We start from the raw sequence: 57,671 nt of genomic DNA, 5'->3' as shown, positions 1-57,671 counted from the left end.
AGCCACGCCGATATAGACGGGGAAGAACACGCCGACCGCGATCAAGGCGACCTTCGGCGTCTCGAGGATGCCGAACCACAGGATGAACAGCGGCACCCAGGCAAGCGAGGGCACGGCGCGCAGGGCCTGAAGGCTCGGATCGACCAGCCAGCGCAGGGTCGGCAGCGTTGCGGTGAGCGCGCCCGCGAGGATGCCGGCGCCCGCCCCGAAGGCGAAGCCGAGGCCGACGCGGATCAGGGTCGCCTCGACATGGGTCCAGAGTTCGCCCGAGGCTGCGAGCGTCCAGAGGGCGGCCGCGATCCGGCTCGGCGGCGGCAGCAGGCGCCCGGAGGCGAACCCGGTCGCGACGGCCGCCTCCCAGCCGAGCGCCAGGGCGAGCGGCAGCAGTAGGCCCAGCGCCAGCCGCGCGCTTCCGCCGAGGATGGCGGAGCGACGCGCAGGCGCCGCCTTCGTTTCAGTGTCGTCGGGGAGAACGGTGGTGACGCTCATGCGAGGGAGCCGGGCCGGATCTGCATCGTGTTCTCGAAGATACCCTACCGGATCCGGCGTTCAGCGCCGCGCATCGGTCGCCGCGCGCAGGGCGAGGCCGGCCAACACGGTTCCCATGAACCAGCGTTGCGCACGGAGCCAGACGGGCCGCCCCTTCAGGAACGCCGCGACGGACCCGGCCGACAGGACGATCACCGCGTTCACCGTGAGACTGACCGCGATCTGGACGAGGCCGAGCGCGAGGGATTGCGTCAGCACCCCGCCCGCCGCCGGATCGATGAATTGCGGCAGCAGTGACAGGTACATCACAGCGATCCTAGGGTTCAGCACACTGGTAAGGAAACCCATGGCGAAGAGCCGCCCCGCCCCGTCCGGCGGCAGCGGGCGGGTGTCGAAAGGCGAGCGCCCGCCGGGCCGCACGGCCTGCCATGCGAGGAAGAAGAGATAGGCCGCACCCGACAGGCGCAGGGTGTCGTAGGCGAAGGGCACCGCCACGAGGAGGGCGGTGATGCCGAAGGCCGCGCAGAGCAGGTAGACGACAAAGCCCGCCGCGACGCCTGTCAGCGAGACCAGCCCGGCCGCCCGCCCCTGCACGACGGTGCGCGAGACGAGATAGGCCATGTTCGGGCCGGGCGTCAGCACCATCCCGAGGCAGACCAGGGCGAAGGCGGCGAGGTGCGCGGCGTCCGGCATCGGCAGGCTCAGCGGGCCGGGGCCGGGTTGAACTGCGGATCGATCAGCCCGTCCACCGCCGCCGCCACGTCGGTGGAAGCGGGGATGACGCCCGCCTGCTGCAAGGCGAGGCCGGCGGCGCGGATGCTCTCGGCCTGGGCCGAACCGACGGCCGGCTGGCTGAGATCGGTGCGCTCGATCTGCTTGGCGATCACCGGCTCGGGCAGCTTGGTGGCCGAGACGAGCGCGCTCTTCAGCGCGTCCGGGTTGGTGAGCGCATAGGCGCGGGCCTGCTCGTAGGCGGCGATGACGACCCGCACGAGATCGGGATGCGCCTTGGCGAAATCCTCGCGCACGTCGAGCACGCCCCAGGTGTTGGCGGAGGCGTCGCGGTGGAACAGCACGCCGCCGCTCTCGATCTCGGCGGCGGCCATCATCGGATCAAGCCCGGCCCAGGCATCGACATCGCCGCGGTCGAGCGCGGTGCGGCCGTCGGCATGCTGGAGCAGGACGAGCTTGGCGTCCTTCTCGGTGAGCCCGGCGCCCTGAAGCGCGCGGATCAGGAAGATGTGCGGATCTGTGCCGCGGGTGACGGCGATGCGCTTGCCCTTGAGGTCGGCGGGCTTGGAAATCCCCGTCTGCTTGCGGGTGACGAGCGCGGTCCATTCCGGCCGGGAATAGGCGTAGACGACCTTGATCGGGTTGCCGTTGATGCGCGCCAGGAGTGCCGCCGCGCCCGCCGAGGAGCCGAAATCGATGGCGCCGCCGTTCAGGAATTCCAGCGCCTTGTTGGAGCCGAGCGATTGGACCCAACGCACCTTGATGCCGCGGGCCTTCAGCGCCTCTTCCAGAAACCCCTTCTCCTTCAAAACGAGGCTGACCGGATTGTAGGTCGCCCAATCGAGCCGGATCTCGGAGATTTCGGCAGCCTGCAGGTTCGAACCCGTCGCGAGAAGGCCGAACAATCCGGCGAATGCGGAGAGGACGGTGCGGCGTCGAATCATGCGACTGTCTCCCATATCGGCCCGGCTTGTTGCCGGATCCACCAGATGGCTAGAACAGTCGCGTTCGTTTCGTCAAACGAAAATCCGCAGAACAGAACGGCTGAGTTGCACGCAACCGACCGATGCCGCCGCCGGCTTTACATGCTAACGGGACGGCCATGTTCGACCCCGTTCCCGCCCTGGAAAAAATCGTCGCCTCCCTCGATCGCGACGCCCGCGAACCGACCAAGCTGCGAGGGCTCCTTGTGCCCGAGTTGCGCAAGGTGATCGAGACCGGGCACGCAGAGGCCGAGCGGCTTCTGTTGAAGGAACGCGACGGCCTCGCCTGCGCGCAGCGCCTGAGCCGCCTCACCGACGCGGTGGTGCGGGCGATCTACGACGCCGTGGTCTGGCGCCTCTATCCCAACGACAACCCGTCCACCGGCGAGCATCTCGCCATCGTCGCCACCGGCGGCTACGGCCGGGGGACGATGGCACCGGGCTCGGATATCGATCTGCTGTTTCTGCTGCCCTACAAGCAGACCGCATGGTCCGAGAGCGTCGTCGAGGCGATGCTCTACGTGCTGTGGGATCTCAAACTGAAGGTCGGCCACGCCACGCGCTCCGTGGAGGAATGCCTGCGCGAGGGCCGCGCCGACATGACGATCCGCACCGCGCTGCTCGAATCCCGCTTCCTGTTCGGCTCGCGCTCGCTGTTCGAGGAAATGGTCACCCGCTTCGACACCGAATTGGTTATCGGGTCGGCCTCCGAATTCGTGGATGCCAAGCTGCGCGAGCGCGATGCCCGCGTCGCCAAGGCGGGCGCCTCGCGCTACCTCGTCGAGCCCAACGTCAAGGACGGCAAGGGCGGCTTGCGCGACCTCAACACCCTGTTCTGGATCGCGAAATACACCTACCGCGTGCGCAATCAGGCCGAACTGGTCCATGCCGGGCTGTTCACGCCGGACGAGTACCGCCTGTTCGAGCGCTGCGAGGAGTTCCTGTGGCGGGTGCGCTGCCACATCCACTTCGTGACCGGGCGGCCGGAAGAGCGCCTGTCGTTCGGGCTGCAGCCGAAGATCGCCGAGCGGCTCGGCTTCGGCTCCCGCGGCGGCCTCTCGGGCGTCGAGCGCTTCATGAAGGCGTATTTCCTCATCGCCAAGGATGTCGGCGACCTCACCGCCATCGTCTGCGCCGAGCTGGAGGCCCGCCACGCCAAGCGCACACCGGTGCTCGACCGCTGGATCGGCCGCTTCCGCGACCGCTTCCGCGCGACCTCGATCGAGGCGGAGGATTTCTGGATCGACAACGGCCGGGTCAACATCCGCGGCGAGGACACGTTCGAGCGCGATCCGGTCAACCTGATCCGGCTGTTCTGGCTCGCCGACCGGCACAACCTCCCGATCCATCCGGACGCGGCGCGGCTGGCCAACCGCTCGCTCAAGCTCATCACCCACGCGGTGCGCATCGATCCGGAGGCCAACCGGCTGTTCCTCGACATCCTCACGTCGAAGAACGCTCCGGAGACGATCCTGCGATCGATGAACGAGGCGGGCGTGCTCGGTCGCTTTATCCCGGAATTCGGCCGCATCGTCGCGATGATGCAGTTCAACATGTATCACCACTACACGGTGGACGAGCACCTGCTGCGCTCGCTCGGCGTGCTCGCGGCGATCGATTCCGGCCGGGTGCGCGACGAGCATCCGCTCGCCTCGCGCCTGATCGATACGATCCACAATCGCCGCGCCCTCTACGTCGCGATCCTGCTCCACGACATCGCCAAGGGCCGGCCCGAGGACCATTCGATCGCCGGTGCGGCCATCGCCCGCAAGCTCGGGCCGCGCTTCGGATTGAGCCAGGCGGAGACCGAGACGGTCTCGTGGCTGGTCGAGCACCACCTGCTGATGTCGATGACGGCCCAGAGCCGCGACCTTTCCGACCGCAGGACGATCGAGAAGTTCGCGAGCGAGGTGCAGAGCCTGGAGCGGCTGAAGCTGCTCGCGATCCTCACCGTCGCCGACATCAAGGCGGTCGGCCCCGGCGTGTGGACAGCCTGGAAGGGCACGCTGCTGCGCACCCTCTACGACGAGACCGAAGTCGTCCTGTCCGGCGGCCATTCGGAGATCGCCCGGACCGACCGGGTGCGGCTGATCCAGATGGCGCTGCGCGAGCAGCTCGCCGACTGGAGCTCCGACCTGTTCGACGCCTATGCCGCGCGCCACAACCAAGCCTACTGGCTCAAGGTGGACAGCACGCGCCACTTCAAGAACGCCCGCTTCCTGCGCACGGTGATGGAAGAGGGCCGCACCAGCGCCACGACCTACGAGACCGACCCCGTGCGCGGGGTGACCGAGCTGACGGTCTATTCCCCCGATCATCCGCGGCTGCTCGCTATCATCACCGGCGCCTGCGCGACCATGGGCGGCAACATCGTCGATGCGCAGATCTTCACGACGACCGACGGCTTCGCCCTCGATTCGATCTTCATTTCCCGCGCCTTCGAGCGAGACGAGGACGAGCTGCGTCGCGCCGACCGCATCGCCACGGCGATCGAACGGGCGCTGAAGGGCGAGATCAAGATCGCCGAACTCGTCGCCGACAAGCACCCGAAGCAGCCGCCCAAGACCTTCCTCGTGCCGCCGGACGTGTCGATCGACAACGCCCTGTCGAGCCGCGAGACCGTGGTGGAGATCACCGGCCTCGACCGGCCGGGCCTGCTCTACGAGCTGACGACGGGGCTCAACCGCCTGAGCCTCAACATCACCTCGGCGCATGTGGCGACCTTCGGCGAGCGGGCGGTGGACGTGTTCTACGTGACCGACCTCACCGGCACCCGCGTGGTGCAGCCCGACCGCCTCGCGATGATCCGCGCCGCGGTGATGGAGGTGTTCGCCAGCGACGTCGCGGCGCTTCGCGCGGAAGGGCTCGACGCCCTCGTCGATTCGCCGCCGCCGCGGGAACTCTGACCGATCCGTCGCACCCTGCGCTTGATTTCGGGGTTTGCCCGAATGATATCAGCCCCATCCCGGAACCCTTCGAGACCTGATCGATCGCACGATGATGGCTGACGACATGGAGAAGCACGAGCGGCACGACGGCGCGGAGGCGGAGGTTCCGCCGCAATCCGGTGCCGCGCATGCGGGCGCGGATGCCGAAGGGCTCGCCGCCGCGATCGCCGAACGCGACGAGTTCAAGGACCGCCTGCTGCGCACGCTGGCCGAGATGGAGAACCTGCGCCGCCGCACCGAGCGCGAGGTCGCGGATGCCCGCACCTACGCGGTGACGAACTTCGCCCGCGACATGCTCAACACCGCCGACAATGTCCGCCGCGCGCTTGAAAGCGTGCCGGAGGAGGCGCGCGCGGGTGCCGAGGGGCCCTTCAAGGGGTTGATCGAGGGCATCGACCTGACGGAGCGTGATCTCACCAAGACGCTGGAGCGCCACGGCGTGAAGGTGGTCGATCCCAAGGGCCAGCGCTTCGACCCGAACCGCCATCAGGCGATGTTCGAGGTGCCCAACACCGAGGTCCCCAACGGCACCGTCGTCCAAGTGGTGCAGACCGGCTACGTCATCGGCGACCGGACCCTGCGCCCGGCCCTGGTCGGCGTCTCCAAGGGCGGCCCGAAGCCCGAGGCCAACAAGGACAAGTCTGCCGACGCGGCTTGAGGCAGCGAGAGCGGCCGATCTCCGGCTTAGTCGGAGAGATCGGCCGCGGCCCGGCGCAGGGCTTCGTTCATTCGAGACTGCCAGCCCGGACCGGTCGCCCTGAAACGAAGCAGGACGTCCTGATCGAGCCTCAAGCTGACGAGCTGCTTGGTCGGAGCGTTCTGGGGGCCGCGGCTGCGGCGCAGTTTTTCCGCGAGGACGGGAAAGGCCTGTTCGAAGGGCACGGCGCTTCGAAAATCCGCTTCGGTCCATTCCGGGTTGTCGGAATCGGCCGCGATACCGGCCTGGATCCGGGCCTCCTCCGCGGCCGTGATCGGTGTCCGATCGGGCTTGTCAGCGGGCATCGTAGAGCCTCCGTTCGCTCCGGCTCGCTCGGCGCAGGCTGATGAGGGAGATCGCTTCCCGTCCCAAAGGAGCGATGATCGCCGCCACCACCGTCTGCCCGTCGAACTCGCCGATGATCTTCATTCGGGCTGAGCCGGTTGCGCTCGGCTGCGCCGCCACGACGAGAGCGGTCTCGAAGTCGAAACCTGCTTCGAAATCCGCGAAATCGAGACCGTGCTTGTGCAGGTTGGTCAGGCGCTTGGGCTCGTCCCAGACAATCAACATCTGAAACGTAGCTCCGTTCGATCGTCGCGGCAATCAGATTGTAGATACAATCTGATTGTTCGGCGATGGGTGCAGTCAGACGGGGGGCGCCTTACTCCGCCGCCTGCCGCGTCGTCTCGCGGAACGGGTGAGCGGGATAGGTGCCGATGATGCGCAGCTCCTTCGAGAAGTAGCGCAGCTCTTCGAGAGCCCGGCGCAGGCCGTCATCCTCGGGGTGGCCATCGACCTCGGCGTAGAACTGGGTTGCGGTGAACTGTCCCTCGACCATGTAGCTCTCGAGCTTCGACATGTTGACGCCGTTGGTCGCGAACCCGCCGAGGGCCTTGTAGAGCGCCGCCGGGATGTTGCGGACCCGGAAAATGAAGCTCGTCACCGTCGGGCCGTTGCCCGGCTCGCACTCGGCGGGCTCCGGCGAGAACACGACGAAGCGCGTGGTGTTGTGGGCCTCGTCCTCGACGTCGCGCTCCAGGATGTCGAGGCCGTAGACCTCGGCCGCCATGGCCGGAGCGAGCGCCGCGCGGCTGGGATCACGCGCCTCCGCCACCTCGCGGGCCGCGCCCGCCGTGTCGCCGGCCACCACTGCCTTGAGGCCGAGCCGCCGGATGATCCGGCGGCACTGGCCGAGCGCGTGGATGTGGCTGTGCACGCTCGTCAGCCGCTCCGCGCCCACCCCCGGCAGAGCCATGAGCTGGAAGTGGATCGGCAGGAAGTGCTCCGCGATGATGTGCAGCCGCGAGGTCGGGATCAGGTGGTGGATGTCGGCGACCCGGCCGGCGATCGAGTTCTCGATCGGAATCATCGCCAGATTCGCCTTGCCCTCGTTCACCGCGGCGAAGGCGTCCTCGAAGGTGGCGCAGGGCAACGCGGTCCAGCCGGGATAGGCCTGCGAGCAGATGATGTGCGAGTTGGCGCCGGGCTCGCCCTGGTAGGCAATGGTGCGGTCGGTCATCGGTGCTTCAGCAGGCTCAGTTCAGGCGGCGGATGGCGAGCAGCGTGCGGGCGCGCTCGAGGTCGGCGGGGGTATCGACGCCGAGCGGCAGATCCTCGACGATCATCGCGTCGATGCGCATGCCGGCCTCCAGCGCGCGCAACTGCTCCAGCTTCTCGCGCTGCTCCAACTCGCCCTGCGGCAGGGCGACGAAGCGGGCGAGCGCCTTCCGGCGATAGGCGTAGAGGCCGATATGGTGGAACAGCGGCCCGTCGCCCCAGGGGGCGCGGGCGCGGGTAAAGGCCAGCGCGCGCAGGCGGTTCGGCCCCACCGTGTGGCCGATGATCTTGACCACGTTGGGATCGTCCATCTCTTCCGCGCGGTGGATCACCGCGCAGAGGGTGGCGATGTCGACCTGCGGGTCGGCGAGCGGCATCACGGATGCGGCGATGATCGCCGGGTCGATGGTCGGCAGGTCGCCCTGGACGTTGACGACGACGTCGTGGTTGCCGTCGGGATCGACGATCTCCAGAGCTTCGGCGAGGCGGTCGGAGCCGGAAGGGTGATCGGGCCGGGTCATCACCGCCAGCCCGCCCTGCGCCTCGATCGCCTCGGCGACCGCGTCGGTGTCGGTGGCGACCACCACGGGGCCGATGCCCGCCTCCACGGCGCGGCGCCAGACATGGACGATCATCGGCACGCCAGCGATGTCGGCGAGCGGCTTCGACGGCAGCCGGGTCGCGGCGAGGCGGGCCGGAATCAGGATCAGGGGATCGGACATGGCCTCGGGCGGGTCGGACGAAGTCGGGCGGAAGGGGTTTTTCGGCGCGCGGGAGCGCTCTAGCAGCGGCGGTGCGGCTTGTCATGACCGGGCATTCCCGCCTCGCGGTGCGGCAGAGCTGCAACGAAAATGCCCGCTCGCTCGAAGCGTGTGACGAATATCGGTGTGCGACAGCGCGCAGCGCGCATGGCCCATTGTCAAGATCGGGCCCGAACGGCTAATCACCCTTGAAATCCTCCAAAGTCCGGCGTCTGCCCGTCGGGCCCTCATCCGCCGGGTCCTGATCCCGCGCGCCGGAGCTGTCGAGCATGGATTCCTTCGAGCTGAACAAGGTTGCGGGCGCGGTCCTGGGTGCCCTCCTGTTCGCGGTCGGGTCGGGCTTCGTTGCGGAGCTGATCTATCATCCAAAGCCCGCCGGAAGCGCCGGCTATGCCCTGCCCGAGCCGGAGCCGAAGAGCGGCGGCGCGGCGGCGGAAGCGCCGAAGGCCGAGCCCATCGCCGTGCGGCTCGCCAGCGCCGATGCCGACAAGGGCAAGGGCGGCACCAAGGCCTGCCAGGCCTGCCACAGCTTCGAGAAGGGCGGCCCCAACAAGGTCGGCCCCGACCTCTGGGAGATCGTGGAGCGCGAGAAGGCGCATGCCGCCGGCTTCGACTACTCCGCCGCGCTCAAGGAGAAGGGCGGCACCTGGACCTACGAGGATCTCGACCACTTCCTCGAGAGCCCGAAGGGCTACGTGAAGGGCACCAAGATGGCGTTTGCAGGGATCGGCTCGCCGACGGACCGCGCCAACGTCATCGCCTATCTCCGCACGCTCGCCGACAGCCCGAAGCCGCTGCCGGTCGCCGAGAAGAAGGCTGAGACGGCGCCGGCCGGCGACAAGAAGACCGAGGCCGAGAAGCCGGCCGAGGGCAAGGCCGCCGACAAGAAGGCGTCCGAGGAGAAGAAGCCTGCCGAGACCAAGCCGGTGGAGAGCGCGACCGGCGACAAGAGCAAGACGCCCGAGACCAACGCGCCGCAGGGCAACACGCAATCCGGCGACGGCAAGGACACCGCCCGCCCGGTCCCGGCGCCGCAGGTCCAGCCCCAGCGCAACGAGGTCGCCCCGACCCAGGCGCCCGAAGCCAAGCCCTCGGGTGACATCCCGACCAAGGCGGAGCCGGGCTCCGAGTCCACCCCGGCCACCGAGCCGCCGGCCAAGGCCGACCCCGAGGCGCCCAAGCCGTAAGGCAGAGCGACACATCCGTTTTTCCGAGAAGGCCGGGCCCTGCAAAGCCCGGCCTTTTTCATGTCCCGGCCCGTGGCCGCGCCGGCTGCGCGCTCGCGGCGGGTGGCGCCGGCCCCGGGCTCGTCCTAGAACGACGCCCGACTGACCTCTCACGGGATCGGGAGACCGCGCCAACGTGACGGAAAACGCCGTAATTGCCCGCCGCAGCTTCCTTGCCGGAGCGCTCGTCCTCCTGGGGCTGCGAGGCCCCGTCTCCGCTCAGGAGCCCGCCGAATCCGCCTCGAAGGTCTCGCCGCAGGAGGCCCCCGGCACCTGGCGCCACGCGCTGACCCTGCTCGGCGAACCCAAATACGGCCCGGACTTCCAGCATTTCGACTATGCCGACCCGAAGGCGCCGGTCGGCGGCATGGTGCGGCTCGGGTCGCAGGGCGGCTTCGACAACCTCAACCTCATCGTCAACGGCCTGAAGGGCGATCTCGAAGGCGGGATCACCCAGATCTACGACACGCTGATGGAGGATTCCGGTGACGAGCCGTTCTCGTCCTACGGCCTCCTCGCCGAGGGCGTGCGGATCGCTGAGGACGGCCAGTCGGTGACCTATCGCCTGCGGCCGAACGCGCGCTGGCACGACGGCAAGCCGGTCACCGTCGAGGACGTGATCTGGTCCTTCGACACGCTGAAGGCCAACAGCCCGTTCTACACCGCCTACTACCACACCGTGTCCAAGGCCGAGCCGGGGGCCGAGCGCGAAATCGTCTTCCGCTTCAGCGAGGCCGGCAACCGCGAACTGCCGCAGGTGCTGGGCCAGATGCCGGTGCTGCCCAAGCATTGGTGGACCGGCACCGATAAGAACGGCAAGCCGCGCAGCGCCACTGAGACGACCCTGGAGATCCCGCTCGGTTCGGGCCCCTATCGCCTAACCAAGATCGATGCCGGCCGCTCGGCCATCTACGAGCGCGCGGCCGATTACTGGGGCAAGGATCTGCCGGTGAACCGCGGCCGCAACAATTTCGGCACGGTCCGCTTCGAGTATTTCCGCGACGGCTCGGTGCTGCTGGAGGCGCTGAAGGGCGACCTCTACGACTTCCGCAGCGAGAACATCGCCCGCAACTGGGCCACCGCCTACGACGATTTTCCCGCCGTGAAGGAAGGCCGCCTGATCAAGGAGGAATTCCCCGGCCGCGGCACCGGCATCATGCAGGCCTTCGCGTTCAACCTGCGCCGGGACAAGTTCAAGGACGAGCGCGTCCGCCGTGCCTTCAACCTCGCCCTGAACTTCGAGGAGATGAACCGGCAGCTCTTCTACGGCCTCTACAGCCGGATCGATTCCTACTTCTACGGCTCGGACCTCGCCTCGTCGGGCCTGCCCGACGGGATGGAGAAGGTGATCCTGGAGAGCGTAAAGGACAAGCTGCCGGCCAGCGTCTTTACCGAGACCTACACAAACCCCGTCAACGACACGCCCGAGGCCGCGCGGGCCAACCTGCGCAAGGCGGTCGGCCTGCTGCGCGAGGCCGGCTACGAGCTGAAGGGCGGCCGGATGGTCTCCAAGGCGACCAGCGAGCCGCTGACCGTCGAGTTCCTCGAATTCCAGAACGTGTTCGAGCGGGTGATCCTGCCCTACGCTGCGCAGCTCAAGCTGATCGGCATCGAGTCCTCGATCCGCGTCATCGATCAGGCGCAGTACCAGAACCGCCTGCGCAGCTTCGATTTTGACATCACCACTTCAAGCTGGCCGGAATCGCTCTCGCCCGGCAACGAGCAGCGTGAGTTCTGGGGCTCGGCGGCCGCCGACAAGCCGGGCTCGCGCAACATCGCCGGGATCAAAGATGCGGGCATCGACGCGCTGATCGAGAAGGTGATCTTCGCCCAGGACCGCGAGACGCTGGTCGCCGCCACGCACGCCCTCGACCGTGCCTTGCTCGCCCACAACTTCATGGTGCCGCAATGGTCCTCGGCCGCGACGCGGACGCTGCGCTGGAACCGCTTCGGCCGTCCGGCGGTGCTGCCGAAATACGGCTCCTCGGGCTTCCCGACGACGTGGTGGTACGACGAGGCGCTCGCCGCCAAGACGGGGGCGCCGCGATGAGCACGGGCGCGACCCGCCGCAGCGTCGTCCTCGGCACCGGGGTGCTGGCGCTCGCGGGCGCCCTGCCCCGTTCGGCCCGCGCCGAGGATGTCCGCAAGGCCCACGGCCTTTCGAGCTTCGGCGAGCTGAAATACGCGCCCGACTTCCCGAACTTCGACTACGTGAACCCGATGGCGCCGCGCGGCGGGCGCTTCTCGACCCATCTCGTCCAGACCTTCGGCAATCAGGCGTTCGACACCTTCGACACGCTCAACCCCTACGTCTTCCGCGGCAACGGCGCGGCCGGGATCAATCTTACCTTCGACAGCTTGATGGTGCGCGCGCTGGACGAGCCGGACGCGCTCTACGGCCTCGTCGCCCGCTCGGTCGAGATCAGCCCCGACGGCCTGACCTACCGCTTCGCCCTGCGCCCCCACGCGCATTTCCACGACGGCTCACCCCTGACCGCTCGGGATGCGGCCTTCTCCCTGACCGTCCTCAAGGAGAAGGGGCACCCGACGATCGCGCAGGTGATCGGCGATGTCGCCGAGGCGAGGGCCGACGGCGACGAGATCCTGGTCGTCCGGTTCGCCCCCGGCCGCAGCCGCGACCTGCCGCTGATCGTCGCCGGGCTCCCGATCTTTTCGGCGAAGTTCTTCGAGGGACGCGACTTCGAGGCCCAGACCCTCAAGCCGCTGCTCGGCTCCGGCCCCTATCAGGTCGGGCGGATCGATATCGGCCGCTTCATCGAGCTGGAGCGGGTGACCGATTACTGGGCCGCCGATCTTCCGGTGATGGTCGGGCAGAACAATTTCGACCAGCTCCGCTACGAGTATTTTCGCGATCGGCAGGTGGCCTTCGAGGCGTTCAAGGGCGGCGCCTACACCTACCGCCAGGAATTCACCTCGCGGATCTGGGCGACGGGCTACGATTTTCCCGCCGCGCGCGAGGGCCGCGTCAAGCGCGAGACCCTGCCCGACACCTCGCCCGCCAACATCCAGGGCTGGTTTTTCAACACCCGCCGCGAGGTGTTCAAGGATCCCCGCGTGCGCGAGGCGATCAGCCTGTGCTTCGACTTCCCCTGGACCAACCGCACGGCGATGTTCGGCTCCTACGAGCGCACCGTCTCGTTCTTCCAGAAGACCGACCTGATGGCGACGGGCAAGCCCTCGGCGGAGGAGCTGGCCCTGCTCGAACCCTTCAGCGGGCAGGTGCCGGCCGAGGTCTTCGGCGAGGCCTGGACGCCGCCGGTGCCGGACGGCTCGGGCCAGGACCGGGCGCTGCTCGCCCGCGCGGTGGCTTTGCTTAAGGAAGCGGGCTGCACCCGCGAGGGCGGCGCCTTGCGGCTGCCGAGCGGCAAGCCGATCGAATTCGAATTCCTCGATTCGGATTCCGTCTGGGAGCCGATCGTCCAGCCCTTCATCCGCAATCTCGGGCTGATCGGCATCAAGGCGCGCCAGCGCGCGGTCGATGCCGCGCAGTATCAGGCGCGGGTGCGCGACTTCGACTTCGACGTCACCTCCCGCGCCGCCTCGGGCGATGCGACGCCGGGGCCTGAGTTACGTGAGGCCTACGGCTCGCGCGCGGCGGCGATCCCCGGCTCCAACAACCTCGCCGGCATCGCCGATCCGGTGATCGACGCGCTGCTCGACCGCATCGCCAACGCGGGATCGCGCGCAAGCCTCACCGTGGCCTGCCGCGCCCTCGACCGGGTGATGCGGGCCGGCCGCTACTGGATTCCGATGTGGTACTCGCCCGAGTATCGCCTCGCCCTGTGGGACATGTACGGCCGCCCGGCGAAGCTGCCGACCTACGGGCTCGGCGTGCCGGCCCTGTGGTGGTACGACGAGGCCAAGGCGCGCCGGATCGGCCGGGGCTGAGGACTATCCATGCTCGCCTATATCTTGCGCCGCATCGCGCTGATGATCCCGACGATCCTCGGGATCATGCTCATCACCTTCGCCATCATCCAGTTCGCCCCCGGCGGCCCGGTGGAGCGGGTGCTGGCCCAGCTCCAGGGCCAGCAGGAAGGCTCGCTCTCGCGCATCACCGGCGGCCAGGGCGATCTCGGCGGCGGGGCGGCCCGCAGCGGCGGCGAGGCCTCGAAATATCGCGGCGCGCAGGGGCTCGACCCGGCCTTCATCAAGAAGCTCGAAGCGCAGTTCGGCTTCGACAAGCCGGCCTACGAGCGCTTCGGCAAGATGCTGTGGGACTATCTGCGCTTCGATTTCGGCCGCAGCTATTTCCGCGATGTCTCGGTGCTGGACCTGATCAAGGAGAAGCTCCCGGTCTCGATCTCGCTCGGCCTGTGGATGACGCTGATCTCCTACGCGATCTCGATTCCGCTCGGCATCCGCAAGGCGGTCTCTGACGGCTCGCGCTTCGACGTCTGGACCTCGGCGGTCGTCATCGTCGGCTACGCGATCCCGAGCTTCCTGTTCGGCATCCTGCTCGTGATCCTGTTCGCGGGCGGCTCGTTCCTGCAGATCTTCCCGCTGCGCGGCCTCACTTCGGAGAACTTCGAGTCGCTCAGTCTCTGGGGCAAGGCCCTGGACTATGCCTGGCACCTCGTGCTGCCACTCTCTGCTCTCGTGCTCGGCGCCTTCGCCACCTCGACGCTGCTGACCAAGAACTCGTTCCTCGACGAGATCCGCAAGCAATACGTCGTCACCGCCCGCATGAAGGGCGTGAGCGAGCGGCGCGTTCTCTACGGCCACGTCTTCCGCAACGCGATGCTGATCGTCATCGCGGGCTTTCCCGGCGCCTTCATCACCGCCTTCTTCACCGGCTCGCTGCTGATCGAGACGATCTTCTCGCTCGACGGGCTCGGGCTCCTGTCCTTCTCCTCCATCGTCGGCCGCGACTATCCGGTGGTGTTCGCCACGCTCTACATCTTCTCCCTGCTCGGTCTGGCGGTGAATCTCCTCTCCGACCTCACCTACACCTGGATCGATCCGCGCATCGATTTCTCGGCGCGGGGCGCCTGAAGCCCGACTTTGTTTGCCGGCTGCGCTGGCGGCTGCTATCGGCGCGCATTCGCCGCCGGACGCCACCCGTGACCGCCCTCCCCCTCGTCATCCGACCCGAGCACCCGGACGACGCCGCGGCGATCGAGCGGCTGCACGCCCGCGCCTTCGGCCCCGGCCGCTTCGCCCGCACCGCCTACCGCCTGCGCGAGGGCGTCGCGCCCCTGCCCGATCTCTGCCTGACGGCGCTGGTCGGCACCTATCTCGTCGGCTCGGTGCGGATCGGCCCGGCTGAAGCCGAGGGCGGATCGCTCCTCGTGCTCGGGCCGCTCACCGTCGATCCGAGCTTTTCCGATCGCGGCATCGGCACGAGCCTGATGCAGGCAAGCCTCGATGCCGCCCGCGCCGCCGGCCACGGCCTCGTCGTGCTTGTGGGCGACGCACCCTATTACCGCCGCTTCGGTTTCCAGCCCGTGCCCGCCGGCCGGCTCGCCCTGCCGGGGCCGGTCGATCCGGCTCGCTTCCTCTGGCTCGAACTCAAGGACGGGGCGAGCGCCGGCCTCTCCGGCGCGATCCGGCCTGTTCGCCCATAGCGGGCTGCATGCGGCATTCCACGGCCGGACGCCGCTTGACCGCCGCAGATCGGGATCGGACACCAGGGCAAACGCCGAGATAACGGGAAACGCCCGCCGTGCCGACCACCGACGACCGCCAGCCGCCGCCCCGCTTCAACGCGGCCCGCCACTGCCTTGCGGAGAATGCTCGGCTGCGCGGCGACAAGACGGCGCTGGTCATGGTCGGCGAGGGCGGCACCGTCAGCCGCCTCACCTATAGGCAGGCCGACCGGGCGGTGCGGGGCATCGCGGCCGGGCTGCTCGGCCTCGGGCTGAAGGCCGGCGACCGGGTGATGATCCGCATGGGCAACGAGGCCGATTACGTGCTGGTCTATTTCGGCGCGCTCGCCGCCGGCCTCGTCGCCCTCCCCTCTTCGCCGCAACTGACGGCCGACGAGGCCGCCTTCCTGATGGAGAATGCCGGCATCGCCGCCGTGGTGACCGGCGAAGGCTTTTCGGATTCCGGCGCTGCTGCGGGCTGCCTCCACCTCGACGCCGAGGCCATCGCGGCGATGAAAACGGGCGAGCCGCTGGCCGACTACGCCGACACCGCCGCCGACGATCCGGCGACCCTCGTCTACACCTCCGGCACCACGAGCCGCCCCAAGGGCGTGCTCCACGCCCACCGCGCCATCTGGGGCCGCCGGCCGATGCACGCGCACTGGCTCGGCCTCACCGAAACCGACGTGATGCTGCATGCCGGCACCATGAACTGGACCTACACGCTCGGCGTCGGCATCACCGACCCCTGGGCCTGCGGCGCCACGACGGTGCTCTACAACGGCCCGCGCGACCGCGGGATCTGGCCTCGCCTGATCGCCGAGCAGGGCGCGACGATCTTCGCGGCGGTGCCGAGCGTCTACCGCCAGATCCTCAAATACGCCGACTTGGCCGAGCACGACCTCTCCCGCCTGCGCCACGGCGTCACCGCGGGCGAGGCCCTCTCGGCCGACCTGCTCGACGCCTGGACGACGGCCACGGGCAAGCCGCTCTACGAGGCGCTCGGCATGAGCGAGATCTCGACCTACGTGTCGAGCGGCCCGACCATCCCCGTTCGCCCCGGTTCGCCCGGCCGTCCGCAACCGGGACGCCGCGTCGCGATCCTGCCCGCAGACGGGCCGCCCGAACCGCTGCCGCCGGGCGAGACCGGCCTGCTGGCGATCCACCGCTCCGACCCCGGCCTGATGCTCGGCTACTGGCAGCGACCGGAGGAGGAAGCCGCCGTGATGCGCGGCGCATGGTTTGCCGGCGGCGACCTCGCGAGCTTGGATGCCGACGGCTATCTCTGGTTCCACGGCCGCAACGACGACCTGATGAACGCCATGGGCTACCGCGTCTCACCCGTCGAGGTGGAAGGTGTACTGGCGGGCCATCCCGACATCGCCGAGGTCGGGGTAACGGAGTTGGCCGTGCGGGCGGATCTGCGGGTCATCGCCGCCTTCGTGGTTCTGCGCCCCGGCGCCGAGCCCGACGCGGAGGGGCTCATCGCGTGGTGCGGGAATCGTCTGGCCGCCTACAAGGCGCCGCGCGCCATCCGCTTCGTCGAGGCGCTGCCCCGCACCGCCAACGGCAAGGTTCAGCGCAAGCGGCTCGCCGAGGCGGCCGCCTAGCCGCGCTTGTTCGCGCCGATTCGCGCCGGTACAGCGAAGGCCCCGCGCGCTTCGAGACCCATGGCCCCGCTCCCGATCTCCGTCTTCATCATCGTCAAGAACGAGGCCGACCGCCTGGGTGCGACCCTCGCGGCGGTGCGCGACTTGGCCGACGACATCGTCGTGGTCGATTCCGGTTCGACCGACGGGACGCAGGCGCTCGCCGCCTCGCTCGGCGCCCGGGTGATCCACAACGACTGGCCGGGCTACGGCCGGCAGAAGCGCTTCGCGGAAGGGCAGTGCCGCCACGACTGGGTGCTTAACCTCGATGCCGACGAGGTGGTGCCCCCCGATCTCGCCGAGCAGATCCGCGCGGTCTTCGCTCAAGGCGAGCCGGCGCACGCCGCGTGGACCATCGCCATCGCCGAGATTTTTCCGGGCGAGACACGCCCCCACCCCTGGGCCTACGTTCTGACCCCGGTGCGGCTCTACCGGCGCGACCTGAGCACCTACTCCACCTCGCCGGTCCACGACCGGGTCGTGCTCGGCCCCGGCGTCACCACGGGGCGGATCAAAGGGCGCATCCACCATTTCTCGGTGCGCTCGCTGGGCGACCAGCTCGCCAAGCTCAACCGCTATTCCGACCAGCAGGCCGACGACCTCGACGCCCGCGGCGTCACGATCCCGGCCTGGCGCCTCTATGTCGAGCTGCCGGGCAACTTCCTGAAGGCCTATTTCGGCCGCCGCCACTTCGTGCGCGGCGCCTACGGCTTCCTCACCGCGATGAACTACGCGATCTCGCGCCACCTGCGCGTGGCCAAGCATTACGAACGTCGTGTCACAACCCCGCGCCGACCGGGTTGACCCGCCCCGCCGGAGCTTCTACAGCCAAGCGCAGTGGAGACGTGGCCGAGAGGCTGAAGGCACTCGTTTGCTAAATGAGCATACCCCTAATAAGGGTATCGAGGGTTCGAATCCCTCCGTCTCCGCCACCCACCTGTTCGCAGCCGTTTACCCCCGTCCGGATCAACCTGATTTCTAGAGCGCCCACAGCGCCCTGACGGTTGCTGGCGTTCACAACCGTCCGCTACAATCCGCGTCGGATGCTGGGGTAAATGCTGGGGGTTGGGCGGACACATGCCCCGTGCTGTCGACAAACTCAATGCCCGATCGGTGGCGACCGTCACGGCGCCTGGCCGCTATGGAGATGGTGGCGGACTCTACCTCCAGGTCGACCCTTCTGGCGCTAAGCGTTGGCTGCTGATCTTCCGCAGCCAGGGCCGTCAGCGGGAGATGGGTCTCGGCGGCCTTGGCTCCGTCAGTCTCGCCGATGCCCGGCGGCGTCGAGACGAAGCGCGGAGGTTGCTTGCGGAGGGGCGCGATCCGATAGACGCGCGCTGCTCCGTCGATTCGCGCCAGCCCGCGGCCATATCGTTCGGCGCCTTCGCTGATCAGCTCATTCCCGAGCTCTCGAAGGGCTTTCGCAACGACAAGCATGCGGCGCAATGGACCTCGACGCTCGCAACCTACGCCAGCTCGCTCCGGGCCAAGCCGATCGCCGAGATCAGCACTGACGACCTGCTCGCAGTGTTACGGCCGATCTGGTTGGAGAAGGCTGAAACCGCCTCCAGAGTGCGCGGACGGATCGAACGTATCCTTGATGCGGCCAAGGCGCAGGGGCTGCGCGAGGGCGAGAATCCGGCACGCTGGCGCGGGCATCTCCTGCCGAAGCGACGCCGGCTGACCCGCGGTCACCATGCGGCTGTGCCTTTCAACGAAATGCCAGCATTCTGTGCCGATCTCAGGAAGCGGACCGGGGTGGCCGCGCTGGCGCTCGAGTTCGCGATCCTGACCGCGGCGCGCAGCGGCGAGGTCCGCGGTGCGACTTGGGCGGAGATCGACATCGGTAAAAATCTCTGGGTCATCCCTGGTGAGCGCATGAAGGCAGGCCGCGAACATCGCGTACCCCTCGTCGCCCGGGCTGTGGAGATCCTCGACGCGGTCGCCCCGCTGCGGCGCGGGGATCTCGTCTTCCCCTCATTCCGCGCCGACCGCCCCCTTTCCGATATGGCCTTCAGCGCCCTTCTCACGCGAATGGGCTGTGCCGCTACGGCCCACGCGTTTCGATCGAGCTTTAGGGACTGGGCCGGCGAAGCAACGGCGACCCCGCGCGAGGTTGCCGAGGCTGCCCTTGCACACGCGGTCGGCGACGCGGTGGAACTCGCCTACCGCCGGGGCGACGCGCTGGAAAAGAGGCGTGCGCTGATGGACGCGTGGGCGGCATTTCTCGCCGCGCCAACGGGTGGCGCTGCCATCCCGTTCCGGCCAGCCGGGGCAGCCTGATGCGTCCCTCGCCGATCAACGTCCCGCCGGACCGCTTCACGCGCCTGGAGCAGGTCGACGAGCGGGATGGCCGCCTAATCTTCCGCGTTTCCGCGCTCGCTGTGGAAGCTTTCACGGCGAGCGTCGGCGATCTCGTAGAGGTCGATCCCAACTCGCGGGCGGCGGACTTCCAGAGCGAGTTCGCGGTGCTGACTTCGGCAGGAGTGGTGCTTGCCGGGCTCGGCCCACTTCACGGCCGCCCGAGAGACGGAGGCAGCGGCCTGACGCTGCGGCCGAAGTGGCGCGACGACGCTGATATCGACGAACTGCTTTCTCCCGCGCAATTCGCCCAGGCCTGCATCGGGCGACGGGTCGAGGCCGCTGAAGCGTCAGCCCGCGAGCCAATATCCGAGGAGCTTTGGGCCGAGATCGACCGCGCACGGGCGGACGAGCAACGCCTCGACGCTGATCGAGATGGCGCTCGCCTTGCCGCAGCACGTGCCGCGGGTTGGCGGGCTCCACCCGTCAACAACCACCTCTCCGAAAGTCCTCCGCGAGAACCGACGAATCTGCACGGGCCAGAGGGCACCTTCGACATCGACAGAATCACCCGAAAGCTCCTCGATGCCGGTCGGATCAAGAACGCCTTCGCGCATAGAACCGGTAACGCCACGTCGACCTTCGTGCAGGTCCGAGCAATGGTGTGGGGATCTGCAGGGTTAGCTTACAAGCTCGCGAAAGCGCGAGCCGAAGAGTGGCCGCAAGCGAAGGCAGACAGACGTCAAATCAACGAGAACTTACGTTCGATCGCCGGAGAGTTAGAAGGTTTCCTTCGACATATAGGCATCGGAGATGCCGGATTATTCATTGATTTTGACGCATCGGTTCCAGAGGACGAAGATCGCCCGTTGCATTTCCTGTTGCACGCTGCTGAGGACGATGTTGCTAAAGCACAAGCGCAGGCGAAATCACTCCTCAAAACAATTCAGCATTTGGAACGAACGTTTCAAGAGCCAGAAAGCAGCCGCGATGGCCGCAAGGATCATCTGGCCAGCGAATTTGTCAAGGAGATAGCGAGCGCGTGAACTGTCCTAACCGGCGAAACCCCTGGTCGCACGGGAAATGGTCTTTTCGAGGAGTTTGTTCGATCAGCTTGGAAATTGGTCGGCTGGGAAGCAAAACCCGCCGGATACTTCGCAAAGCGTATCGAGGCAGGTGTGCATCTCAACGGTGGCTGAGATACCCCCATTCGACGCTTGCAAATTTCCGCATGTTCGGGGTTATCGCGACTTCCGAGCGTCAGCGATCTTCGAAGCGCCCCAGCGATTTGGGGCGCACGAGGACGTAAGATGGAAGCGCGTGGTGTAACTCGCCGAGGCCACTCGGTCGACGAGGCCGGGGAAATCATTGGTTGCGGGCGAACCAAAGTCTTCAGCCTGATCCGAGATGGACAGCTGAAGGCTCATAAGGTCGGAACCCGGACGATCATCTTCGACACGTCGATCAACGAATTTTTCGACCGTATTCCGGCTGTCGCGCCGCGCAACGCCGCTCAACGCTGACCGCGGCAAAGGCGATGGCCAAGCCGAAGAAGCAACCCCCTCGGCCGATTCGGGATCTGTTCGCGGGGCCAAGCCCTGCGCCTCCCGTGGCTAGCCTCGAGCGAAGGCGCAGGAGAGGCACCGCCTGGACCCCGAACCGGCAGCGCCTCGCCGAGATCGTCCGACTCATTGAATGTAGATATGGCGGGCCCGTCGATACCGACGGCGAGGGCGAAACATATCTATGGGCGGCGGCTCCGGCGCTCATCGAACAGGCGGGGGCTTCCACGAAAAGGGGGCCGCGCCTCTGGTTCGCGACTGGGCGTTTCAGGTGACGCCGAAGGTGGAGCGGGAGGAAGTCGAACGGATCATCGTCGAGGCCGGGGAGCGCGCCGATCGCCAGGAAATGCACTTGGCCGCTCAGGACGTAGGCGACGAATTACGGCTCACCCTTCAGGAGCGGGATGGGCTGGGAATCAGAACTATGCGGCCGGCCGGGATGACCGAGCGCGAGTTCCAGAAACTCCGGCGCAGCAGGCGGGCTGCGAATGCCAGATCTGCGAGGGCGGCTGATGGTGCCAGGCCTCGTGCGAACTCGAAGGCGCGGACGAAACCTTGGGCAGCGCTGAACCCGCCGATATCGCGGGCAAAGTTCTATCGGCTGCCAGCGGGCAGCGGCACGCTGCGCCGTGCTCTGCGCCCGGCATTGGCGCGGGCGGCCGACGGGATTCGCCGATCCGGTCACGCACGGCCTCATGCTGTCGATGCTGGACTATCTCCACGTCGCCGACCTGCACGTGCCGCCGGTCGACGTGCGGGGCTACATCCAGGAGAGCCGCCATCTCCAGATCTGGCAGGCGGACCGCGACGCTCGCCGCCTCATCCCCCTACTCTCCCTCGTGCAGGAAGCGATCGACGCGCCCGAGCCCGGCGCGTCGGCGCCCGACGACCCGGAGGACTGCGCCGCTGTGGCCGAGGACCGCGCCGGCGTCGTGCGGCAGGCGCCCCCGGTGACGCGCACGGAGCCCGACTTCGGCGTCCTTTGGTTCAACGAGGACGGCTCGACACATGGCGATGGCGACCCGCCGCTGGCGCCCAGGCTCGTCGTCGTCGGCGACGTCAGCCACGTCAAGAAGGCCGGCAAGGGCGACGGCGACCCGGTCAAGGAGGCTGAAGCGATCATTGGCAAGCGCCTGCCTCTCGTCCCGCCCCCGGCCAACCTCGCGGCGACGCGGGCTGAGCTGCTAGCCGAGTTCCCCCACGCCGAGCGCCTCATCGATCGGCTACTGAGCCCGCTCGCATCGCAAGAAAGCATGCGCATCCCGCCGGTCCTCATCTGGGGACCGCCTGGCGGCGGCAAGACGCGGTTCGCCCGGCGCCTGGGCGAGGTCCTCGATCTGAAGCCCGCCGTCCTGTCCATGGCAGGCGCCACCGACTCGGTGACTCTGACCGGAACGGCGCGGGGGTGGGCAACCGGAGGGTTCTTGATCCTCGGGCGTGATACGGTTTCCGGTTGATCAGTTCGGTCTGCGCGGTTGTGGCCACCAGCGGAAGAGTGTGTTGGCTCGCAAGAGGTCGGGCTGAGCTTCGAGGTCGCGGCAGCGTTGCTCGATGCGGTCCTGGATCTCGGCCAGCCGATTGAAGTGCTGATTGACGATGGGTTCGTCGATGAGTTGCCAGCGGTGCTCGGCAGGCTGGAGTTCGGGGGTGTAGGGCGGCAGGTAGACGAGCCGCAGACCGTCGGGCACGTGCAATCCTGACTCGGTGTGCCAGCCTGCCCCATCGAGCAGCAGGATGCCCGTGCGCTGTGGACCTGCGCCGGCCTCGCGGGCGAACAAGGCCAGCAGGCGCTCGAAGAGAGGCTTGGAGACGCCATTGCCGACGTACCAATGGCTCTCGCCCGTGGCCGGCGCGACGAAGGCCGTGACGTAGAGCCACTCGTAGCGATGATGGCCGAGGGCAGTCGGCCTCTGCCCGCGCGGCGCCCAGACCCGGCGCGTGACAGGCTTCAGCCCGATGCGGTGCTCGTCCGTGCAGAAGAGCGTGACTGGGCAGCCGGGCTGGCGTGCCTCTTCCTCGGCGAGGATGGCGGCGAGTTTTTTTTGAAGGCAGCCTGCTCTTGGGGTCCGGCGGCCGCCGGGTTCTTGGGACGTGGCGCCTGGATCGACCAGCCGAGCGCCTGCAGCGCATCCCAGGCCCGCTGCGGGTAGACCGAGACGAGCCCCAGGTCCTGGGCCATCCAGGCGGCGATCTTATACCAATCGGTGTGGCTGAGGACTCACGGGTTTACGAGGGGGCGGGAGGTGTGATTCGATGTGGCAAGCCAGGGGGTTTGCCATGTCGAAGGCCGTGGGCCTGCGCGCGGATTTCGATGCCGATGCCCTGCGGCGTCTGGCGCGGACCAGCCGCAATGCTGGTCAGAGCCGGCGTCTTCTGGCGCTGGCTGCGATCTACGAGGGCGCAAGTCGCACCCAGGCCTCGCGGATCGGCGTGGTCGGCTTGCAGACGGTGCGCGATTGGGTGCTGGCCTTCAATGCGGCCGGGCCGGACGGTTTGATCGAGCGCAAGAAGCCCGGCCCGCGGCCCAAGCTCGACGATGCGCAGCGACAGGCCCTGGCGCACGCCATCGAGGAAGGACCGGACCTGCAACGGCACGGTGTGGTGCGCTGGCGGTTGAAGGATTTGGCGGCTTGGCTGTTCGAGCGCTTCGGCATCAGTCTCGACGAGAGCAGCGTCGGTCGGGAGGTGAAGCGAATGGGCTATGCCAAACTGTCGGCCCGCCCGCGTCATCACCAGCCGGACCCGGCGACCCTGACGGCGTTTAAAAAAACCTCCCCGCCCACGTGAGCGTGATCCGCGCGCGGCTGCCAGCCGGCACGCCACTCGAACTCTGGTGGCAGGACGAGGCCCGCGTCGGCCAGAAAAACACGGCGCCCCGGCGCTGGGCTCGCAAGGGCAGACGCCCCTCGGCACCGAAGGATCAGCGCACGGCCTCCGCCTACATCTTCGGAGCGATCTGCCCCGAGAAGGGCAAGGGCGCTGGGCTCGTCCTGCCCCGGTGTGACAGCGAGGCGATGAACCTGCACCTCGTCGAGATCAGCCGCAGCGTTGCGCCCAGCGCCCATGCCGTCCTGATCTTGGATGGCGCAGGCTGGCACACCGCCCACGACCTCGTCGTGCCCGACAACATCACCCTGCTGCCGCTGCCACCCTGCACACCCGAACTCAACCCGGTCGAGAACGTCTGGCAGTTCATGCGTGACAACTGGCTCGGCGACCGGATCTTCGACACCTACGAGGACATCCTCGATCAGTGCTGCGAGGCCTGGAACAAGTTGATCGTACAACCCTGGACAATCATGTCCCTTGGACTGCGCGAGTGGGCCTGTCGGTTATAAACCATGCCGATTGGTATAAGTGGGAATCTCTCGTGCCTCCGTCCGGCGGAACTACCGGTATGTCTTCGAATATAAGCAAAAATACTTATAGGAACCTTGACGTTTCCTGTCTAATATTTGCGGCATATTTTCTGTATCATTTGATTTGTATTATTTGATTGTTGAGAGCGGCGTGGTCTTGCGCACCTGCGCCCGCCGCCGCGGCCGGGCCTGCGCTGCGGGAAAGGACGTGACCGCCATGATGCAACCCTCCTGAATTTGAAGGGGTCATCCCAGGGTCGGCGCGAGCGCCGCACGTTGAGCCAGATCAACGAATGCGCCTCCGGTTCCGGGAACAATCGCCCGAACGAGAAGGACGCAGCCCATGATCGTCGAACGGTTGCACGATATGACGCTCGCGATCGAGGCGAGCGTGGACGACCCGTCGCGCTACGGGTGGTCCGTCCGGAGGCACGGGCGGATCGTCCGGCGCGCGCCCTGGTCTGCCCCGGATCGGGCGCTTGCCCTCAAGCAGGGGCGCGTCGCGCTGCAGGAGGCCGATGCCCTGTGGCAGGACAGCCATCAAAGGCGGACCGACCGCGTCCCCGACACCACCGCGGAGCAGCGGCACGGGCCGGCGCAAGCGGCCAGCACCGAAGCCGTCGTCCTTCCCAAGCCGCGCGGATCCGGCCGGCCCCGGAGCAAGGGATGACGCAAGAGCAACCCATGGCTTGGGAACGGGTCGCCCTCGTCACGGGCGGAACACGCGGCATCGGCGCCGCCATCGCCAAGCGCATGAAGAAGAAGGGCTGCAAGGTCGCCGCCAATTACGGCGGCAACGACGAGGCCGCCCACGCCTTCGAGGCCGAGACGGGCATCCCGGTGTTCAAGTTCGACGTCGGCGATCCAGCGGGCTGCGAGGCCGGTATCAAGGCGGTCGAGGCAGAACTCGGCCCGATCAACATCCTGGTCAACAACGCCGGCATCACTCGCGACGGCCTGTTCCACAAGATGACCTTCGAGCGGTGGCATGCGGTGATCCGCACCGATCTCGATTCGATGTTCGCCGTGACCCGGCCGCTGATCGAGGGCATGCGCGTGCGCGGTTTCGGCCGCATCATCATCGTCTCGTCGATCAACGGCCAGAAGGTCAGGCTGGCCAGACCAACTACTCCGCCGCCAAGGCCGGCGTGATCGGCTTCGCCAAGGCGCTGGCGCAGGAGAGCGCGGGCAAGGGCATCACGGTCAACGTGGTGGCGCTGGGCTACATCGCCACCGAGATGGTGATGGCCGTGCCGGAGGAAATCCGCAGCCGGATCATCGCGACGATCCCCGTGGGCCGCCTCGGCGAGGCCGACGAGATCGCCCGCGCGGTCGAATTCCTCGTCGGCGACGAGGCCGGCTTCATCACCGGCTCGACCCTCACCATCAACGGTGGGCAGTATTGTCCGTGAGGCATCGATGTAGCGTCGATGCGGGCCGGCCCGTCCTACCGGCCGGCCGCATCCGGCGGACGATGGATCAGTGGCTCATCAGGCAGCAGACCGGCATCAGCTGCAGCATGTCCCGGGTGAGCCCGCCGAACACCCATTCGCGCAGGCGACTGTGACCGTAGGCGCCCATCACGACCAAGTCGACACCCTCGTGCTGCACGAAGCGGATGAGTTCATCCGCCGCGCTGATGTCGGGCTGGGCGAGGGGGCGGGCGGTCGCCGTGATCCCGTGACCGGCAAGGTGCATGGCCACGTCCTCGGCCCCCTCGCGGCGCGCGCCGGGACCGATGGTGACGACTTGCACCGTCTCGGCCCGCGCCAGGAGCGGCAGGGCATCGTGCAGGGCGCGGCGCGCCTCGGGCGTGTTCTTCCAGGCGACGATGGCGCGGCGGGCCTCCAGACGCTTGATGCCCGGCGGCGCGACGAGGACGGGGCGCCCGGCCTCCATCAGCAGGGCACCGACGGGGATGCCCATCGGGCCGAGATCGCCGTCGGCAAGGCTGTGGCGGGCGACCACCACGAGGTCGGCCGCCCGGCTCTGCTCGGCGAGATGATCCAGCGGCCGCGCCAGCGCCGAGCGCCACGCGGTCTCGACCTCGGTGCCGGCGGCGCGCCGGAACAGGGCCTTGGCCTCGTCGAGGCGCTCGCGGGTGCACCGCTCCTCCACCTCGTAGGTGTGCAGCACCTCGATCACGTCGCCGACCGGCATGAAGCCCTGGAACTGGCAGGCGCCGACACCGGTCAGCCGCGCCTCGAACTCCCGGGCGAGGCCCGCTGCGAGCTGAACCCGGTCCGCCGCGGCGGCGGCGAGATCGAGCGAGACCATGATGTTGGAAATCGTCATGACCGCCTCCGGACGTCGTGGGCTGGAATGTATTCACCGCAGTTCAACCGTTACCCACTGATGGTCAGATGGTCCTCGACGGCGGCTGCGCCGGGGGCGGACCGCGCGGCGTGCTCCGCCATCTCGCGTTCGTGCCGGACATCGACGATGCCGTCGAGGATCACCGGGTCGCCCTCCACCCTCACGCGGATCGTGTCGGGGTCCTTCGCGCTACGCCTGAGCGCCGCCAGGATCCTGGCTTTCACGTTGTCTGGCCGCGCCGGAGGCCGCACCGCGATCATGTTGACGATGTCGGTGACGCCGACGAGCCACCGCAGCGCGAGTCCGATCTCCGGCTTGTATGATAGAACGGCACATTGCCGGTGAGCGTGACACAGCTCTTTTCGACCTTCACCCGCACGGCATCGTTGGGGGCGTGCGGGTCCCAGCGCAGCACGTTGGCGTAGCACTCGGCCAGGGTGTCGTCGCCGACGCTGGAATTGTCCGGGTAGCGGACCTCTGCGGCGTTCATCACGACGCGCGCCGCAAACCTGCAGGGAGACGCGCTCGGCAATTCCCTCTCCGGCATAGTTCGGGACGTGTCCGCTCAGCGTGACGACGCCATCCCTCACGGTGACGCCGATCCGCGTCGCATCGACCATCCGGGCGAACCCCAGCGCATCGATCACGTGCTGGCGCATGTCCTGTCGTCCGTCGCTAGAGCGCATTGCGACGAAGTGGTCGCCGGTTCGTCGAAAGAATGCGCGTCAAAACAAGGGCCTAGAGACGCCGGCCTGATGCCATCAGGTCGGATACGGCTCTAGATCTCCCGATTGCGCTCCCCGCCGTCAGGCGACAGATGACCAGCCAGAGAAGCGTCAGCGCGGCCACCGAGGCCAGGAGCGCGAGAGCCGGCGCTCCGGCAGGTGAATGCTCCAGCAGCGGTTGTCCGCGATCTCTCCGCTATTGATTACGAAGGATTGCATCGGAGCGCTCGGCGGCGCATGGGACGGTGTACGGCCTGAATGTGAGTCCTGGGATCAACGAGGCCTCCTCCCTTCGTCTTTGCCGTACCGAATGCCGTCCTCCCCGGCGAGACGCATCATGGATCGGCGCACCGGCCACGCCTTGATCCATCTCAACGCTGCCCGGCGCGGCGTCCGGCACATCCTCCGCCGTAAGTTCGAGGCAGGAGGCCGGCATGCGCGAAGCCGAGAGGGAGGCGCCGCAGGCGCACGGGACCGATCACAGGTCAGGATCAGCGGGATTCCGCTACGGTTTTGTCCACGGCCTCGACCAGGATCCGAACCTTTCGCCGGCCCCCTGACGGCGCAGGACCTGGAGCGGATCGGCGCCTTTTGGCGCGCGGCAAACTACCTGTCGGTCGGGCAGATCTACCTTATGGACGGGCCTGCCGGATGCTGACGTCGCTCAGCCGAAGGCAGATCATGTCAGCGAATCTATCTCCCCTCGCGGCCCTGCGCGACATCCTCGTCGGCACCACCGTGGAGGGTGGGTGTGAGGCCGCCGTTCCTGGCCCACTGACCGCTGGTTCGCTGTCACCATTGCGGCGGATCAAGGCGCGGGGCCGCCGCGCGGCCAACGATGGTCCGGACCGATGGGAGTCGAGCCGATGCCGGACGGGGCGCGCGCAGGGGCCATCGACGAAAGGCGCGGGGAGGCGTCGCCTTCTGGGCCGGCTCCGTCCGCGCCCGCGTTCTGGACCTGTCCGCCCGCCGCCCTCGCAGTCCGGCTCGGATGCGGGCTCGACGGCCTGACCGCAGCGGAGGCGGCGCGGCGGTTCGCCCGTTATGGGCCGAACGCCGACCGGTTGCCCCCGCCCGGCGGCGGTGTGCGGGCCGTCCTGTGCCGGCTGCTCGAACCCTTCGCCCTCACCTTGATCACCGCGGGCGGCCTTTGGGTCTTCACCGGTGACTGGGTCGGGGGCCTGATCATCATCGCGATCCTCTCGCTCTCGATCGGCCTCGAAACGCTGCAGGAGGGCCACGCGGTCCGCGCGGCCGAGGCACTGCGCCGCTCCGTGGCGCTCACGGCGGAGGCTAGGCGCGACGGCAGCTTCCGCGCGGTCCCCGTCGAGGGCCTCGTGCCGGGCGACCTGATCCGGGTGCGCGCGGGCGACATCGTGCCCGCCGACGCCCTGATCCTGGAGAGCACGGGATTCACCGCGGCGGAGGCCGCGCTGACCGGCGAGCCTTATCCAGTCGAGAAGCATCCCGGCCCCGTCTGCGCGAAGAGCCCAGCGGAGGCCTCGAACGCCCTTTTCCGCGGAGCGGTGGGCCAGAGCGGGCAGGCCCTGGCTCTCGTCGCCGGGACCGGCCGCGCGACCGTGTTCGGCGCCGCCGCCGCGGCCTTGAGCGCGGCGGAAGGCCCCTCGCCGTTCCAGCGTGATCTGCGGGCCTTCGGGCTGCTGATCGCCCGGGTGACGCTCGCTCTCGTCCTCGGCGTCCTTGTCGTGCGCGTGGCGCTGGGGCGGCCGTTCCTCGATTCGCTGCTGTTCGCCGTGGCGCTCGCGGTGGGCCTCACCCCCGAGTTCCTGCCGATGATCACGACCGTCACACTCGCCCGCGGGGCCCTGCGCATGGCGAGGCAGAAGGTGATCGTGAAGCGGCTCGCGGCGATCCACGATCTAGGCGCGATGACGGTTCTGTGCACTGACAAGACCGGTACCCTGACCTCGGCCGCGCTCGCGCGCAGCCTCGGCCCCGCCGGGACGGACGACCCGCGCCCGGCCAGGCTCGGCGCCGTGGCGGCGACCCTCGGCGGCGACCGCTCGCCCCTCGACGCCGCCCTCATCCGGGCGGACGCGGACCCGGCCGGGGCGTGGCGGCTGATCGAGCAGAAGCCGTTCGATTACGGGCGCCGGACCGGTGCGGTCTTGGCGGACGGGCCCGACGGACGGCTCCTGATCGTCAAGGGCGCCCCCGAGGCGGTGCTCGATGGCTGCACCGACCTGCGGGATGGGGCGGGCGCGGCGCCCCTCGGCCAGTTCGAGCGCGCGGCGATCCTCGCGCGGGTGCGGGTCCTGGCGGAGGAGGGCCTGCGCAGCATCGCAGTGGCCGCGCGGCCCGCCGTCGGGCGGTCCGACGCGGCGCAGGCGCATCTCGTTTTCGAGGGGCTGTGTGCCTTCGCCGACCCGACCAAGCCCACCGCCGCGGCGGCCCTTTCGGACCTTGCCGCAGCGGGCGTGCGGGTGAAAATCCTGTCCGGCGACGATCCCGTCGTGGTCCGGCGGCTGGCCGGCCTAATCGGGCCCGGAGGTCGCGGCGCTGAGCGGCGCGGCGCTCGCCGTGCAGGTGCGCCGGGTCGATGCTTTCGGGCGGCTCGCCCCCGATCAGAAGGCCCGCATTGTCGAGGCGCTCCAGGCCGGCGGGGAGGTGGTCGGGTTTCTCGGCGACGGAATCAACGACGTGCCGGGCCTGCGGGCGGCGGATATCGGCCTGTCGGTCGCGGGCGCGAGCGGCGTCGCGCAGGCCGCCGCCGACATGATCCTGCTCGCGCCCGACCTGGAGGTGGCGGCGGCGGGCGTCGCGGCGGGTCGGCGGACCTTCGCCAACATCCTCAAGTACATCCGCATGGGCGCCAGCTCGAACTTCGGCAACATGCTCTCGATGGCCCTGGCCTCGGTTGCGCTGCCCTTCCTGCCGATGCTGCCGATGCAGATCCTGCTCAATAACCTGCTTTGTGACCTGTCGGAGGTCGGCATCCCGTTCGACCGGGTGCGCCCGGAGAGTGTGGCGCGGCCCCAGGCCTGGGACATGGCGGCGCTCCTGCGCTTTGCCGCGGTGATGGGCCCGCTCTCCTCGCTGTTCGACGGGCTCACCTTCACCGTGCTGCTCCTCGTCTTCGGTGCGGACGAGGAAGTGTTCCGCAGCGCGTGGTTCCTCGAATCGATGGCGACGCAGATCCTCGTGATCATCGTCATCCGCACCCGCGGGCGATTCTGGCGCGACCGGCCGAGCGCGGCGCTGGCCGCCACCGCACTCGTCGCGCTCGCCGTCGCGCTCGCGGTGCCGTTCACCCCGCTGGGGCCCACGCTCGGGTTCGAGCCGCCTCCACCCGCGATGCTGGTCACGATCGCGGCGATCACGATCGCCTATCTCGCCGCCGCCGAGGCGATCAAGCCCTTCGCCATCGGCGCCTCGGCCGCACCCGCCGACACGCCCGCGCCGCACCTGGACACGACCGTGGGGCCTTCGCGATGATGCAGTCTGAAACGCGGGATTTCCTGATCGAGCACCTATCGGCCGTGAGGGGGGGATGGGAGGCCGTGCAGGAGATCGGCACGCATGTCTCCGTCGTCCTGATGGCAGGGGATCGGGCGCTGAAACTCAAACGGGCGGTCCGCCTCCCCTATCTCGACTTCTTGACCCCGGAGCAGCGTCTGCACGCCTGCGAGGCAGAACTCGCCGTCAACCGCCGGGCGGCGCTGGGCCTCTATCGCGGCGTCCGTCGAATCACCCGCGCAGCCGACGGGAGCCTCGCCCTCGACGGGGATGGCGTCCTTGTCGATGCGGTGGTCGAGATGCGCCGTTTTCGACAGGAGGATCTGTTCGACCGGATGGTCCGGGATGGGCGGCTGACGCCGGCCCTCGTCGCCGATCTCGGCCGCCGCCTCGCCGCTCTCCACGCGAGGGCGCCGGTCAGCCGGGATCAGGGCGGCGCGGCGGCGATCCTCGACCTGATCGCCCTAAACGATCTCAGCCTGCGCGCGAGCGGCCTCGTCTCGCAGGGGGAGGCGGCGGCGCTGAGGGGCGCGTTCCGGGCCCGGCTCGCCCGCCACGCCGCGCGGCTCGACGCAAGGCGCGCAGCTGGGCGGGTGCGCCGCTGCCACGCCGACCTGACGCTTCGCAACATATGCTTGTTCGAGGGCGTGCCCACGCCCTTCGACGCGCTGGAATTCGACGACCGGCTGGCGACCATCGACGTGCTCTACGATCTCGCCTTCGTGCTGATGGACCTGTGCCACCGCGAGCGGGCCGACCTCGCCAACCTCCTGTTCAACTGCTACCTCGACGCGGTCGAGGAACCGGCAGACGAGGCGGCGGATACCGGCCTGATACCGTTCCTGATGGCGATGCGGGCGGCGATCCGTGCCCACGTCTCAGCGAGTCAGGCCGTGGGGATGGGCGGGGAGGCCGAGGCGTCGCTGGCGTGTGAGGCACGAGCCTATCTCGCCCTCGCGCGGCGGCTCCTCGCCGACACATCCTCCCATCTCCTGGCGGTTGGGGGCTTCAGCGGAACCGGCAAATCGACGCTCGCCGCCGCGCTCGCACCTGGGCTCGGGCCGCCGCCGGGGGCCCGCATCGTCAGCAGCGACCGGGTCCGCAAACGCCTGTGCGGCGTCGCGCCCCTATCTCGGCTGCCCGCCGAGGCCTACGCGCCGGAAAGGTCGGACGCGGTCTACGCCGCCCTGCGCGCCGAGGCCGGGGCGGTGCTCGCGGGCGGAGCGTCGGCGATCCTCGACGCAGTGTTCGACCGCCCTGCGGAGCGCGCGGCGGTCGCGGCGCTGGCAAGTTCCCGTGGCGCGTCGTTCCGCGGCGTCTGGCTCCAGGGACCGGTCGAGACCTTGCGCGCCCGAATCGAGGCACGGCGGGACGATCCCTCTGACGCCACGCCCGCAATCCTGGCCGCTCAGATGCGCCGCGATTGCGTGCCGATGACGTGGCGCCGGCTCGACGCGACGCTCCCGCCGGAGACGCTGCTCGCCTCACTCCAGGCGGACGACGCGGCGTTCTTCGGCAGCCCGCCCTCCCCCGTCCGCCCCGACGACGCTCAGGCGCCCGATAGCAGTTCCATGGCAGCCCGGGCGATCGGCAGTTCCCCCTTGGCCGGCACGACGTAGACCGCGACCCGCGATCCCTCCCGGCGGATCCGGGTCTCGCCCGCCGTGTTAAGGTCCGGATCGAACGCGCCCGAGATGGGCGGCGATAATCCGTCCCTCCGCCTGCGAGGCTTGGCAAAACGTCGGCAACGTGTTGGTAGGACAGGCCGTAGAATCCGTCGCGCACGAGCTCGTCGTCGCTCAGCGCGCGGGGGAACGCGAACAGCTTGGCGAGGGGCGGCTGGGTGCGGTGGAGCGCCGTGTCGAAGTCAGCGACCTGGGGCAGGCCCGGCCAAGCCGCCGCCACCGTTCGGACCGCGGCGAGGTTGTCGGTCTGGTGGGCGCCCGGCACAGCAGCGTCAGCCCGTTCGCCGCATAGAGCGCAAAGTTCAGGCTCGACGAGCCGCCGCTGAGCGCAAGGATCGCCACAGTCACGCCGTCGCACCCTCGCCCGCGACCGGCCGCGCCCGGTGGACGAAGATTTGCGCCAGCGCGCAGGATGCGACGCGCGCCCCCGTGCGGTCGGCCCGGCTCGTCAGGACGATCGGCACCCGCGCGCCGAGGATCAGCCCGGCGGCGTCGGCGCCCGCGAGATGGATGAGCTGCTTGGCCAGCATGTTGCCCGAGACGAGGTCCGGCGCGACCAGCACGTCGGCGTCGCCCGCAACCGTCGAGGCGAGGCCTTTGGCGGCGGCGGCCTCCCGCGAGACCGCGTTGTCGAAGGCGAGCGGCCCCTCGACGAGCCCCCCTTCGATCTGCCCGCGCTCGGCCATCTTGCACAGGGCGGCGGCGTCGAGGGTCGAGGTCAGGCGCATCGACACCGTCTCGACTGCCGACAGAATCGCGACCTTGGGCAGCGCGAGGCCGAGCGCCCGGCACAGGTCGATCGCATTCTGGACAATGTCACGCTTCTCCGCGAGCGTCGGCGCGATGTTGACCGCCGTGTCCGTCAGAAAGAGCGCCTTGGGGTAGTGAGGCACGTCGAGGGCGTAGACGTGGCTCATGCGCCGTTCGGTGCGCAGCCCCGTCACCTTGTGGAGGGCGGGGGCCAGGATCTCGTCGGTGTGGAGCGCGCCCTTCATCAGCGCCGCTAATTTCCCGGCGCGGGCGAGCGCCACCGCCTGCTCGGCCGCGGCGTGGCTGTGGGGTGCCGCGACCCGCTCGATCCCGTCGAGCGTCTCTCCCGCGGCGATAGCCGCCGCCTCGACCTTCGCGGGCGGCCCGATCAGGACGGGCTCGATCAGCCCCGCCCGCCGTGCTGCGAGCGCGCCCGCTAGCGAAAGCGCGTCGCGAGGATGCACCACCGCGGTGCGGATCGGCGTCAGCCCGGCGGCGGCCTCAACAAGGCGCCGCCAATGCGCCCCGCGCTCGTGCAGGTGGACTTCCGGCAGCAGGACGCGGGGCCGGCGCACCTTCTCGGTCGGGGCGATCACCTCCGCCTCGCCGGTGATGACCGCCTCGCCCCGTCCATTCATGCAGACGCAGTCGAGGACGAGCCGGGCTCGGGCCGCGTCCCGCTCGCGCACGGTGACCCGCGCGGTGACGGCCTCGCCGACCTTCACCGGGAACAGGAACTGCAGGGACTGCGAGAGGTAGACCGTCCCCGGTCCCGGCAGAACCGTGCCCAGCACCGCCGAGATCAGCGAGCCGCCCCACAGGCCGTGGGCAACGATGCCGTGGAAGCGGTCGCCGGCGGCGTAGTCCGCATCGACGTAGGCGGGGTTGGTGTCGCCGGAGGCGAGGGCGAACAGGGTGAGATCCTGAGCCTTCAGTGTCCGCGTGAGTGCCGCCGTGTCGCCGACCGCGATCTCGGCGAAGGGGCGGTTCTCGATGAAATGGAGCGCATCCACGGCTCAGCTCTCCAGCACGTAGCGGCCCGGCGCCGAGTCGAGATCGGCCGGGCAATCCGGCGGCGCCTCCGGCGGGCAGGAGCGGGCGGCGAGCCATGCCGTCCATTTCGGCCACCATGAGCCGTCCCCACGCCGTGCGGTGCGCATCCAGAGGTCCGGGTCGAGGTAGGGGTCGTGCGCCGCGCGGGTCTGCACGCGGTAATGCCGGTTCGGGTGCCCCGGCGGGCTGACGATCCCGACGTTGTGGCCGCCGCTGGCGAGCAGGAAGGTCACCTCCGAATGGGTCAGCGGGCCGAACTTGAACACCGAGCGCCACGGCGCCACGTGGTCGCGCTCGGTGCCGACCGCAAAGACCGGCACGCGGATGTCGGTGAGCGCCACCGGACGGCCGCCTGCGGGCAAGCGGCCTTCGGCGAGGTCGTTGTCGAGGAACAGCCGGCGCAGGTACTCGGACTGCATTCGCGCCGGCATCCGTGTCGTGTCGGCGTTCCAGGCGGTCAGGTCGGTCATCGGCTCGCGCCGGCCGAGCAGGTAGCTGTTGACGCTCCGCGACCAGATCAGGTCGTTCGAGCGCAGGAGCCGGAACGCAGCGGCCATCTGGCGCGCGTCGAGGGTGCCGGTGGTGCGCATCAGGCTCTTGAGGAACCGGATCTCGCTTTCGCTGACGAAGAGGGTCAGTTCCCCGGCCTCGGTGAAGTCGATCTGCGCAGCCAGCAGCGTGAGCGAGCCGAGCCGCCCGTCCGCGTCCCGCGCCATGGCGGCGATGGAAAGCAGCGTGCCGCCGAGGCAGTAGCCGGCCGCGTGGATCCGCCGCCCCGGCTGGATCGCCGCCACGGCGCCGAGGGCCGCCATCACCCCGAGCCGGTCGTCGTCGAGGGAGAGATCCCGGTCGGCGGGACCGGGATTGTGCCAGGATATCATGAAGACGGAGAATCCCGCCGCGACGAGATGGCGGACGAGCGAGTTTTCGGGCGAGAGGTCGAAGATGTAGAACTTCATGATCCAGGCCGGCACGATCAGCACCGGCTCAGGCCGCACCGCCACGGTCGCGGGCGCGTACTGGATCAGCTCGATCAGGCCGGTGCGGGCGACAACCCGGCCCGGCGTCGAGGCGACGTCGCGCCCAACCGCGAACGCCTCGGCGCCGACGGGCGCCTGCCCGGTGAGGACGCGCCGGACGTCCTCGGCGGTGTTGAGCCAGCCCTCGACGAGGTTGGCCCCGCCGCTGCGCAACGTTTCTTCGAGCACAACCGGATCGGTCGCCACCGTGTTCGACGGCGCGATCCCGTCGAGCAACTGGCGCGCCGTGAAGGCGACGAGGTTCTCGTGCGCGCGATCGACGCCGGGCACATCGGTCGTGGCGTTGTGCCACCATTGCTGCGCGAGCAGGAAGCTCCGAGCGTAGAGGCTGAAGGGCCAGTGCCGCCAAGCGGTATCGTCGAAGCGCCGATCCTGCGGCAGTGGCACGATGCAGGGCTTCGCGTCCCCCTTCTGCAAGACGCTTCGCAGGACGAAGCCCGCGAGCCGCTCGCCCTTACGGACCGCCTTGGCCGTAACCTCCGCCCGCTTGCCGGGGGAGAAGGCGAGGTGGATGCCCCAGTCCATCCAGGCGACGGCGAGCGCGGCCGGGGACAGCCCGACGGTGAGGCGCGCCACGCCCGCATGGAACGCCTCGTCGATCGCGGTGCCGACCGCGTGCAGATCGCGCTCGTCGTCGGCGGACGCTGCCGCTTCGAGCCTGGGGCGTGCCTCCGACCAGGCTGCGCCGTCCGGAGACGGATCCGCACGCGGCAGGGGACGCTCGTCGGTTTCGAGCATCGTCGACAACCCGTCAGGCGGCGCGTCCGGCATCTATGCCGGCGCTCGATCGAGCGCGCTGGCCGGTACTCATATCGATCCGGGTCAGCCGGTCGTGGACGCTGCGCACGCCGGGCACCGACTCGGCTGCGGCGCAGGCCGCCCGGCAGACGCGTTCGTCCGCCAGGAGCCCACGCAGCGTGATGGCACCGTCCTCGATCGAGACTGCGATGTTCCCGGCCGGGATGACGCCCGCCTCGGCGAAGGCCGCCTCTAGGTCGACGCCGATCGCGGCGTCGTCGCGGGGGGGCGCTGCCGCGGCTCGGCGAAGGGCCGCCTGCAGGGCCCGCAGCAGATCCGTGCGTGTGACGATCCCGACGAGGCGTCCGGCCTCGATGACGGGCAGGGAGCGGATGCGCAGCCGCGTCATCAGCGCGGCCGCTTGGTCGATTCCCGTCTCGGGCGCGACGGTGACGACCATGCGCGACATCACGTCGGCGACCCGCCGTCCGTGCTCGCGCACGTAAGTCTCCGCCAGCCGGCCCGGATCAGCTAGGTATTGGACCCAGCCGGGCTTCGGCCCTGTCGTGCCCAGTTCCACTCGGGCCAGAAGGTCGCCCTCGGTGAGGATGCCGACGACGCTACCGTCCGTCCCGAGCACCGGCAGGCTGCCGACCGGCTGCTCAAGCATCAGCCCCAGAGCCTGCTCCATACGAGCACTCAGCGGAACGCTCGCCACCGGGCTCGTCATCACGTCTCGCACGTGCAATGCCGTCATCGCCGTGACCTCCTGATGCCGCCGGAATCCGCGGTGCAAGCCCGGACGCTAGGGGACTTCGAAGGGCCGACGCTGATCCAGATCAAAGGCCGGGGACTGGGCCGGTCGTTAGATGGGCACGGCCGGATCGCTCCATTCGCGGAGCCGTGCCCGAGCCGTCCCCCGTCCGGGTCCGCAAGAGGCCGGCTGCATGACGGACGCCCCCGACACATTTGCGCGCGACACCGTTCCGGCCGGGAACGCGCTCATCGAGGCTCGGTCGACGGGCGTTGCAGATCCCGGATGGGCGGTGCCGACCGATCCTGGCAGCGTCCCGGCCCCGGCCCTCGTCGCCCTACCGGCTGCGGAGGGCATTCCCCGGAAGCGGCCGATCCTGCCGCTCGTCGCACTTGCCGCGGTCCTGCTAGCCGCGGCGGCGGCGGGCTATATCTGGTGGCATGCCCGCCCGCCGGAGCTGCCGGCGGGCTTCGTCCAGGGGAATGGGCGGCTGGAAGCCGACCAGATCGACATCGACACGAAGTTCGCCGGCCGGGTCGCTCGCCTCCTCGCCACCGAGGGTGACAGCGTGCGTGCCGGCCAGGTCGTGGCGGTGATGGACACCCGCGACGTCGAGGCGCAGATGCGCCAGGCGGAGGCCCTGGTCCGGCAGGCCGACGGTGCCGTCGAGGAGGCCGGAAAGGCGCTCGCCCAGCAGGAGAGCGCAGTGCTGGCCACCGTGGCAAGCGTCGCCCAGGCCCGGCGCGCGGTCGAAGAGGCCAGCGCCAACCTCGAACTGGAGCGCAGTCGGGTGCGGTTCGCCCGGCAGGAGGTCGCCCGCACCGCGCCCCTCGTCGCCAAGGGCTATGCCACGCACGAGATGCTCGACACCCGTCAGCAGGCGCTCGACGGCGCGCTCGCGACGCAGAACGCCGCGAGCGCCCGGGTTGGCGTCGCCGAGCACGCCCTGCTCGTGACCCAGCGCAACGCCGAGGGCGCCGCCGCGGGCCGCGACGCCGCCGCGGCTCGCGTTGAGGCGGCCCGGCACGCCCGCGAGGCCGCGCGCCAGAGCGTCGAATTCTACCGGGTAACCATCGCAGACAACGCGCTGACTGCGCCCCGCGACGGGCCGATCCAGTACCGCGTCGCGGGCGAGGGCGAGGTGCTGCCCGCGGGCGGACGCGTCTTCACCATGCTCGATGCCGGCAACCTCTACATGGACGTCTATCTGCCGACGGCGCAGGCCGGGCGCGCGAGCCTCGGGGCGGAAGCGCGCATCGTGCTCGACGCCGACACAGACTGCGTCGTCCCGGCCAAGGTGGTGTTCGTGGCCGACCGGGCCCAGTTCACGCCCAAGGCCGTCGAGACGCGGGACGAACGGGACAAGCTGATGTTCCGCGTCCGTCTGCGGGTCAATCCCGAGCGGTTGCGTGGGCGCGAGGCGCTGGTACGCACCGGCCTGCCGGGGATCGGCGTCGTGCGCCTCGATCCCGAGGCGGTCTGGCCTGCGCGGCTCGTCCCGGCTCCGGTTCCGGCGCCCGTCCCGCCGACGGCGGGCCCGTGACGGGCGCGCTCGCGGTCGAGGCGGACGCGCTCGTGCGCACTGCCGCCCTCTCGCACCGCTACCGCGGGCGCACGGCCCTCGAGAGTGTCTCGCTGGCGCTGCCTGCGGGCCGGATCGTCGGGCTGATCGGGCCGGACGGGGTCGGCAAGTCCACGCTGCTGTCGATCCTGGCGGGCACGCGGCGGATCCAGGCGGGACGGGCCTGGGTGCTCGGCGGCGAGGTTGGCCGGGCCGCGCACCGCGCCGTGCTCCGCGGGCGTATCGCCTACATGCCGCAGGGGCTCGGCCGGAACCTCTATTCCGAGCTGACAGTGAGGGAGAACCTGCTCTACTTCGCCCGCCTGTTCGGGCCGCCCGGTCCGGAGCGGGAGGAGCGGATCGGGCTGCTGCTGGCCGGCACTGGGCTTTCCGGCTCTGCTGAGCGGCCAGCCGGTCAACTCTCGGGCGGGATGCGGCAGAAGCTCGGGCTCTGCTGCGCCCTGATCCACGATCCCGACCTGCTCATCCTCGACGAGCCGACCACCGGCGTCGATCCGTTGGCGCGGCGCCAGTTCTGGGACCTGATCGGGCGCATCCGAGCGGGTCATCCCGGCCTCTCGGTGCTGGTCGCCACCGCCTATATGCAGGAGGCCGCCCGCTTCGACCTTCTCGTCGCCATGGAGGCCGGGCGGGTCGTCGCCGCGGGCACGCCGGCCGATCTTTTGCAAGTGACCGGCACCGCCGATGTCGAGGCCGCCTTCGCCGTCCTGACCGGCTGCCCACGGGAGGCGCCCGCCACCGCGCGCCTCTCCCATGGCCATCTGCCCGAAGCCCCCCTGCCCCACCCTCCGGTTGGCGAGCCGATCATCACGGCGCGCGACCTGACCTGCCGCTTCGGCGGCTTCACCGCCGTCGATCGGGCGAGCTTCACCATCCGGCGCGGAGAGATCTTCGGCTTCGTCGGCTCGAACGGCTGCGGCAAGACCACGACGATGAAGATGCTGACCGGGCTCACGCCGCCGAGCGCGGGCGAGGCGCTGCTGTTCGGCCGCCCCCTCGACCCGCGCGACCGCGCCACCCGCGCCCGCGTCGGCTACATGTCGCAGGGCTTCTCGCTCTACGCCGAGCTGAGCGTCCGGCAGAACCTCGCCCTGCACGCCCGGCTGTTCCGTCTCTCGCCGGCCCAAGCGCGAGCCCGGATCGCCGAGTTGCTCACCGCCTGCGGCCTGGAGGCCCATGCCGACGCCCTCGCCCGCGACCTGCCGCTCGGCCTGCGCCAGCGCCTGTCGCTCGCCGTCGCAATCGTGCACGGGCCGGACCTGCTCATCCTCGACGAGCCGACCTCCGGCGTCGATCCGCGCGCCCGCGACCGGTTCTGGGCGCTCCTGACCGACCTCGCCCGGCGCCAGGGGGTGACGATCTTCGTCTCGACCCACTTCATGAACGAGGCCGCGCGCTGCGACCGCATCGCCCTCATGGATGCCGGCCGGGTGCTTGCCACCGACACGCCCGCGGGCCTGATCGCCGCCAAGGGTGCGGCCGACCTCGAAGACGCCTTCGTGGCCTTCCTGAAGGAGGCCGCGGCGGCCCGCGGCGAGACCTCCGGACACCTTGCCGCCGCTCGCGCCCCGCGGGGGGCGGAGGCGGGCGGGCTGTTCAGCCCGCGCCGGCTTGCCGCCTGCGCCGCCCGCGAGGCGCTCGAACTCCTGCGCGACCGGGTGCGGCTCGGCTTCGCCGTCCTCGGCACCAGCCTGCTCATGCTGGTGTTCGGCTTCGGCATCTCCACCGATGTGGACCGGCTCAGCTTCGCGGTGCTCGACCGCGACCGGACGCCCGCCAGCCGCGCCTATCTCGAAGCCCTGCGCGGTTCCCCTTACTTCGCCGAGCGGCCGGCCCTCACCGACGAGGCCGACCTCGACCGCCGGCTCGCCAGCGGCGAGATCGCGGCGGCCCTGGAGATCCCGCCGCAATTCGGGCGCGACCTCGCCCGCGGGCGCCCGACCCAGGTCTCGGCCCGGATCGACGGTGCGCGGCCCTTCGTGGCCCAGACCGTGCGCAGCTACCTGAGCGCGCTGCATGAGCAGGCACTCACGCCGTCGCCCGCGCGGCACGACACGGCTCCCGCCGCCATCGCGGTCCGCTTCAAGTATAATCAGAGCTTCGACAGCATCTACGCCATGGTACCGGCCCAGATCGCGCTCCAGCTCGCCCTGATCCCGGCGATCCTGATGGCGCTCGCCGTGGTGCGCGAGCGCGAACTCGGCTCCATCGTCAACCTCTACGCCACCCCACTCACCCGGCTCGAATTTCTGCTCGGCAAGCAGCTTCCCTATGCGGGCGTGGCGATGGTCAACTTCCTGCTCATGGTCGGCCTCGCGCTGGTCGTGTTCCGGGTGCCACTGCGGGGCAGCTTCCCGACGCTTGCGCTCGCCACCCTGATCTACGTCTTCGCGACCACGGCCTGGGGGATGCTGGTCTCGGCCTTCGCCCGGACGCAGATCGCCGCCCTGTTCGGCACCGCGATCCTGACGGTGCTGCCGGCCACGATGTTCGCCGGGATGCTGGTACCGGTCTCCTCGCTCACGGGCGTCGGCCGCATCCTCGGCGACCTTTTTCCGATGAGCTACTACCTGCCGGTGTGCTTGGGCACCTTCACCAAGGGGTTGGGCTTTTCCGACCTCGCCCCGACCATCGGCGGGCTCGCCCTGTTCGTGCCGGCCCTGACGCTGCTCGCGCTCGCGATGCTGCGGGGGCAGGAGAAGTGAGGACCGCGATGCGCAGCGCGGCGGCGATCTTCTGGCTCGGCACGAAGGAGCTGCGCAGCCTGATGCGCGACAGCGTGCTCCTCGGCCTGATCCTCTACAGCTTCTCGCTGGCGATCCTGGCGCAGGCGCGCAGCAGCGCCCAGGAGGTGCGCGACGCCTCCGTGGCGATCGTCGACGAGGACCGCTCGCCCCTCTCGCGCCGCATCGCCCAGGCCTTCCTGCCTCCCCTGTTCCGGCCTCCCGTCCCGATCGCGGAGCGCGAGGTGGTCAGGGCCATGGACGCGGGCCGCTACACCTTCGTCCTCGACATCCCGCCGAACTTCACCCGCGACCTGCTCGGACGCCGCACGCCCGAACTTCAGCTCAACGTGGACGCCACCGCGATGATGCAGGCGGGGCTCGGCGCGGGGTACGCGCAGCAGATCGTCGCCGACGAGATCGCCGGGTTCCTCTCGCAGAGCCGCAAGAGCGCGCCCGCGCCGGTGAGCCTCGTCACCCGGATCGCCTACAACCCCAATGCCGAAACGCCGTGGTTCACCAGCGTCATGGGAATCATCAACAGCGTGACGATGCTGGCGATCATCCTGTCCGGGGCGGCGATCGTGCGCGAGCGCGAGCACGGCACCCTCGACCACCTGCTCGTCATGCCGGTTTCGCCCTTCGAGATCGCCATGGCCAAGATCTGGGCGAACGGCGCCGTCATCCTCGCGGCGGTGGGCTTGTCCCTCGTCCTCGTCGTGCGCGGGCTGCTGGGCGTGCCGGTCGCCGGATCGCTGCCGCTGTTCCTCGCCGGCACGGCGGTCTACCTGTTCTTCGCGACCGCGGTCGGCCTCTATCTCGGCACGCTCGCCCGCTCGATGCCCCAGCTCGGCCTGCTCTACCTGCTGGTCTACCTGCCGCTCGCCATGCTTTCGGGCAGCAACACCCCGCTCGAAAGCATGCCGCCCTGGCTCGCGACCCTGCTGCAGGTCTCGCCCACGGTGCATTTCGTTGCCTTCGCCCAGGCCATCCTTTATCGCGGCGCTGGGCTCGCCCTGGTCTGGCCGCGGATCGTACCGATCGCCGGCATCGGGGGCCTGTTCCTTGTCCTGGCGCTGCGCCGCTTCCGCCGCGCGACCGCCCCGTCCGGGTGACGCGCGGCATGTCGCGGGATTCCGTCGAATGCGGACGAAGCAGGCCTCTATCACGCAGCCTGGACCGCGATCGTCGTCTCGGCCTTGGCCTCGGGGGACTTCGGCAGCGTGAGCGTCAGGACACCGTTGCGGAGCACCGCCTCGATCCGGCCGGCATCGACGCCCTGCGGGAGGCGGAATGCGCGTTCAAAAGCGCCGAAGCGCCGCTCGGCGAGATAGTAGCCTTCCCCCGGCTCCTCGCGCTCGTGCCGCCTTTCGCCGCGGATGGTCAGCGTTCCGTCGGCCACCTTCACCTCGATGTTCTTCTCGTCCATCCCCGGCAGCTCGACGGTGATCTCGTAGCAGGTCGGCTTACCGACTATGTCGGCGGCCGGTCCCGTCGGCCAGTTCAGGGCACCGCTGGCGAAGGGTGTGCTGAGAGAGTCCGAAAGGCCGAAGGACACCGACCGCAGGCTGCGCCCGAGATCGTCGATGAACTGGTCGATGTCCTGCCGCAGCGACTCAAGCGGGCGCCAATCCTAGAGCCGTATCCGACCTGATTGCATCAGGCCGGCGTCTCTAAATCTTTGTTTTGACGCGCATTCTTTCGCCGAACCGGCGACCACTTCGTCGGAATGCGCTCTAGGCGCCGGCCGGGAGTTCGGCGGGCGTTTCGCTCTTGATGGTGAGTTTCGTTCCTGACTCGGTCATTGTCGCCTCCTGAATAGCGTGAGGCCGCGAGCGTAAGAGCGGTGCGCGGGAAGCGACGTTGATCTCGCGCAAACCGGCCTGCGACGGTTCAATCCGCCCCAGGGGCGCGGACGATCGGCTCCAGGGCCGGCATCGTGTCGAGGGCCGGTGCGAGCGCCGACAAGAGCAGGCCGCCTGCGAGGTTCGCCAGCACGATCAGGACGAGCAGGAGGACCAACGTCATGTCCTCCGCGCGCTCGCGCAAGGCGTCGATCAGCAGACAACCTGTGACGAAGCAGGCCGCCATGGCGACGGCGTGCGGATCGGAACCCGTCGCGATCCTCTGGAGCAGCGAGGCGTTCGGACGAGCTGCTCAGGCCGAATGCGCCCGCGGGGAGGCGTGCAGTCGCCACAGCTCGATCCCAGCGAGAATCAACAGGGCGAGGCCGAAGCCGACATGCGTCCACCGGGCGGCCGTGATGCCCTTGAAGTCGAGGAGCCAGGGCGCTGCAACGGTCCATACCCCGACAATGGCGATAATGTACTCCTCCAAGTCGAAGGTCTGCATGATGGCGAGGAGGGCGAAGACAGCCACGGCCGAGCCGCAGATCCAGGCGTTCCACGTCGCCTTCGCCTCTCCCATGAAACCGAAATACCAGGGTGCGAGCATCAGGCCCGCCCCGACGACCAGGCTCAGGCCGGCCACGATGACCTCTTCGATGCCGTTGTCGATCGTGCGCATCGCCGTCTCCTCAACTTACGCTGTGACGGGACTCTCAGGATGGGTTTCCCAGGCCCTGGAGCGTGCTCCGATCACCAGGCGGTGCCCTTGAGGTGGATCAAGGGGCGGGACGCACAGGACGAGGCTCATCCCCCAAGCGCGCGGCGCGCTCATCCCGCATTTCCTCGATCTGCACGGCGAAGGCGCGCGACACGGCCGCCCGGCGGACTTTCAGGGAGGGCGTGACGAGCCCCCGCTCGACCGTCCAAGGCTCGCGCAGCAGCCGCACTGCCCGCACCTGACCGGCCCGGCCGACATCGCTCAAGCGGGCGGCGATCCGCTCTAGGGCGGCGCGGCGGGCTGGCGCGGCGTCGAGCGAGGCGTCCGCCGCGGAGTCGAGGTCGAGTTCCCCGGCGAGCCGGGCCCAGGCCACCGCATCGACCACCGCGAGCGCCGAGAGCCGGGGCTGGCCCTCGCCGATCACTATGATCTGCCCGAACAGGGGATCGCCCCGGATCGCCGCCTCGATCGGCTCGGGCCAGACCTTCTCGCCGTTCGACAGGACGATGCGGTCGCGCATCCGCCCGCCGACGACGAGCCGGCCCTCCGTGATCGTGCCGAGGTCGCCGGTGTGCAGCCAGCCGTCGCGCAGCACCTGCGCGTCGAGGTCGGGCCGGCCCCAGTAGCCGAGCATCAGGCCGGGCGAGCGCACTAGGATCTCGCCGTCTGCCCCGATCCGCACCGTCATGCCGGGCAGCGGCGGTCCGGAGCTGCCCGGCACCGCGTCCCCGACCCGCGCGCCGGTGACGGCGGAGGCCGCTTCGGTCAGGCCATAGCCCTCTACCAGCGGCAGGCCAAGGCTAAGGCAGAAGCGAGCGGTCCTCGGCGCCAGCGGCGCGCCGCCCGACACCGCGAGCCGCACGCGGCCCCCGAGGGCGGCCCGCACCGGCCGCGCGACAAGCGGGCCCAGCGCCGCCCAGGCCAGGGCGGTCCGCAGCCGGACCGGCTGCCCCAGGCGGCGCGCCTCGACCCGCTCCCAGCCGACCGCGAGCGTCGCGTCGAGTAGCCGCTGCCGGAGCGCCGAGCGGCCGGCGGCCTCGGCGACGCGCTCGCGCAGGCGGTCGAGCAGGCTCGGGACCGCCAGAAAGATCGTCGGGCGGGAGGCGGCGAGATCTTCGCGCAGGGTCTCGATCGAGCGGGCGAACACCACCTTGGCGCCGAGCATCAGTGGGATGAGGGAGCCCACCACCCGCTCGAAGATGTGGGCGAGCGGCAGGTAGGACAGGAACACGTCCGCCTCCGAGCCGGGATTGCGCGCCAGAACGGCGCCGGCCACCGACAGCAGGTTGCGGTGGCTGAGCATGACGCCCTTGGGTGTCCCGGTGGTGCCGGAGGTATAGACGAGGGTGGCGAGCGTCCTAGGTTCGACGGCGACCGGCCCCGGGGGCGGCCGGTCGCGCGCGGCGGCGAGCCACGCCGCCAGGGCGCGGGCCGGGCCCTCCTCCGGGAGGGATGTCGGCGGATCGACGACGACGACACGCTTCAGGGCGCAGCGGACCGCGAAGGGTCGCAGGTCCAGCCAGTCGACGCCGCGCTGCACGACCAGCAGGGCGGCGGCAGAATCCTCTAGAATGGCGGCGATGGTCGCCACCGCGTCGCGGGCGTAGAGCGGCACCGTCACCAGCCCGAGCGACAGGGCCGCGTGGTCGAAGCAGATCCATTCGAGCCCGTTGGGCAGCCAGAGCGCGATCCGCGCACCCGGCTCCAGCCCCTCCGCCGACAGGGCGGCGCGCCGCTGCGCCACCTGCCCCGCGATCTCGGACCAGCCATGCGTCACGAAGGTACCGACCAAAGCGTCGTACGCGGCATAGGCCTCCCCGTTCGGCCGCAGCGCAACTTGGCGGCGCAGGAGGTCGGGGATCGTCCCGGCAAGCGCTTCGTGGGCGACGCCGTGGAGGGCGACATCTAGCTCATAGCGGGGTGTGTTCACGGGCCGGGCCCCTTCCGGACGGCATTGGGGGCGGCAGCGGCCGGGTCGTCGGCGAGGTCCGGCTCGCCGCAGGCGGACAGGATCGCCGCGCGGGTCGCGTCGCGCAGGCGGATCGCGGCGTGGAAGTCGTCGCCGTCGGGCGCGAGCGGGGCGCCGACGACCACGCGGATCGCGCCGCGGCGCGGGAACCACTGGTCGGCACGCAGGATCGAGCGGGTGCCGGTGATTGCCAAAGGGATCACCGGGACGCCGGCCTGGCAGGCAGCGAGGAAGGCGCCGAGATGGAAGCCGGCGAGCCCCGGCCGGCGCGTGAAAGTTCCCTCGGGGAAGGCGACGATCCGCTCGCCGCCGTGCAGGCGCTCCAGCAGCGCCTGCGTTTCGGCGACACCCTCGGCGGCGCCGCGATGGACGAAGGCGGTGCCCAGGCGCCTCAGGAACGGGCCCGCCAGGGCCTGCCCGGCCAGTTCGTGCTTGGCCAGGAAGGCCGGGCTGCCGGGCAGGATCGCCGCCAGTACGGCGGCGTCGAGATAGCTCGCGTGATTGGCCGCCAGGATCGCCGGGCGTCCTGGCACGGGCGGACTGCCGGTGACCTCCGGACGCATCCCGGCCGCGCGGAGAAAGGTACGCGCGCCGGACCGCAGGGCGGCGTGGCGCCACGCGCGCCGCGGCAGCAGGAGAACGAGGGGCCACAGTACGAGGCCCGTCGCCGTCAGCAGTGTCCACCACCATGCCGCATAGGCCACCTCCCCGGCCCGGCGGGACAGAGCGTGCAGGCCCGCCAGCGCCACGGGCACGATCTCGGTGCGCCACCGCGATGCCGGGCGCTCCAGCCCGCCGGATTCGTAGAGCGCCCGCGCGGCGGATCGGCGGATCTTGCCGCTTGAGGTCTTGGGCACGGCGTGCGGCGGGCACAGGAGGACCGTGTCGGGCGGCTGTTCGAGCACCCGGGCGGCCGCCGCGGCGAGCATCCGGCTCAGGTCGCGCTGGGCGCCGGGGTCGGTCACCCGAGTCTCGGCGGCGAGGATCAGGCGCTCGGTGCCGGTGTCGGGATCGGGGCTCTCGAACGCGACGACGCAGCCCTTGCGCACGCCGGGCACGGTGCCGGCGATCTCCTCCAGCTCCTGCGGATAGATCTTGCGCCCGGCCCGGATGATGATGTCCTTGGTCCGACCGGTGATGTAGACGTCGCCCGAGGCGAGGTAGGCGAGGTCACCGCTCTCCAGCCAATCGCCGTCGAACAGCGCGCGGGTCTTCTCTGGGTTGCGGAAGTAGCCAGCCGTCGCCGAGGGCCCCTTGAACTGGAGGCGCCCCTCGACGCGCTCGGCCACCTCGCGCCCGTCCGCATCGACGACGCGGATCTGATGACCGGGCAGCGGGCGCCCGCAGGCCACCAGGGCGATGGCGGCGGCGCCCTCGCCTGCCGGGCGCGCGACCCCGCGGCGCGACAGCGCGTCCCGGTCGATCCGGTCGACGAGCACGGCCCGGCCCGGCGGCGGGAAGGCGAGCCCGACCGCGCATTCGGCGAGGCCGTAGACCGGCGCCAGCACGCCCTTGCGCAGGCCGAAGGCGGCAAAGCGTGCCTCGAAGCGCGCCAGCGTGTCGGCGCTCACCGGCTCGGCGCCGTTGGTAAGGACGCGCAGCGACCCGAGGTCGAGGCCGGAGAGATCCTCGTCGCGCAGCGCTTTCAGGCAGCGCTCGAATGCGAAGTTGGGCGCCGCCGAGATGGTGCCGCTGTGCCGCTCGATCGCCCGCAGCCAGCGGCCCGGGTCGGCGAGGAATGACAGGGGCGGCAGGATCACCGCGAGCGCGCCGAAATAAAGGCTGCCCAGCCAGCAGCCGATCAGGCCCATATCGTGGTAGAGCGGCAGCCAGCTCACCACCACGTCGGACGAGGATGCCGCGATCGCTGCACCCATGGCGCGGACGTTGGCGAGCAGGTTGGCGTGGGTGAGCACCACGCCCTTCGGGTCACCCGTGCTGCCCGAGGTGTACTGGATCAGCGCCGTAGTCTCGGGCGCCGCCGGCACCGCCCGCTCCAGCGGCGGCAGCGCCGCGAACGCTTCCGGCGTTAGGACGTGGCGCAGGCTGGGCACACGGCCCGGCAGGAGTCGGGCGAAGGCGGCGATGTCTTCCGAGGCGATCAGGTGCTCGGGCGCCGCGTTGGCGAGAATGCGAACTTGGCGTTCGAGATGGTCCGCGATGCGGGCGCGCTGAAACGGCGGATAGAGCGGCACCGGGACGCCGCCGGCGATCAGCGCGCCGAAGAAGGCCGCGAAGAAGGCCGGGCCCGTGGGGAGCATGACGGCGACCCGGCCGCCGGGGACGAGGCCGTGCCGGACGAGGCCGGCGGCGACGCGGCGGGCGCTGCGGTCGAGTTCGGCATAGGTCACGACCGCCTCGCGTCCGGGCTCCGGGCACAGGCGCAGGTGCGGACGGTCTGGATGCAGGCCGACATGGAAGGCGAGCGCATCGAGGAGGGTCGCGGCCTGAAGCGGCTCTTCCGCCGTCGGCAGTGCCGGTGCGGGCGCCTCGGGTTGCGGCTCCTGGGCCGGCTGCGGGGCCGGGCCGGCGGCCCGGATCGCGGCCAACAGCTCGGCCGGGGTCGCGGCCTCGCCGATCAGCCGGTCTGGCAGGGCGACATGGAAGCGGCGCGACAGCCGCAGCAGCAGTTCCGCGCGGCCGAGGCTGTCGAGGGCGAGATCGCGGACGAGGTCGCTGTCGAGGGCGATGCGGGGTGGCCGGGCCGCCGGGTTCAACTCGGCCAGGAGCGCGCGGATCACGGCTACGAGGCCGGCTTCCAGACGGTCGGCGTCCATCGGTGCGGCCTGCCCCGCCTGCGTTTGCGCCCGACGCGCCTGCGCGGCACCCTCGTTCATCGACCGCCTCCATCGGCCGGCGTGCCGGGCACGCGGCGTCACGCCGAGGTTAGCGGGCCCCTCCCGGCCGCCCGTTGATCTAGCGCAAGTCCGGGAACTTCGACGTCAGGTGCTGGCGAAACCAGTCCGCTCCTTCTCCGCGGCGGTCAGGAGGTCGGCGAACAGGGTGGCGAACCCCGCCGCGTTGAGGTGGCGCGCCACGTAAGCGTTGCGCGGGCTGAATCGTCTGCTGCCGGCGCCGTGCGGGAAGACGACGAGCCCGAGGGGACCGGCGGGCACGCGCAGGCTCGCCGACAGGCAGGCCCGCCCCACCCGGACTGCGACCTCCAGGCTCGCAGCGGTGGTTGCGCCCATCTCCCCCTCCCTCGCCACGCTCACAGGCCCGCGGGGAAGGTCTCAGGGACCTCGCCCGCCTCCCAGACGGCAGTCGTCTCAAGCGGCGTCACCGCCCGCGTCCGCTCGATGTGGACGAGCGCATCGAACTGCTCGGACAGGCGGGCCTCGAAATAGTGGCTCTGCCGCTCGGTGCCGGGCGCGTAGACGACGCCGATTGCGCGTTCGAGCCGGGGCGCGCCGAGATCCGCCGCGGCCGGGGATCCGGCGGTCAGCGGCATCAGGAAGCGGGCCAGCCCGAGGGCGTGGAAGAGAGCCTCGTAGCTGCCGGGCAGGGGCGGCCGGATGCGCTTGCGCTCGGCCGGCGCATCCCAGTCGGAGGCGGCCGTGACCGTGCCCGAGGAGGTGGTGAAGCCGATATTCACGACCGCGCGGCCATGGCGCTCCCGCAGCAGCTGGCCGAGGTTGAACTCGCCGCTGCGCGCGCGCTCGGTCGCGCGGGCGTCGCCGAGATGGGAGTTGTGCGCCCAGACAACGATCCGCCCAGGCGCGCCGCCGCCGCCGCGATGGGCCGCGATCGCGTCGAGGCAGTCGGCCATGTGCCGGTCGCGCAGGTTCCACGAGGAGACGTCCTCGACGAACATGGTGCGGTAATAGGCCTCCGCGCTCGCGACGGCGCGCGCGTTCTGCTCGGCGCTGAACAGCTCGTCGGGGTCGGCGTCGCCGGCCCAGGAGAGCGTGTCCCGCGCACGCCGCTGCAGGCTCAGGAGTTGGCCGAGCGCCTGCTCCCGGCAGGACTCGGACACCCCCAGGCCCGTCATCAGCCCGTAGCCGCGCGTGTCCTCGCCGTAGCGGTCGAAGCAGGCGTAGCGGGCGCGGGCCTGATCGGCGGCGGGCGGATCGACGGCGTCGAGGAAGCGAATCACCGCCTTCATCGAGGCGCGCAGGCTGTAGAGATCGATGCCGTAGAGCCCGACTTTGTCCGTGCCCTCCCGCAGGGTGCGGTTGTGGGCGCGCAGCCACTCGACGAAGCCGACCATCTCGGTGTTGCGCCACATCCAGGTCGGGAAGCGCCGGAAGCCGGACAGGGCCTCGACGGCGTCGAGATCCTCGCTGTCGCCGCGCACATAGCGGTTCACCCGCCACGCATCGGGCCAGTCGGCCTCGATCGCCACGGCCCGCACGCCCTTCTCGCGGATTAGCCGCTTGGTGATCGCCGCCCGCTCCTCGTAGAACTCGTGGGTCCCGTGTGTCGCCTCTCCCAGTAGGACGAAGCGGGCCTGCCCGATCAGCGCAATCAGCGGATCGTAGTTCCGCTCCTCCCCTGATAGCGGCAGCGCGGCATCCCGCAGCCGGGCGAGGAGCGTTGGGTCGTGCTCCTCGGGCGCCGGCTCCGGGGTCGGAGACAGGAAAGGATGAATCAGGCGGCGCACCTCATCGTCGCTCGTCTGGCTGAAATCGAAGTAGGAGGCTCCGACCGAGAGGAACGGCTTCGGCAGCACGGCGTAGACGACGGCGTCGGCCTCGCCCGCGAGCCGTTCGGCGGTCTCCCGCGAGGTCGTCGGCACCGCGGCGACGATTTTCGCGGGGCCTCCTTGGCGGACCGCGCGGATGGCGGCCTGCATCGTGGCGCCGGTGGCCAACCCGTCATCGACGAGGATGACGGTGCGCCCGCGGACCGCGGCGGGCGGCAGGCCGCCTCGGTAGAGCCGCTCGCGCCGCAGCAGCTCCTCGCGCTCCTGTGCGGCCACCGCCTCCACGACGTGGGGCGGGATCTTCAGAGAGGTGACGATGTCGTCGTTGAGGACTTGGCTGCCGCCGCTGGCGATGGCGCCCATCGCCAGTTCCTCGTAGCCGGGCACGCCGAGCTTGCGCACGACGAAGAGGTCGAGCGGCGCGTGCAGCGCCCTGGCGATCTCGACGGCGACCGGCACGCCGCCGCGGGGCAGCGCCAGGACGATCACGTCCGGACGCCCGGCATAGTCGGCGAGCCGGTCGGCGAGTTGCCGACCGGCCTCGGTCCGGTCTCGGAAGACGTGGGACGTCATCGTGCCTCCCCGGCCGGCAGAGCCCCGGCCTTCTCCAGGCTGCGTTCGTGACCACGCTAGGCAGGCCCGCCGGGCCCGACATGCGATGGATCAATCCGGACGAGGGGAAGCAGGAGAACTGGGAATTCCGCCGCCCTCAGGGCGTGCCGCCTCCTCCGGCAGGGCCGGGGAATGGGGGCCGAGATGGTGGACGAAGTCCGGTTCGACCTCGAACCGCGGTGGACCGAAAGGCGGGATCCCAGGCGTCGCGCCGGAGGAAGGGTGCAGCGGGGCGGCGGAAGGGCCAGCGGTCGCCGGGGAATGCGGCGGCAGGGCCGGAGCCGGCCTCGGCTCGACCTCCAGCGGCGGCGGGCCGCAGGGCGGATGCGGTTCGGGTCCGCGCAAGACGGAAGACGGATCGTGACGCGGCTCAAGCTGCGCGGCCGATCCACCGCCTCGGGATGTCGCGTCGTGCCTCATGCGGGCCTCCTCCAAAAGCCTCGAAGTGCCAGCCGGCATTTTCCCGCGCCAGGGCAGTCCATAGGGAGCGGCGTAGAACCGGTCGATCGCCCGCCAGAAGGGCGCCCGGACGGTCCCGTCTCGCTTCGGCGCGGTGTCAGGCATGGCTCCGGCAGCGGCCGATCTCCTCGGCCGTGTGCTTGGTGAGATCCTTGTCGATCTCGGCCGCAATCGCCCGCCACAGCATGATGACGAACAGGAACGTCATCGTGAGCATCACCTCCGAGAGGAGGCAGGCCATCATCGAGTAGCGCCCCGGCAAATGCTCGCCGTAGCCGTTGGCGGCAAAACCCTTGGCGAGCCCGCAGGTCACGGCCGGATTGAGGCGGCAGCCCGAGACGTGGCCGATGGCGTAGGCCATCGTCACGACGCTCAACCCGAACGCCAAAGCAGCGTGCCGAATATCAGGTCCGGCACGATGCTCTATCGTCTTGTCTTTGCAATGTATTTTTCGGAAAGTCGGGGGCCCCCTTTCGGCACGATGCTCCAGCGCCACGCCCGGCAGCCTGATACCGACTTGCGGGATGGCCGCTGCGAGCACGGCGCTGCCGCAGCCGGCGAAGGTGGGCCAGACGGTGCAGATGGTCTCGGCCACGTATTTTCGGAACTCCATCCGAGTTTCCCCCGGTCGAGCCCAAATCCCGCCACGTCGTAACACCATCCGTATCCGGGCGGCGGGGCGGCCGATTTGAGATGAGTCAATGTCGGCTCGCCCGAACGGAGAATCGGATCGGGCGGCGCCGACCGCGAAGGCCGGCGCGATCCGCGAAGGCCGGCATGCGCGTCCTCCTCACTGAAGGCAGCAGCACCTCCGCTCGCGAAGCGATCACCGCCCTGGCCCTGGCGGGCCACGCGGTCGCCTATTGCGACCCGGCGCCGATCTGTCTCGGGCGGTTCTCGCGCTTGGTCCTCCGCCGCTATCGCTGTCCGCCGCTCGGCACCGATCCGGACGGCTTCCGGCGCTTCCTCGAACAGGTGTTGGAACGGGACCGCTTCGACGTGCTCGTGCCGATCCACGAGCAGGGCTACCTCGTCGCGCGCATCGCCGACAGGCTGCGCCCGCTCGTGGCGCTGGCCGCGCCAGCCTTCGCCGCCTACGACCGCCTACAGACGAAGCTCGGACTCCACGACCTCCTGCGCGAACTCGGCCTGCCGCAGCCCCCGGCGATCCTCCTCGACGATGCCGGCGAACTCGCCCGGTGCGAGCGCTTCCCGTTCGTGGCCAAGACGGTTTTGGGCACGGCGGGCCGTGGCACATGGCCGATCCGCAGCCCGGCAGAGCGCAACCGGGCGCTGGCCGAGATCGGTGCGGCGGCGGCAGGCGGTCCGATCCTGCTGCAGGGCTGGGTGCGCGGGCCGCTGGAGCAGGCCCAGGCGGTGTTCCAAGCGGGGCGCCTCGTCGGCTTTCACGCCACGCGCCGGCTCGTCGAGGGCGCGGGCGGCGGCGCAGCCCTCAAGGAGAGTGTCGACCGGCCGGCAATCGCAGCCGACCTCGCCCGGATCGGCGCGCATCTGTCCTGGCACGGTGCTCTCTCGGTCGATTACTTCACGAACGAGGCGGGCGGCGATCCGCTCTACATCGACGCCAATCCGCGCCTCGTCGAGCCGATGGCCGCGACGCTCGCAGGGCTCAACCTCGCGGATCGGCTCGTGCGGGTCTCGCTCGGCTGCGATGACCTGCCGTGTGCGAGCGGACGTCCGGGCGTGCGCACGCGGCTCGCCCTTCAGGCGCTGCTCGGCACAGCCCTGCACCACCGCAGCCGCCGCGCCCTCATCGGGACGATCACGCAGCTGCTCGCCGACTCAGGCCCCTTCGCGGATGCACGGGAGGAACTGACGCCCGCCGGCCTCGACTCGCCCGGCGTGGTGCCGGTGGTCGGGGCGGCGATGATGCTGCTCGCGTGGCCCGGCTCGGCGCAGGCGATGATCGGCAAGGGCTGGGGCGCCCATCTCCTGACGCCAGAGGCCGCACGCCGAATCCGGGAGATGGTCTGAGGATCGATCCGTCAAATCAATCTCGATGGTACGGCCCCGCAGCACGGCAAACGCCGTAAGTTGATTTTCGGCTTTGATGGAAATCAACGAGCATCTTCTCCGTGGCATCGACAGTGCAAGTCTTGCAGTGTTTGCAGGGGGAGGCCGATGCCCGCGCTCGATCTCGTCACCGGTGGATGCGGCTTCATCGGCCGGAATCTCGTCCGCTCGCTGCTCGATGCCGGCCGCGCCGTTCGGGTCTACGACTGCGTCGATCCCTGCGCCCTCCCGCCGGGCGCCGAGTTCCGCCACGGCTCGATCCTCGATCCCGGCGCCCTCTCGCAGGCGATGGACGGCGTCGAAAGGGTCTATCACCTTGCCGGCGTCTCGCATCTCTGGGCGCCCGACCGGGCCGCTTTCCTGCGCGTCAACGCGATGGGGACGGAGCATCTCCTGGCCGCCGTGCCACACGGCGTGCGGGTGATCCATTGCTCCACCGAGGCGATCCTGCTGGTGGGCTCCCGCGACGGGGCGCCGGTGCGCGGCGACGTTCTCCCTGCCTTCGACCGGATGCCCGGCCCCTACACGCGCTCGAAGTGGCTCGCCGAGTGGGCGGCGCTCGCCGCCGCCGAGGCGGGACGCGACGTCGTGATCGCGAGCCCGACGGTTCCGGTCGGCCCCGAGGATTGGAACATGACGCCGCCCACGACGATGCTGTCGCTGTTCCTGAACGGCCATGCGCCGGCCTTCCTCGACTGCGTGCTGAACCTCGTAGATGTCCGCGATGCGGCCGACGGCCTGCGGCTCGTGGGCGAGCGGGGCCGTGCGGGGCAGCGCTACGTGCTCGGCGGGGAGAACCTGCCGCTGCGCCAGCTTCTGAGCCGGCTGGAGCGCCGCTCGGGCCGGACGATGCCGTCATGTGCCCTGCCGGGCAGCGTGGCCCTGACGGTGGCGGCGCTCGCCGAGTGGACCGCCGACCACGTCCTTCGGCGCCCCCCGGCAGCGACCCGAGAGGGCGTGCGCCTCGCCCTCGCCTCCGTTCCCCTCGACGACGGCAAGGCGCGCAGCGAACTCGGCTATCGCCCGAGGCCGATCGACGAGGCGCTCGCCCTGGCGGCGAGCTGGCTTATGGGCTGCGCGGGCAGCTCGGTCGGACGCCTCGCGCCGGAGGGGCCCACACGGCTCTTGCCCTGATCACCGGCCGGCATGCGGGCGATCGGCGCGCCGGTGAGCGTATTTGATTCACCTCAACCCGCTCGTTTCAGCTTTCAGGCTGAATCGCACCAATCGATCGGGGCCTCTCACCGAACAACATTCATTGAACATCGAAGGAGAGTGCGCATGGTCAGCATCGCAGCCTTCAACGGTACGGCCGATACCGCGGGGCGCAGCCGATGGTGGTTCACCGGGGCCGGTGCCCTGCTGCTCCTGCTCGGCATCGGCGGCCTGTTCATGGTGGTGACGCTCACGGCCGTGAGCACACTTTGGTACGGGGCGCTGCTGCTCGTGGCCGGGATCGTCGAGATCATCGAGGCCCTCATGAATCCGCGGGAGACCGAGGCGTGGCGTTCGCGCGCCGTCCGGTTCCTGGCCGGCCTGCTCTACCTCTTCGGCGGCCTCTATGCGGTCCTCCGGCCGCTCGAAGCCTCGCTCGCGCTCACCCTCGTCCTCGGCGCGACCCTGATCGCCTCGGGCGTGGCGCGCGCGCTTTGGGGCATCGCCCACGAGGCGCAGGCCTCCCGCGCCGCGGTGATTCTATTCGCGCTCCTCTCGGTGCTGCTCGGCGCGGCCATCATCGCGCAGTGGCCGTATTCGGGCCTGTGGGCGATCGGGCTGTTCGTCTCGTGCGACCTGCTGGCCGCGGGCCTGTCGTGGCTTTGGGTCGGCCTGTTCGGAAGACCGCAGCTCGCAGCGGCCGCCACGCCGTACCGCATCGGCGCGGGGCCGCGGTGACGGTTTTCAGCACGGAGGAACAGCCATGACGTCGATGACCGCAACGATGAGCCGCCGGGCCGCCCTCGGACGCATCTCGTCCGCCGCTCTGGCGGGCCTGGGCCTCGCTCTGCTGCCGGGCGCGGCGGAGGCCGCCCCGCTCGGACTTACGGTTGGCTCCCTCGGGACGGCGCCGCCCGGCGGGGACACGGACGGCTCGCCCGTGGAGCAGGCCCGGGTCGTCGTCGTCGGCCCGCGCCGCCGCAGGGTCTGCTGGTGGCGGCGCGGACGCCGCGTCTGCGCTTGGCGCTGATCGAAGCCCGTTAATCGGGCCACTCTCACCGAAAGCCTTTTTTCATCCGGAACGGGGGCAGCGGATGTCGACGCGACGCGAGTTCATCAAGGCCCTTCCGGCGGCCGGCGCGGCCTTCTCCGTCGCGAGCGGCTTCGCGGTGGAGGGGGGCTTCGCGCGGACGCAGGGCGATCGCGGCGATCCTGCGGGCGGTCCTCCCTCGGCGGGTCATTTCCACCCGAAGGGCAAGCCGCCCTCGACCTTTACCCGTGAGGCTTTGCGCCGGGCCGGGGCAGGTCTGCCGTTCACCGATGACCGGGACTTCGAGGAGCAGCGAAGGGGGCTCATCGCCCCCATGACCGAGATGACCATTAAGGCCGATGCCGGCCACGTCGCTTGGGACATGCAGCAGTTCCGCTTCCTCGACGAACAGGATGCATTCGACAGCGTCCACCCGTCCTTGGTTCGGATCTCGCGGCTCAATAACAATTACGGGCTCTACGAAGTCGTGCCCGGCATCTATCAGGTGCGCGGCTTCGATCTCTCTGACCTCACGATCGTGCGCGGAAAGTCCGGGTGGATCGTGTTCGATCCGCTCGTCAGCCAGGAAACGGCACGCGCCGCCTGGACGCTATTCCAGACGCATGTGGGCAGAGGCCGACCGATCTCCGCTGTGATCTACTCCCACACGCACGGGGACCACTGGGGCGGCGTGCGCGGTATTCTCGACGAGGAAGATGTGCGGTCCGGCAGGGTGCCGGTGATCGCCCCGGCCGGCTTCATGGCCCATACTGTAGCCGAGAACGTCTATGCCGGAAACGCCATGAACCGGCGGCTCTTCTATCAGTATGGGCTCCTGCTGCCGTCGGATCCTCACGGCTATGTTGGACAAGGGCTCGGTCAGCGCGTTTCGTCTGGCACCAGCGGCCTGATCGCTCCAACGCGGCATGTCGAGCAACCGATCGAGGAATTCGAAGTCGATGGCGTGCGGATGGTCTTCCAGAACACGCCCAACACCGAAGCGCCGCGGGAGATGAACACCTATCTTCCCGAATGGAAGGCGCTCTGGATGGCCGAGAACGTCATCGCGTCCTTGCACAACATCTACACGCTGAGGGGTGCCCAGGTTCGCGATCCCCTCAATTGGTCCAAGTACATCAACGAGGCGCTCTACCGCTTCGGCTTCGAGGCCGAGGTGATGTTCGCCTCGCACCATTGGCCACGCTGGAGCAACGCGCGGATCCAAGAGGTGCTGCGGGCGCAACGCGACCTCTATGCCCACATGAACAACCAAGTCCTCCATCTCGCGAATCGGGGCGTGACGATCAATGAGATCCACACCGTCTACGAGGTGCCGCGAAGTCTACAGCAGAAATGGTATTGCCGCGGCTATCACGGCTCGCCCGAGCACAACAGCCGCGGCGTGATCCAGCGCTACCTCGGCTTCTGGGACTGCAACCCGGCGACACTGGTCCCGCTGGCGCCATCCGAGAGCGCCCCCCTCTACGTCGAGATGATGGGCGGCGCGGAGGCGATCCTCACTCGCGGCCGGCGCTTGCACGACGAGGGCAAATATCTTCTCGCTCAGGAAATCGTCAACAAGTTGGTCCAGGCGGAGCCGCAGAACAGGGCAGCCAAAGACCTTTTGGCCGACATCTTCGAGCAGGTTGGCTACCAGCAAGAGAATCCCGGCCTGCGCAATAGCTTCCTCGCGGGAGCCTACGAGCTTCGCAGCGGTATCCCTGAGGGAGAAACGGCGAATTCGAGCAGCCCTGACGTGGTGCGGGCGATGTCGACCGAGCTGTTCCTGAACTTCCTCGCCATCCGCATGGACAGCCGCATGGCGGAGGGGATGCGCTTCACCATCAACCTGATCACGCCGGACAATGGCGAGCGGTTCGTCGTCGAGTTGGAGAACGCGACGCTGACCAGCATTGCGGGTTTCCAGTCCGAACGGCCCGACCTGACGCTCACCATCAACCGGTCGGATCTTGAGCAGACAATGGTCGGCGCCAAGAACCTTGAGGCTCAGATCGCCGACGGGACTGCACAGGTTCAAGGTGACGCCAGTATCCTGGCGCGTCTGGCCGCCACGATGGTGGATTTCGATCCACGCTTCGAAATCTTGCCTGGCACCAAGGCACGGGGCGTATCGAGACCGGTGCATGCCGAGCCATATCAGGTTGCCCCCGGCCGGCCGGCCGTCGAATAACCGAGGACAATGACGTCATCGGCCGCATGCGCCCGGTGGGCCGCGATGCGCATGCATCGCATCGCAAGCAACGTCGTCGCGAGTCTCGGCTAGAGCGCATTCCGACGAAGTGGAAACCGGTTCGTCGAAAGAATGCGCGTCAAAACAACGATCAAGAGGCGCCGGCCTGAGAGCCCGTCCGATAATGTCTGGCCGGGGTTGAGTGGCCGGGATGGCGGTGATTCCAGAAGGGTGCTGAAGCCTGATCTGGACGTGCCATGTGGACCCCGACCACTCGCCGGCAGCATAACCGTGC

44 protein-coding genes, 1 tRNA gene and 6 pseudogenes (1 of these 51 running past the window's edge) are annotated in these 57,671 nt (G+C 69.6%); 28 read left to right on the top strand and 23 right to left on the bottom strand.

Going from position 1 to position 57,671, the window contains the following annotated elements; genetic code table 11:
- The 3 genes in view from ASF53_RS19030 to ASF53_RS19020 are tightly spaced (at most 60 nt apart) and all read right to left on the bottom strand, a layout consistent with a single transcriptional unit that may run on beyond the window.
- Positions 1-489, bottom strand: the 5' portion of a protein-coding gene (locus tag ASF53_RS19030) for an ABC transporter permease (protein WP_056202192.1). It extends 351 nt beyond the left edge of the window; only the first 489 of its 840 coding nucleotides appear in the window; the start codon lies at positions 487-489; its stop codon lies off the left edge, out of view.
- Between the two features lie 60 nt (positions 490-549).
- Positions 550-1,182, bottom strand: a complete 633-nt coding sequence (locus ASF53_RS19025; protein WP_056202189.1) for a LysE family translocator — start codon at positions 1,180-1,182, stop codon at positions 550-552.
- An 8-nt stretch (positions 1,183-1,190) separates the two neighbouring features.
- Positions 1,191-2,165 (bottom strand): aliphatic sulfonate ABC transporter substrate-binding protein, encoded by a 975-nt coding sequence (locus ASF53_RS19020; protein WP_056202184.1) that lies wholly within the window; start codon positions 2,163-2,165, stop codon positions 1,191-1,193.
- Between the two features lie 158 nt (positions 2,166-2,323).
- Here ASF53_RS19020 and ASF53_RS19015 point away from each other — a divergent pair, with 158 nt between their 5' ends.
- The gene (locus ASF53_RS19015; protein ID WP_056202180.1) at positions 2,324-5,110 is read left to right on the top strand and encodes a [protein-PII] uridylyltransferase; all 2,787 of its coding nucleotides are present in this window, start codon (positions 2,324-2,326) and stop codon (positions 5,108-5,110) included.
- Between the two features lie 91 nt (positions 5,111-5,201).
- On the top strand, positions 5,202-5,810 hold the full coding sequence (gene grpE / locus ASF53_RS19010) for a nucleotide exchange factor GrpE (protein WP_056202178.1): 609 nt from the start codon (positions 5,202-5,204) through the stop codon (positions 5,808-5,810).
- A 26-nt stretch (positions 5,811-5,836) separates the two neighbouring features.
- On the opposite strand, the gene ASF53_RS19005 is transcribed toward grpE, so the two are convergent.
- The 4 genes from ASF53_RS19005 to ASF53_RS18990 all read right to left on the bottom strand — a co-directional run bounded on the left by ASF53_RS19005 (position 5,837) and on the right by ASF53_RS18990 (position 8,128).
- Positions 5,837-6,154 carry a BrnA antitoxin family protein gene (locus ASF53_RS19005; protein WP_056202173.1) on the bottom strand — a complete coding sequence of 106 codons (318 nt, stop codon included), beginning with the start codon at positions 6,152-6,154 and terminating at the stop codon, positions 5,837-5,839.
- Positions 6,144-6,419, bottom strand: a complete 276-nt coding sequence (locus ASF53_RS19000) for a BrnT family toxin (RefSeq protein ID WP_056202170.1) — start codon at positions 6,417-6,419, stop codon at positions 6,144-6,146. The genes ASF53_RS19005 and ASF53_RS19000 overlap by 11 nt, the downstream gene beginning before the upstream one ends.
- Positions 6,420-6,510: 91 nt before the next feature.
- Positions 6,511-7,368: a prephenate dehydratase gene (locus tag ASF53_RS18995; protein ID WP_056202167.1), complete on the bottom strand. Its 858-nt coding sequence runs from the start codon at positions 7,366-7,368 to the stop codon at positions 6,511-6,513.
- 16 nt (positions 7,369-7,384) lie between these two features.
- Positions 7,385-8,128, bottom strand: a complete 744-nt coding sequence (locus ASF53_RS18990) for a 3-deoxy-manno-octulosonate cytidylyltransferase (protein WP_056202164.1) — start codon at positions 8,126-8,128, stop codon at positions 7,385-7,387.
- A gap of 308 nt (positions 8,129-8,436) precedes the next feature.
- Between ASF53_RS18990 and ASF53_RS25255 the strand changes: the two genes are divergently transcribed.
- The 12 genes from ASF53_RS25255 (at position 8,437) to ASF53_RS18935 (ending at position 21,971) form a co-directional block, all read left to right on the top strand.
- Positions 8,437-9,354, top strand: coding sequence for a c-type cytochrome (locus tag ASF53_RS25255; RefSeq protein ID WP_082482841.1), 918 nt, complete (start codon positions 8,437-8,439; stop codon positions 9,352-9,354).
- A 175-nt stretch (positions 9,355-9,529) separates the two neighbouring features.
- Positions 9,530-11,443: an extracellular solute-binding protein gene (locus ASF53_RS18980; RefSeq protein ID WP_056202161.1), complete on the top strand. Its 1,914-nt coding sequence runs from the start codon at positions 9,530-9,532 to the stop codon at positions 11,441-11,443.
- Positions 11,440-13,302, top strand: coding sequence for an extracellular solute-binding protein (locus ASF53_RS18975; protein WP_056202157.1), 1,863 nt, complete (start codon positions 11,440-11,442; stop codon positions 13,300-13,302). Before ASF53_RS18980 ends, ASF53_RS18975 begins: the two co-directional genes overlap by 4 nt.
- 9 nt (positions 13,303-13,311) lie before the next feature.
- Entirely contained in the window at positions 13,312-14,409 is a 1,098-nt protein-coding gene (locus ASF53_RS18970; protein WP_056202153.1) for a microcin C ABC transporter permease YejB, read from the top strand.
- 68 nt (positions 14,410-14,477) lie between these two features.
- Positions 14,478-14,981 (top strand): GNAT family N-acetyltransferase, encoded by a 504-nt coding sequence (locus ASF53_RS18965; protein WP_056202149.1) that lies wholly within the window; start codon positions 14,478-14,480, stop codon positions 14,979-14,981.
- Positions 14,982-15,079: 98 nt separating this feature from the next.
- Complete coding sequence (locus ASF53_RS18960) at positions 15,080-16,612, top strand: acetate--CoA ligase (protein ID WP_056202146.1); 1,533 nt, start codon at positions 15,080-15,082, stop codon at positions 16,610-16,612.
- A 60-nt stretch (positions 16,613-16,672) separates the two neighbouring features.
- Positions 16,673-17,455 (top strand): glycosyltransferase family 2 protein, encoded by a 783-nt coding sequence (locus ASF53_RS18955; protein ID WP_056202142.1) that lies wholly within the window; start codon positions 16,673-16,675, stop codon positions 17,453-17,455.
- Positions 17,456-17,490: 35 nt separating this feature from the next.
- Positions 17,491-17,583, top strand: a tRNA-Ser gene (locus ASF53_RS18950).
- Between the two features lie 145 nt (positions 17,584-17,728).
- Positions 17,729-18,934 (top strand): tyrosine-type recombinase/integrase, encoded by a 1,206-nt coding sequence (locus tag ASF53_RS18945; protein WP_056202138.1) that lies wholly within the window; start codon positions 17,729-17,731, stop codon positions 18,932-18,934.
- A complete protein-coding gene (locus ASF53_RS25935; protein ID WP_156635655.1) occupies positions 18,934-19,998 on the top strand; it encodes a hypothetical protein in 1,065 nt (354 codons plus the stop codon). Before ASF53_RS18945 ends, ASF53_RS25935 begins: the two co-directional genes overlap by 1 nt.
- Positions 19,999-20,262: 264 nt before the next feature.
- Entirely contained in the window at positions 20,263-20,475 is a 213-nt protein-coding gene (locus tag ASF53_RS25930; RefSeq protein WP_156635653.1) for a helix-turn-helix domain-containing protein, read from the top strand.
- Between the two features lie 734 nt (positions 20,476-21,209).
- Positions 21,210-21,971, top strand: coding sequence for an ATP-binding protein (locus ASF53_RS18935; protein WP_286134549.1), 762 nt, complete (start codon positions 21,210-21,212; stop codon positions 21,969-21,971).
- On the opposite strand, the pseudogene ASF53_RS18930 reads toward ASF53_RS18935, so the two are convergent.
- A pseudogene (locus tag ASF53_RS18930) lies at positions 21,972-22,550 on the bottom strand (IS630 family transposase); the annotation flags it as partial.
- Positions 22,463-22,693, bottom strand: a complete 231-nt coding sequence (locus tag ASF53_RS27100; RefSeq protein ID WP_082482839.1) for a winged helix-turn-helix domain-containing protein — start codon at positions 22,691-22,693, stop codon at positions 22,463-22,465. The pseudogene ASF53_RS18930 and the gene ASF53_RS27100, both read right to left, overlap by 88 nt.
- 98 nt (positions 22,694-22,791) lie before the next feature.
- On the opposite strand from ASF53_RS27100, the gene ASF53_RS25245 reads away from it, so the two are divergent.
- From ASF53_RS25245 to phbB, 3 genes and pseudogenes are all read left to right on the top strand, one after another.
- A protein-coding gene (locus ASF53_RS25245; protein WP_156635649.1) for an IS630 family transposase occupies positions 22,792-23,852 on the top strand; the annotation gives its coding sequence in 2 pieces (ribosomal slippage) (positions 22,792-23,278 and positions 23,278-23,852; 1,062 coding nt in all).
- A 364-nt stretch (positions 23,853-24,216) separates the two neighbouring features.
- Positions 24,217-24,543, top strand: coding sequence for a hypothetical protein (locus ASF53_RS18915; RefSeq protein WP_056202124.1), 327 nt, complete (start codon positions 24,217-24,219; stop codon positions 24,541-24,543).
- A gap of 14 nt (positions 24,544-24,557) precedes the next feature.
- Positions 24,558-25,285 (top strand): annotated as a pseudogene (gene phbB / locus ASF53_RS18910) (acetoacetyl-CoA reductase).
- A gap of 67 nt (positions 25,286-25,352) precedes the next feature.
- Here the strand turns inward: phbB and ASF53_RS18905 are convergent.
- Together ASF53_RS18905 and ASF53_RS18900 are read right to left on the bottom strand one after the other, a co-directional pair.
- Positions 25,353-26,168 (bottom strand): universal stress protein, encoded by an 816-nt coding sequence (locus ASF53_RS18905; protein ID WP_056202121.1) that lies wholly within the window; start codon positions 26,166-26,168, stop codon positions 25,353-25,355.
- A 50-nt stretch (positions 26,169-26,218) separates the two neighbouring features.
- The gene (locus tag ASF53_RS18900) at positions 26,219-26,848 is read right to left on the bottom strand and encodes a BON domain-containing protein (protein ID WP_286134547.1); all 630 of its coding nucleotides are present in this window, start codon (positions 26,846-26,848) and stop codon (positions 26,219-26,221) included.
- 565 nt (positions 26,849-27,413) lie between these two features.
- Here ASF53_RS18900 and ASF53_RS27095 point away from each other — a divergent pair.
- The 3 genes and pseudogenes from ASF53_RS27095 to ASF53_RS18890 form a co-directional block, all read left to right on the top strand.
- Positions 27,414-27,560: pseudogene (locus ASF53_RS27095) on the top strand (phosphoketolase family protein); the annotation flags it as partial.
- Between the two features lie 220 nt (positions 27,561-27,780).
- Positions 27,781-30,370 (top strand): annotated as a pseudogene (gene mgtA, locus ASF53_RS18895) (magnesium-translocating P-type ATPase).
- Positions 30,367-32,010 carry a bifunctional aminoglycoside phosphotransferase/ATP-binding protein gene (locus ASF53_RS18890; protein ID WP_353652182.1) on the top strand — a complete coding sequence of 548 codons (1,644 nt, stop codon included), beginning with the start codon at positions 30,367-30,369 and terminating at the stop codon, positions 32,008-32,010. Before mgtA ends, ASF53_RS18890 begins: the two are co-directional and overlap by 4 nt.
- A gap of 178 nt (positions 32,011-32,188) precedes the next feature.
- Here ASF53_RS18890 and ASF53_RS27020 read toward each other — a convergent pair.
- The 4 genes and pseudogenes from ASF53_RS27020 to ASF53_RS18870 all read right to left on the bottom strand — a co-directional run.
- Positions 32,189-32,296, bottom strand: a pseudogene (locus tag ASF53_RS27020) (hypothetical protein); the annotation flags it as partial.
- A gap of 124 nt (positions 32,297-32,420) precedes the next feature.
- Positions 32,421-33,839 (bottom strand): bifunctional enoyl-CoA hydratase/phosphate acetyltransferase, encoded by a 1,419-nt coding sequence (locus ASF53_RS18880; protein ID WP_056202115.1) that lies wholly within the window; start codon positions 33,837-33,839, stop codon positions 32,421-32,423.
- A 3-nt stretch (positions 33,840-33,842) separates the two neighbouring features.
- Positions 33,843-35,657 (bottom strand): PHA/PHB synthase family protein, encoded by a 1,815-nt coding sequence (locus tag ASF53_RS18875; protein WP_056202563.1) that lies wholly within the window; start codon positions 35,655-35,657, stop codon positions 33,843-33,845.
- Positions 35,658-35,670: 13 nt separating this feature from the next.
- Positions 35,671-36,414 carry a CBS domain-containing protein gene (locus ASF53_RS18870; protein WP_056202560.1) on the bottom strand — a complete coding sequence of 248 codons (744 nt, stop codon included), beginning with the start codon at positions 36,412-36,414 and terminating at the stop codon, positions 35,671-35,673.
- 289 nt (positions 36,415-36,703) lie between these two features.
- Between ASF53_RS18870 and ASF53_RS18865 the strand changes: the two genes are divergently transcribed.
- Genes ASF53_RS18865 through ASF53_RS18855 form a run of 3 tightly spaced genes read left to right on the top strand, consistent with a single transcriptional unit; the run spans position 36,704 to position 41,831 of the window.
- Positions 36,704-37,954, top strand: coding sequence for an HlyD family secretion protein (locus ASF53_RS18865; RefSeq protein ID WP_286134546.1), 1,251 nt, complete (start codon positions 36,704-36,706; stop codon positions 37,952-37,954).
- Complete coding sequence (rbbA, locus tag ASF53_RS18860; RefSeq protein ID WP_056202111.1) at positions 37,951-40,698, top strand: ribosome-associated ATPase/putative transporter RbbA; 2,748 nt, start codon at positions 37,951-37,953, stop codon at positions 40,696-40,698. Before ASF53_RS18865 ends, rbbA begins: the two co-directional genes overlap by 4 nt.
- A gap of 8 nt (positions 40,699-40,706) precedes the next feature.
- On the top strand, positions 40,707-41,831 hold the full coding sequence (locus ASF53_RS18855) for an ABC transporter permease (protein ID WP_056202108.1): 1,125 nt from the start codon (positions 40,707-40,709) through the stop codon (positions 41,829-41,831).
- A gap of 50 nt (positions 41,832-41,881) precedes the next feature.
- On the opposite strand, the gene ASF53_RS18850 is transcribed toward ASF53_RS18855, so the two are convergent.
- The 8 genes and pseudogenes from ASF53_RS18850 to ASF53_RS25240 all read right to left on the bottom strand — a co-directional run.
- The gene (locus tag ASF53_RS18850; RefSeq protein ID WP_286134544.1) at positions 41,882-42,274 is read right to left on the bottom strand and encodes an Hsp20/alpha crystallin family protein; all 393 of its coding nucleotides are present in this window, start codon (positions 42,272-42,274) and stop codon (positions 41,882-41,884) included.
- Between the two features lie 335 nt (positions 42,275-42,609).
- Positions 42,610-42,807, bottom strand: a complete 198-nt coding sequence (locus ASF53_RS26455; protein WP_056202105.1) for a hypothetical protein — start codon at positions 42,805-42,807, stop codon at positions 42,610-42,612.
- A 66-nt stretch (positions 42,808-42,873) separates the two neighbouring features.
- Entirely contained in the window at positions 42,874-43,242 is a 369-nt protein-coding gene (locus ASF53_RS18840; RefSeq protein WP_056202102.1) for an SPW repeat protein, read from the bottom strand.
- A 97-nt stretch (positions 43,243-43,339) separates the two neighbouring features.
- Positions 43,340-45,211, bottom strand: a complete 1,872-nt coding sequence (locus ASF53_RS18835; RefSeq protein WP_056202099.1) for an AMP-dependent synthetase/ligase — start codon at positions 45,209-45,211, stop codon at positions 43,340-43,342.
- Positions 45,208-48,087 (bottom strand): AMP-binding protein, encoded by a 2,880-nt coding sequence (locus ASF53_RS18830; protein ID WP_156635645.1) that lies wholly within the window; start codon positions 48,085-48,087, stop codon positions 45,208-45,210. Before ASF53_RS18830 ends, ASF53_RS18835 begins: the two co-directional genes overlap by 4 nt.
- Before the next feature lie 105 nt (positions 48,088-48,192).
- Positions 48,193-48,441: a dienelactone hydrolase family protein gene (locus tag ASF53_RS18825; protein WP_156635643.1), complete on the bottom strand. Its 249-nt coding sequence runs from the start codon at positions 48,439-48,441 to the stop codon at positions 48,193-48,195.
- Between the two features lie 20 nt (positions 48,442-48,461).
- Positions 48,462-50,468, bottom strand: coding sequence for an erythromycin esterase family protein (locus tag ASF53_RS18820; protein WP_056202091.1), 2,007 nt, complete (start codon positions 50,466-50,468; stop codon positions 48,462-48,464).
- 682 nt (positions 50,469-51,150) lie between these two features.
- A pseudogene (locus ASF53_RS25240) lies at positions 51,151-51,579 on the bottom strand (aquaporin); the annotation flags it as partial.
- Positions 51,580-51,743: 164 nt separating this feature from the next.
- Here ASF53_RS25240 and ASF53_RS18810 point away from each other — a divergent pair.
- The 5 genes from ASF53_RS18810 (at position 51,744) to ASF53_RS18790 (ending at position 57,376) form a co-directional block, all read left to right on the top strand.
- A complete protein-coding gene (locus tag ASF53_RS18810) occupies positions 51,744-52,961 on the top strand; it encodes an ATP-grasp domain-containing protein (protein WP_056202085.1) in 1,218 nt (405 codons plus the stop codon).
- A gap of 147 nt (positions 52,962-53,108) precedes the next feature.
- Positions 53,109-54,134, top strand: coding sequence for an NAD-dependent epimerase/dehydratase family protein (locus tag ASF53_RS18805; protein ID WP_056202082.1), 1,026 nt, complete (start codon positions 53,109-53,111; stop codon positions 54,132-54,134).
- A gap of 147 nt (positions 54,135-54,281) precedes the next feature.
- Positions 54,282-54,893: an HdeD family acid-resistance protein gene (locus ASF53_RS18800; RefSeq protein ID WP_056202077.1), complete on the top strand. Its 612-nt coding sequence runs from the start codon at positions 54,282-54,284 to the stop codon at positions 54,891-54,893.
- A gap of 25 nt (positions 54,894-54,918) precedes the next feature.
- Positions 54,919-55,185: a hypothetical protein gene (locus ASF53_RS18795; protein WP_286134542.1), complete on the top strand. Its 267-nt coding sequence runs from the start codon at positions 54,919-54,921 to the stop codon at positions 55,183-55,185.
- A 334-nt stretch (positions 55,186-55,519) separates the two neighbouring features.
- Entirely contained in the window at positions 55,520-57,376 is a 1,857-nt protein-coding gene (locus ASF53_RS18790; protein ID WP_286134541.1) for an alkyl/aryl-sulfatase, read from the top strand.
- Positions 57,377-57,671: the final 295 nt, after the last annotated feature.

Origin of the sequence: Methylobacterium sp. Leaf123, assembly GCF_001423405.1 — a bacterium.
Lineage (GTDB): Bacteria > Pseudomonadota > Alphaproteobacteria > Rhizobiales > Beijerinckiaceae > Methylobacterium.
This window is presented reverse-complemented; position numbering and strand designations above follow the sequence as displayed.

Excerpts from the sequence above, each read along its gene's own strand:
- ASF53_RS18875 (WP_056202563.1), bottom strand. The coding sequence starts at position 35,657 with ATGCTCGAAACCGACGAGCGTCCCCTGCCGCGTGCGGATCCGTCTCCG.
- ASF53_RS18790 (WP_286134541.1), top strand. The coding sequence starts at position 55,520 with ATGACCGAGATGACCATTAAGGCCGATGCCGGCCACGTCGCTTGGGAC.
- ASF53_RS19025 (WP_056202189.1), bottom strand. The coding sequence starts at position 1,182 with ATGCCGGACGCCGCGCACCTCGCCGCCTTCGCCCTGGTCTGCCTCGGG.
- ASF53_RS18870 (WP_056202560.1), bottom strand. The coding sequence starts at position 36,414 with ATGACGGCATTGCACGTGCGAGACGTGATGACGAGCCCGGTGGCGAGC.
- ASF53_RS19005 (WP_056202173.1), bottom strand. The coding sequence starts at position 6,154 with ATGCCCGCTGACAAGCCCGATCGGACACCGATCACGGCCGCGGAGGAG.
- ASF53_RS18820 (WP_056202091.1), bottom strand. The coding sequence starts at position 50,468 with ATGACGTCCCACGTCTTCCGAGACCGGACCGAGGCCGGTCGGCAACTC.
- grpE (WP_056202178.1), top strand. The coding sequence starts at position 5,202 with ATGATGGCTGACGACATGGAGAAGCACGAGCGGCACGACGGCGCGGAG.
- ASF53_RS18900 (WP_286134547.1), bottom strand. The coding sequence starts at position 26,848 with ATGCGCCAGCACGTGATCGATGCGCTGGGGTTCGCCCGGATGGTCGAT.
- ASF53_RS18970 (WP_056202153.1), top strand. The coding sequence starts at position 13,312 with ATGCTCGCCTATATCTTGCGCCGCATCGCGCTGATGATCCCGACGATC.
- ASF53_RS18955 (WP_056202142.1), top strand. The coding sequence starts at position 16,673 with ATGGCCCCGCTCCCGATCTCCGTCTTCATCATCGTCAAGAACGAGGCC.
- ASF53_RS25930 (WP_156635653.1), top strand. The coding sequence starts at position 20,263 with ATGGAAGCGCGTGGTGTAACTCGCCGAGGCCACTCGGTCGACGAGGCC.
- ASF53_RS19020 (WP_056202184.1), bottom strand. The coding sequence starts at position 2,165 with ATGATTCGACGCCGCACCGTCCTCTCCGCATTCGCCGGATTGTTCGGC.
- ASF53_RS18890 (WP_353652182.1), top strand. The coding sequence starts at position 30,367 with ATGATGCAGTCTGAAACGCGGGATTTCCTGATCGAGCACCTATCGGCC.
- ASF53_RS18935 (WP_286134549.1), top strand. The coding sequence starts at position 21,210 with ATGCTGTCGATGCTGGACTATCTCCACGTCGCCGACCTGCACGTGCCG.
- ASF53_RS18975 (WP_056202157.1), top strand. The coding sequence starts at position 11,440 with ATGAGCACGGGCGCGACCCGCCGCAGCGTCGTCCTCGGCACCGGGGTG.
- ASF53_RS18825 (WP_156635643.1), bottom strand. The coding sequence starts at position 48,441 with ATGGGCGCAACCACCGCTGCGAGCCTGGAGGTCGCAGTCCGGGTGGGG.
- ASF53_RS18830 (WP_156635645.1), bottom strand. The coding sequence starts at position 48,087 with ATGAACGAGGGTGCCGCGCAGGCGCGTCGGGCGCAAACGCAGGCGGGG.
- ASF53_RS18995 (WP_056202167.1), bottom strand. The coding sequence starts at position 7,368 with ATGACCGACCGCACCATTGCCTACCAGGGCGAGCCCGGCGCCAACTCG.
- ASF53_RS19000 (WP_056202170.1), bottom strand. The coding sequence starts at position 6,419 with ATGTTGATTGTCTGGGACGAGCCCAAGCGCCTGACCAACCTGCACAAG.
- ASF53_RS18840 (WP_056202102.1), bottom strand. The coding sequence starts at position 43,242 with ATGCGCACGATCGACAACGGCATCGAAGAGGTCATCGTGGCCGGCCTG.
- ASF53_RS26455 (WP_056202105.1), bottom strand. The coding sequence starts at position 42,807 with ATGGCGGCCTGCTTCGTCACAGGTTGTCTGCTGATCGACGCCTTGCGC.
- ASF53_RS18945 (WP_056202138.1), top strand. The coding sequence starts at position 17,729 with ATGCCCCGTGCTGTCGACAAACTCAATGCCCGATCGGTGGCGACCGTC.
- ASF53_RS19015 (WP_056202180.1), top strand. The coding sequence starts at position 2,324 with ATGTTCGACCCCGTTCCCGCCCTGGAAAAAATCGTCGCCTCCCTCGAT.
- ASF53_RS18915 (WP_056202124.1), top strand. The coding sequence starts at position 24,217 with ATGATCGTCGAACGGTTGCACGATATGACGCTCGCGATCGAGGCGAGC.
- ASF53_RS27100 (WP_082482839.1), bottom strand. The coding sequence starts at position 22,693 with ATGGCCCAGGACCTGGGGCTCGTCTCGGTCTACCCGCAGCGGGCCTGG.
- ASF53_RS18905 (WP_056202121.1), bottom strand. The coding sequence starts at position 26,168 with ATGACGATTTCCAACATCATGGTCTCGCTCGATCTCGCCGCCGCCGCG.
- ASF53_RS18800 (WP_056202077.1), top strand. The coding sequence starts at position 54,282 with ATGGTCAGCATCGCAGCCTTCAACGGTACGGCCGATACCGCGGGGCGC.
- ASF53_RS18990 (WP_056202164.1), bottom strand. The coding sequence starts at position 8,128 with ATGTCCGATCCCCTGATCCTGATTCCGGCCCGCCTCGCCGCGACCCGG.
- ASF53_RS18805 (WP_056202082.1), top strand. The coding sequence starts at position 53,109 with ATGCCCGCGCTCGATCTCGTCACCGGTGGATGCGGCTTCATCGGCCGG.
- ASF53_RS18810 (WP_056202085.1), top strand. The coding sequence starts at position 51,744 with ATGCGCGTCCTCCTCACTGAAGGCAGCAGCACCTCCGCTCGCGAAGCG.
- ASF53_RS18855 (WP_056202108.1), top strand. The coding sequence starts at position 40,707 with ATGCGCAGCGCGGCGGCGATCTTCTGGCTCGGCACGAAGGAGCTGCGC.
- ASF53_RS25935 (WP_156635655.1), top strand. The coding sequence starts at position 18,934 with ATGCGTCCCTCGCCGATCAACGTCCCGCCGGACCGCTTCACGCGCCTG.
- ASF53_RS18795 (WP_286134542.1), top strand. The coding sequence starts at position 54,919 with ATGACGTCGATGACCGCAACGATGAGCCGCCGGGCCGCCCTCGGACGC.
- ASF53_RS25255 (WP_082482841.1), top strand. The coding sequence starts at position 8,437 with ATGGATTCCTTCGAGCTGAACAAGGTTGCGGGCGCGGTCCTGGGTGCC.